The organism is Pseudomonas sp. JS3066 (assembly GCF_036328175.1).
GTDB lineage: Bacteria > Pseudomonadota > Gammaproteobacteria > Pseudomonadales > Pseudomonadaceae > Metapseudomonas.
The window spans coordinates 2,785,906-2,841,140 of record NZ_CP143312.1 but is presented as its reverse complement, the minus strand read 5'-3'; the positions used below and the strand labels follow the sequence as shown (position 1 = coordinate 2,841,140).

General features: G+C 63.4%; 60 protein-coding genes and 1 pseudogene (2 of these 61 only partly in view). 34 read left to right on the top strand and 27 right to left on the bottom strand.

Annotated elements, in window-relative coordinates; all coding sequences use genetic code 11:
* The 4 genes in view from SA496_RS13200 to SA496_RS13185 are tightly spaced (at most 29 nt apart) and all read right to left on the bottom strand, a layout consistent with a single transcriptional unit that may run on beyond the window.
* Positions 1-129 carry the start of a 5-oxoprolinase subunit B family protein gene (locus SA496_RS13200; protein WP_330115542.1) on the bottom strand. 585 nt of this gene lie to the left of the window's left edge, so only the first 129 of its 714 coding nucleotides appear in the window; it begins with the start codon at positions 127-129; its stop codon lies beyond the left edge, outside the window.
* Positions 126-869, bottom strand: coding sequence for a 5-oxoprolinase subunit PxpA (locus SA496_RS13195; RefSeq protein ID WP_330115541.1), 744 nt, complete (start codon positions 867-869; stop codon positions 126-128). Before SA496_RS13195 ends, SA496_RS13200 begins: the two co-directional genes overlap by 4 nt.
* A gap of 26 nt (positions 870-895) precedes the next feature.
* Positions 896-2,122 (bottom strand): OprD family porin, encoded by a 1,227-nt coding sequence (locus tag SA496_RS13190; RefSeq protein WP_120650819.1) that lies wholly within the window; start codon positions 2,120-2,122, stop codon positions 896-898.
* Between the two features lie 29 nt (positions 2,123-2,151).
* Positions 2,152-3,435, bottom strand: coding sequence for an MFS transporter (locus SA496_RS13185; protein WP_120650820.1), 1,284 nt, complete (start codon positions 3,433-3,435; stop codon positions 2,152-2,154).
* Between the two features lie 295 nt (positions 3,436-3,730).
* Here SA496_RS13185 and SA496_RS13180 point away from each other — a divergent pair, with 295 nt between their 5' ends.
* From SA496_RS13180 to SA496_RS13170, 3 genes are all read left to right on the top strand, one after another.
* Complete coding sequence (locus SA496_RS13180) at positions 3,731-4,684, top strand: LysR family transcriptional regulator (RefSeq protein ID WP_120650821.1); 954 nt, start codon at positions 3,731-3,733, stop codon at positions 4,682-4,684.
* Positions 4,685-4,869: 185 nt separating this feature from the next.
* Positions 4,870-5,658: a putative hydro-lyase gene (locus SA496_RS13175; RefSeq protein ID WP_120650822.1), complete on the top strand. Its 789-nt coding sequence runs from the start codon at positions 4,870-4,872 to the stop codon at positions 5,656-5,658.
* A 163-nt stretch (positions 5,659-5,821) separates the two neighbouring features.
* Complete coding sequence (locus tag SA496_RS13170) at positions 5,822-6,403, top strand: MliC family protein (RefSeq protein ID WP_120650823.1); 582 nt, start codon at positions 5,822-5,824, stop codon at positions 6,401-6,403.
* A gap of 13 nt (positions 6,404-6,416) precedes the next feature.
* Here the strand turns inward: SA496_RS13170 and SA496_RS13165 are convergent, their stop codons facing one another.
* Complete coding sequence (locus SA496_RS13165; protein WP_330115540.1) at positions 6,417-6,728, bottom strand: YgaP family membrane protein; 312 nt, start codon at positions 6,726-6,728, stop codon at positions 6,417-6,419.
* Positions 6,729-6,803: 75 nt separating this feature from the next.
* The gene (locus tag SA496_RS13160) at positions 6,804-7,082 is read right to left on the bottom strand and encodes a hypothetical protein (protein ID WP_162945804.1); all 279 of its coding nucleotides are present in this window, start codon (positions 7,080-7,082) and stop codon (positions 6,804-6,806) included.
* 289 nt (positions 7,083-7,371) lie between these two features.
* Between SA496_RS13160 and SA496_RS13155 the strand changes: the two genes are divergently transcribed.
* Entirely contained in the window at positions 7,372-7,875 is a 504-nt protein-coding gene (locus SA496_RS13155) for an anthrone oxygenase family protein (RefSeq protein ID WP_153921801.1), read from the top strand.
* 92 nt (positions 7,876-7,967) lie between these two features.
* On the opposite strand, the gene SA496_RS13150 is transcribed toward SA496_RS13155, so the two are convergent.
* From SA496_RS13150 to SA496_RS13130, 5 genes and pseudogenes are all read right to left on the bottom strand, one after another.
* On the bottom strand, positions 7,968-8,531 hold the full coding sequence (locus tag SA496_RS13150) for a DUF4256 domain-containing protein (protein ID WP_153921804.1): 564 nt from the start codon (positions 8,529-8,531) through the stop codon (positions 7,968-7,970).
* Between the two features lie 42 nt (positions 8,532-8,573).
* A complete protein-coding gene (locus SA496_RS13145; protein WP_280359502.1) occupies positions 8,574-9,029 on the bottom strand; it encodes a hypothetical protein in 456 nt (151 codons plus the stop codon).
* A 304-nt stretch (positions 9,030-9,333) separates the two neighbouring features.
* Positions 9,334-9,987, bottom strand: a complete 654-nt coding sequence (locus SA496_RS13140) for a DUF2931 family protein (protein ID WP_330115539.1) — start codon at positions 9,985-9,987, stop codon at positions 9,334-9,336.
* Positions 9,980-11,401: a type IV secretion protein Rhs gene (locus tag SA496_RS13135; protein ID WP_330115680.1), complete on the bottom strand. Its 1,422-nt coding sequence runs from the start codon at positions 11,399-11,401 to the stop codon at positions 9,980-9,982. Before SA496_RS13135 ends, SA496_RS13140 begins: the two co-directional genes overlap by 8 nt.
* Positions 11,402-11,679: 278 nt before the next feature.
* Positions 11,680-11,772, bottom strand: a pseudogene (locus tag SA496_RS13130) (PAAR domain-containing protein); the annotation flags it as partial.
* A gap of 561 nt (positions 11,773-12,333) precedes the next feature.
* On the opposite strand from SA496_RS13130, the gene SA496_RS13125 reads away from it, so the two are divergent.
* From SA496_RS13125 to SA496_RS13115, 3 genes are all read left to right on the top strand, one after another.
* Positions 12,334-12,720 (top strand): GNAT family N-acetyltransferase, encoded by a 387-nt coding sequence (locus SA496_RS13125; RefSeq protein ID WP_330115538.1) that lies wholly within the window; start codon positions 12,334-12,336, stop codon positions 12,718-12,720.
* Positions 12,721-12,791: 71 nt separating this feature from the next.
* A complete protein-coding gene (locus tag SA496_RS13120; protein WP_120650831.1) occupies positions 12,792-13,016 on the top strand; it encodes a VF530 family DNA-binding protein in 225 nt (74 codons plus the stop codon).
* A gap of 56 nt (positions 13,017-13,072) precedes the next feature.
* Positions 13,073-13,591, top strand: coding sequence for a thioredoxin family protein (locus tag SA496_RS13115; RefSeq protein WP_153921813.1), 519 nt, complete (start codon positions 13,073-13,075; stop codon positions 13,589-13,591).
* 91 nt (positions 13,592-13,682) lie between these two features.
* Here the strand turns inward: SA496_RS13115 and SA496_RS13110 are convergent, their stop codons facing one another.
* A complete protein-coding gene (locus tag SA496_RS13110) occupies positions 13,683-14,141 on the bottom strand; it encodes an Ohr family peroxiredoxin (protein WP_120650833.1) in 459 nt (152 codons plus the stop codon).
* 324 nt (positions 14,142-14,465) lie between these two features.
* Between SA496_RS13110 and SA496_RS13105 the strand changes: the two genes are divergently transcribed.
* Both SA496_RS13105 and SA496_RS13100 read left to right on the top strand, forming a co-directional pair.
* Positions 14,466-15,206, top strand: a complete 741-nt coding sequence (locus SA496_RS13105) for a sulfite exporter TauE/SafE family protein (protein WP_120650834.1) — start codon at positions 14,466-14,468, stop codon at positions 15,204-15,206.
* A 61-nt stretch (positions 15,207-15,267) separates the two neighbouring features.
* The gene (locus SA496_RS13100) at positions 15,268-16,092 is read left to right on the top strand and encodes a class I SAM-dependent methyltransferase (RefSeq protein WP_153921819.1); all 825 of its coding nucleotides are present in this window, start codon (positions 15,268-15,270) and stop codon (positions 16,090-16,092) included.
* A 332-nt stretch (positions 16,093-16,424) separates the two neighbouring features.
* Here SA496_RS13100 and SA496_RS13095 read toward each other — a convergent pair whose 3' ends face one another.
* Complete coding sequence (locus SA496_RS13095) at positions 16,425-17,210, bottom strand: hypothetical protein (RefSeq protein ID WP_153921822.1); 786 nt, start codon at positions 17,208-17,210, stop codon at positions 16,425-16,427.
* Between the two features lie 124 nt (positions 17,211-17,334).
* Here SA496_RS13095 and SA496_RS13090 point away from each other — a divergent pair, with 124 nt between their 5' ends.
* Positions 17,335-18,792 (top strand): sensor histidine kinase, encoded by a 1,458-nt coding sequence (locus SA496_RS13090; protein WP_442965083.1) that lies wholly within the window; start codon positions 17,335-17,337, stop codon positions 18,790-18,792.
* A 4-nt stretch (positions 18,793-18,796) separates the two neighbouring features.
* Here SA496_RS13090 and SA496_RS13085 read toward each other — a convergent pair whose 3' ends face one another.
* From SA496_RS13085 to SA496_RS13075, 3 genes are all read right to left on the bottom strand, one after another.
* A complete protein-coding gene (locus tag SA496_RS13085; RefSeq protein WP_153921828.1) occupies positions 18,797-19,132 on the bottom strand; it encodes a DUF3703 domain-containing protein in 336 nt (111 codons plus the stop codon).
* Between the two features lie 150 nt (positions 19,133-19,282).
* Positions 19,283-19,669, bottom strand: coding sequence for a VOC family protein (locus tag SA496_RS13080; RefSeq protein WP_153921831.1), 387 nt, complete (start codon positions 19,667-19,669; stop codon positions 19,283-19,285).
* A gap of 247 nt (positions 19,670-19,916) precedes the next feature.
* Positions 19,917-20,873, bottom strand: a complete 957-nt coding sequence (locus SA496_RS13075; RefSeq protein ID WP_218569236.1) for a GlxA family transcriptional regulator — start codon at positions 20,871-20,873, stop codon at positions 19,917-19,919.
* A 152-nt stretch (positions 20,874-21,025) separates the two neighbouring features.
* On the opposite strand from SA496_RS13075, the gene SA496_RS13070 reads away from it, so the two are divergent.
* Positions 21,026-21,631 (top strand): cysteine hydrolase family protein, encoded by a 606-nt coding sequence (locus tag SA496_RS13070; RefSeq protein WP_120650841.1) that lies wholly within the window; start codon positions 21,026-21,028, stop codon positions 21,629-21,631.
* Between the two features lie 49 nt (positions 21,632-21,680).
* On the opposite strand, the gene SA496_RS13065 is transcribed toward SA496_RS13070, so the two are convergent.
* Positions 21,681-22,115, bottom strand: a complete 435-nt coding sequence (locus SA496_RS13065) for a helix-turn-helix domain-containing protein (RefSeq protein WP_153921834.1) — start codon at positions 22,113-22,115, stop codon at positions 21,681-21,683.
* Between the two features lie 81 nt (positions 22,116-22,196).
* Here SA496_RS13065 and SA496_RS13060 point away from each other — a divergent pair, with 81 nt between their 5' ends.
* From SA496_RS13060 to SA496_RS13050, 3 genes are read left to right on the top strand one after another with little or no spacing between them, the layout of a single operon-like run.
* A complete protein-coding gene (locus SA496_RS13060) occupies positions 22,197-22,682 on the top strand; it encodes a DUF2938 domain-containing protein (RefSeq protein ID WP_120650843.1) in 486 nt (161 codons plus the stop codon).
* A 39-nt stretch (positions 22,683-22,721) separates the two neighbouring features.
* Positions 22,722-23,297 (top strand): flavodoxin family protein, encoded by a 576-nt coding sequence (locus SA496_RS13055; RefSeq protein ID WP_120650844.1) that lies wholly within the window; start codon positions 22,722-22,724, stop codon positions 23,295-23,297.
* Entirely contained in the window at positions 23,294-23,521 is a 228-nt protein-coding gene (locus SA496_RS13050) for a DUF2798 domain-containing protein (RefSeq protein WP_120650845.1), read from the top strand. The genes SA496_RS13055 and SA496_RS13050 overlap by 4 nt, the downstream gene beginning before the upstream one ends.
* 81 nt (positions 23,522-23,602) lie before the next feature.
* Here SA496_RS13050 and SA496_RS13045 read toward each other — a convergent pair whose 3' ends face one another.
* Entirely contained in the window at positions 23,603-24,169 is a 567-nt protein-coding gene (locus SA496_RS13045; protein ID WP_120650846.1) for a hypothetical protein, read from the bottom strand.
* A 193-nt stretch (positions 24,170-24,362) separates the two neighbouring features.
* On the opposite strand from SA496_RS13045, the gene SA496_RS13040 reads away from it, so the two are divergent.
* From SA496_RS13040 to SA496_RS13030, 3 genes are all read left to right on the top strand, one after another.
* Positions 24,363-24,854, top strand: a complete 492-nt coding sequence (locus SA496_RS13040; protein ID WP_153921843.1) for an RNA polymerase sigma factor — start codon at positions 24,363-24,365, stop codon at positions 24,852-24,854.
* An 83-nt stretch (positions 24,855-24,937) separates the two neighbouring features.
* Entirely contained in the window at positions 24,938-25,909 is a 972-nt protein-coding gene (locus SA496_RS13035; protein ID WP_330115536.1) for a FecR family protein, read from the top strand.
* Positions 25,910-26,025: 116 nt separating this feature from the next.
* Positions 26,026-28,461, top strand: coding sequence for a TonB-dependent siderophore receptor (locus SA496_RS13030; protein ID WP_120655187.1), 2,436 nt, complete (start codon positions 26,026-26,028; stop codon positions 28,459-28,461).
* 178 nt (positions 28,462-28,639) lie between these two features.
* On the opposite strand, the gene SA496_RS13025 is transcribed toward SA496_RS13030, so the two are convergent.
* Complete coding sequence (locus tag SA496_RS13025) at positions 28,640-28,783, bottom strand: hypothetical protein (protein ID WP_162945806.1); 144 nt, start codon at positions 28,781-28,783, stop codon at positions 28,640-28,642.
* Positions 28,784-28,935: 152 nt separating this feature from the next.
* Between SA496_RS13025 and prpD the strand changes: the two genes are divergently transcribed.
* Positions 28,936-30,420: a 2-methylcitrate dehydratase gene (prpD, locus tag SA496_RS13020; RefSeq protein ID WP_120650849.1), complete on the top strand. Its 1,485-nt coding sequence runs from the start codon at positions 28,936-28,938 to the stop codon at positions 30,418-30,420.
* Between the two features lie 85 nt (positions 30,421-30,505).
* Here prpD and SA496_RS13015 read toward each other — a convergent pair whose 3' ends face one another.
* Positions 30,506-30,832, bottom strand: a complete 327-nt coding sequence (locus tag SA496_RS13015) for a hypothetical protein (RefSeq protein ID WP_120650850.1) — start codon at positions 30,830-30,832, stop codon at positions 30,506-30,508.
* 272 nt (positions 30,833-31,104) lie between these two features.
* On the opposite strand from SA496_RS13015, the gene SA496_RS13010 reads away from it, so the two are divergent.
* The 8 genes from SA496_RS13010 (at position 31,105) to SA496_RS12975 (ending at position 38,745) form a co-directional block, all read left to right on the top strand.
* Positions 31,105-32,127, top strand: coding sequence for a hypothetical protein (locus SA496_RS13010; protein ID WP_330115535.1), 1,023 nt, complete (start codon positions 31,105-31,107; stop codon positions 32,125-32,127).
* A 232-nt stretch (positions 32,128-32,359) separates the two neighbouring features.
* Positions 32,360-33,340, top strand: coding sequence for a quinone oxidoreductase family protein (locus SA496_RS13005; RefSeq protein ID WP_120650851.1), 981 nt, complete (start codon positions 32,360-32,362; stop codon positions 33,338-33,340).
* Between the two features lie 11 nt (positions 33,341-33,351).
* Complete coding sequence (locus SA496_RS13000) at positions 33,352-34,200, top strand: TauD/TfdA dioxygenase family protein (protein ID WP_120650852.1); 849 nt, start codon at positions 33,352-33,354, stop codon at positions 34,198-34,200.
* 70 nt (positions 34,201-34,270) lie between these two features.
* Complete coding sequence (locus SA496_RS12995) at positions 34,271-35,323, top strand: 3-keto-5-aminohexanoate cleavage protein (RefSeq protein ID WP_120650853.1); 1,053 nt, start codon at positions 34,271-34,273, stop codon at positions 35,321-35,323.
* 113 nt (positions 35,324-35,436) lie between these two features.
* Complete coding sequence (locus SA496_RS12990) at positions 35,437-36,738, top strand: MFS transporter (protein WP_330115534.1); 1,302 nt, start codon at positions 35,437-35,439, stop codon at positions 36,736-36,738.
* Entirely contained in the window at positions 36,738-37,406 is a 669-nt protein-coding gene (locus SA496_RS12985) for a DsbA family oxidoreductase (RefSeq protein WP_120650855.1), read from the top strand. The genes SA496_RS12990 and SA496_RS12985 overlap by 1 nt, the downstream gene beginning before the upstream one ends.
* Positions 37,403-37,753 (top strand): Rieske (2Fe-2S) protein, encoded by a 351-nt coding sequence (locus tag SA496_RS12980; RefSeq protein WP_120650856.1) that lies wholly within the window; start codon positions 37,403-37,405, stop codon positions 37,751-37,753. Before SA496_RS12985 ends, SA496_RS12980 begins: the two co-directional genes overlap by 4 nt.
* On the top strand, positions 37,735-38,745 hold the full coding sequence (locus SA496_RS12975) for a YeiH family protein (protein ID WP_120650857.1): 1,011 nt from the start codon (positions 37,735-37,737) through the stop codon (positions 38,743-38,745). Before SA496_RS12980 ends, SA496_RS12975 begins: the two co-directional genes overlap by 19 nt.
* 260 nt (positions 38,746-39,005) lie before the next feature.
* On the opposite strand, the gene SA496_RS12970 is transcribed toward SA496_RS12975, so the two are convergent.
* Complete coding sequence (locus tag SA496_RS12970; RefSeq protein ID WP_120650858.1) at positions 39,006-40,010, bottom strand: AraC family transcriptional regulator; 1,005 nt, start codon at positions 40,008-40,010, stop codon at positions 39,006-39,008.
* A 364-nt stretch (positions 40,011-40,374) separates the two neighbouring features.
* Between SA496_RS12970 and SA496_RS12965 the strand changes: the two genes are divergently transcribed.
* The 7 genes from SA496_RS12965 (at position 40,375) to SA496_RS12935 (ending at position 49,516) form a co-directional block, all read left to right on the top strand.
* Complete coding sequence (locus tag SA496_RS12965; protein WP_280359491.1) at positions 40,375-40,938, top strand: RBBP9/YdeN family alpha/beta hydrolase; 564 nt, start codon at positions 40,375-40,377, stop codon at positions 40,936-40,938.
* A 134-nt stretch (positions 40,939-41,072) separates the two neighbouring features.
* Entirely contained in the window at positions 41,073-42,995 is a 1,923-nt protein-coding gene (locus SA496_RS12960; RefSeq protein ID WP_120650860.1) for a DUF1302 domain-containing protein, read from the top strand.
* Between the two features lie 40 nt (positions 42,996-43,035).
* Complete coding sequence (locus SA496_RS12955) at positions 43,036-44,394, top strand: DUF1329 domain-containing protein (RefSeq protein ID WP_120650861.1); 1,359 nt, start codon at positions 43,036-43,038, stop codon at positions 44,392-44,394.
* A 68-nt stretch (positions 44,395-44,462) separates the two neighbouring features.
* The gene (locus SA496_RS12950) at positions 44,463-45,515 is read left to right on the top strand and encodes a WD40/YVTN/BNR-like repeat-containing protein (protein ID WP_120650862.1); all 1,053 of its coding nucleotides are present in this window, start codon (positions 44,463-44,465) and stop codon (positions 45,513-45,515) included.
* Between the two features lie 17 nt (positions 45,516-45,532).
* Positions 45,533-48,061, top strand: a complete 2,529-nt coding sequence (locus SA496_RS12945; RefSeq protein ID WP_330115533.1) for an efflux RND transporter permease subunit — start codon at positions 45,533-45,535, stop codon at positions 48,059-48,061.
* Positions 48,062-48,199: 138 nt separating this feature from the next.
* Positions 48,200-48,553 (top strand): DUF3302 domain-containing protein, encoded by a 354-nt coding sequence (locus tag SA496_RS12940; protein WP_120650864.1) that lies wholly within the window; start codon positions 48,200-48,202, stop codon positions 48,551-48,553.
* 3 nt (positions 48,554-48,556) lie between these two features.
* Entirely contained in the window at positions 48,557-49,516 is a 960-nt protein-coding gene (locus tag SA496_RS12935; RefSeq protein WP_120650865.1) for an HlyD family secretion protein, read from the top strand.
* A gap of 4 nt (positions 49,517-49,520) precedes the next feature.
* On the opposite strand, the gene SA496_RS12930 is transcribed toward SA496_RS12935, so the two are convergent.
* From SA496_RS12930 to SA496_RS12915, 4 genes are all read right to left on the bottom strand, one after another.
* Positions 49,521-50,441 (bottom strand): polysaccharide deacetylase family protein, encoded by a 921-nt coding sequence (locus SA496_RS12930; RefSeq protein WP_120650866.1) that lies wholly within the window; start codon positions 50,439-50,441, stop codon positions 49,521-49,523.
* Between the two features lie 2 nt (positions 50,442-50,443).
* Positions 50,444-51,310 (bottom strand): GNAT family N-acetyltransferase, encoded by an 867-nt coding sequence (locus tag SA496_RS12925; RefSeq protein WP_330115532.1) that lies wholly within the window; start codon positions 51,308-51,310, stop codon positions 50,444-50,446.
* A 77-nt stretch (positions 51,311-51,387) separates the two neighbouring features.
* On the bottom strand, positions 51,388-51,789 hold the full coding sequence (locus SA496_RS12920; protein ID WP_120650868.1) for a hypothetical protein: 402 nt from the start codon (positions 51,787-51,789) through the stop codon (positions 51,388-51,390).
* A 55-nt stretch (positions 51,790-51,844) separates the two neighbouring features.
* Positions 51,845-52,642 (bottom strand): alpha/beta fold hydrolase, encoded by a 798-nt coding sequence (locus SA496_RS12915; protein WP_330115531.1) that lies wholly within the window; start codon positions 52,640-52,642, stop codon positions 51,845-51,847.
* Between the two features lie 188 nt (positions 52,643-52,830).
* On the opposite strand from SA496_RS12915, the gene SA496_RS12910 reads away from it, so the two are divergent.
* A complete protein-coding gene (locus tag SA496_RS12910) occupies positions 52,831-53,370 on the top strand; it encodes a cysteine hydrolase family protein (RefSeq protein ID WP_280359487.1) in 540 nt (179 codons plus the stop codon).
* Positions 53,371-53,393: 23 nt separating this feature from the next.
* Here the strand turns inward: SA496_RS12910 and SA496_RS12905 are convergent, their stop codons facing one another.
* A complete protein-coding gene (locus SA496_RS12905) occupies positions 53,394-54,959 on the bottom strand; it encodes an aldehyde dehydrogenase (NADP(+)) (RefSeq protein ID WP_153921866.1) in 1,566 nt (521 codons plus the stop codon).
* A gap of 85 nt (positions 54,960-55,044) precedes the next feature.
* Positions 55,045-55,235, bottom strand: the 3' end of a protein-coding gene (locus SA496_RS12900) for an isochorismatase family cysteine hydrolase (RefSeq protein ID WP_330115530.1). Its footprint extends 433 nt past the window's final position; 191 of the gene's 624 nt are visible here — the last part of the coding sequence; the start codon falls outside the window, past its right edge; it ends in the stop codon at positions 55,045-55,047.

Here is a 55,235-nt window from a genome sequence, read left to right as displayed (position 1 = left end):
GAAGGTTTCACGCAGGCGAATGCCGGCTGCCAGCATCCACGGCATGTTGGCTTCGTCGATGCGGTCGAACAGGCGCAGGATGAAGGCGTCGATCGAGGCGACTTCGATGCGCAGGAGCGGCGTGGTCATTGGGCCTCCAGTGCTTCACGTATGCGTTTGACCGCGGCGATCGAGCCGGGGTTGTCGCCGTGAACGCAGAGGGTGTGGGCCTTCAGCGGCAGTTCGCTGCCATCGCTGGCGCGCAGGGAGTCGCCACGGGCGAGGGTGATGGCCTGGGCCACCACCTGCTCCGGGTCGTGGTGTACCGCACCGGGCAGGTTGCGCGACACGAGGTAGCCGTTGCCGTCGTAGGCCCGGTCGGCGAAAGCTTCGAACCAGAGTTCCACTCCATGCTCATCGCCGATGGCCTGGGCAGCGCCGTTGTCGCGGGTGCTCATGAGCATCAGTGGCAATTGCGCGTCGTAGGCCGCCACGGCGCGCATCACGGCGGCGAGGATGGCCGGGTCGCGCATCATGTCCTGGTACAGCGCACCATGGGGCTTCACGTAGCTGACGCGGGCACCCTGGGCGCGGCACAGGCCGTCGAGGGCGCCGATCTGGTAGAGCATCAGGTCTTCCACTTCGGCTGGCGAGCAGGCCAGGGAGCGGCGCCCGAAGCCCACCAGGTCCGGATAGCCGGGATGGGCACCGATGCTTACCCGGTGCTTCACCGCCAGTGCGATGGTGCGGCGCATGGTGCCGGGGTCGCCGGCGTGGAAGCCGCAGGCGATGTTGGCGCAGTCGATCAGCGGCATGACTTCGGCATCCAGGCCCATGGTCCAGGCTCCGAAGCTTTCACCGATATCGCAATTCAGCAGCAGTCTGCTCATGGTCTGTTCTCCAGGCAGGTCCCGTCCTACCACAGCGCCAGGCTGTAGCTGAGGATCAGGCGGTTCTCATCGAGGTCATTGGCGAAGTTGGAGCGCACCGTAGCGTTGCGCCATTTCAGTCCGAGGTTCTTCAGCGGGCCGCTCTGGATCACGTAGGCGATGTCGGTGTTGCGTTCCCACTCCTCACCGTCGTTGCCAGTGGCGCGCTGGACGTGATCGCCAGCGATATAGCGGCTCATGAAGGTCAGGCCGGGCACGCCAAGGGCGGCGAAGTCGTAGTCGTAGCGCAGTTGCCAGGAGCGTTCGCCGGCATTGGCGAAGTCTCCGATCTGCACGAAGTTCACCAGGTACGGGTCGCTGCCGGCGATGTAGGGGAAGGGGTCATCTCCCGACATGCGCTGGTAGCCAGCCCCCAGGGCATGGCTGCCAGCCTTGAGAGTGAAGAGGGCGCCGCTGGCCTTGTTGTCCAGGTCGCGGAAGTTGCCGTCCTCGCGGGACAGGGCGTAGCGCAGGTCGCTCTTGAGCGACAGCTGTTCGCCCAGGGCGAGGGTGTGCACCAGCCCGGCAAAGGTCTGGCGGTAGATGTCTTCCAGCTGTCCGTAGTGCAGGCTCGCGGTCAGCGCCGGGCTGACGCGATAGTCGCCGCCGCCGAAGTTGAAGGCGTCGCTCTGGCCACCGATGCGGTTGGCGCTGAACTCCTGGTAGTCGCTGGAGCTGTTCAGCTTGATGCGGTCGAGACGGCCGCCCTGCAGGGTCAGGTTGTCGATCTCCTGCACGTTGAGCAGCGCGCCACGGAACAGTTGCGGTAGCAGGCGCGAGTCGTTGGCTGAAACGATGGGACTCTTGAAGTGCAACGCGCCAGCCTTGAGTACGCTGTTGGATACCTTCAGCTTGCCGGTCAGGCCGAGCTTGGAATAGTCGTCCTGGGAGCCGCCGGATTGGTCGGCCGGCAGCAGGCCGGTGCCGGCGGTGCCGTCGCCGGAGTCCAACTTGACCCCGAGCAGGCCGATGGCATCGGCGCCAACGCCGATGGTGCCTTCGGTGTAGCCCGATTCCAGGCGCAGCAGGAAGCCCTGGGCCCATTCTTCGGCCTTGTCGCGGGCGCCGCTCTGGCGGAAGTCGCGGCTGAAGTAGAAATTGCGCAGCTCCAGGCTGGCGTGGCTGTCTTCAAGCAGTTCCGACTGGGCGAGCAGGGGCCAGCCCAGTCCGCTGCCGGCTATCAGCACGGCAGCCAGACGGGTGTTCGGGTGCATGGGGGAATCCTGGGTGGGATGGGGCTCGGTCAGATTTCCAGTTGCTTGCCGCGTGTTTCCGGCAGGCTGAGTGCCGCGAGGATGACCACCCCGTAGGACACGGCGGCGAACCCGCCGATGCCCACGCCCAGCGAGACGTGCTGGCTGAGGATACCGATCAGCATCGGGAAGAGCGCGGCGACGGCGCGGCCGATGTTGTAGCAGAAGCCCTGGCCCGAACCCCGGATGCGGGTGGGGAACAGCTCGGTGAGGAAGGAACCCATGCCGCTGAAGATGCCCGAGGCGAAGAAGCCCAGGGGGAAGCCCAGCCAGAGCATGGCGGCATTGCTGACCGGTAGCTGGGTGTAGAGCAGCACCACGATGAAGGAGCCGACGGCGAAGAGGATGAAGTTCTTCTTGCGGCCGATGAGGTCAGTGAGGAAGGCACTGATGACATAGCCCACGTATGAGCCGAAGATCACCATCGCCAGGTAGCCGCCGGTGCCCAGTACGGTCAGGCCGCGCTCGGCCTTGAGGAAGGTCGGCAGCCAGGACGTGATGGCGTAGTAGCCGCCTAGGGCTCCGGTGGTCAGCAGCGAGGCGCGCAGGGTGATGCTGAGCATGCCGGGGGCGAAGATCTCGTAGAAATTGACCTTCTCGGCGCCCTGGTTGTGCTTGCGGGCTTCCTTGTAGATTTCCGGCTCTTTCACCAGGCGACGGACGACGATGACGAAGATCGCCGGCAGCAGGCCCAGCATGAACAGGGCGCGCCAGGCGTCTTCCGGCGCGAGGATGCTGAACATCAGGGCATACAGCAGGGCGGTCATGCCCCAGCCGAGGGCCCAGCCGGATTGCACCAGGCCCACGGCCTTGCCACGATCCTTGGCCTTGATGACTTCGCCGATCAGCACTGCACCGGCAGTCCACTCGCCGCCGAAACCGAAGCCCATCAGGGTGCGGGCGATCAGCAGTTGTTCATAGCTCTGCGCGAGGCCGCAGAGGAAGGTGAAGAAGGCGAACCAGAGCACCGTCAGTTGCAGGGTCAGCACGCGGCCGATGCGGTCGGAGAGGATGCCGGCAACCCAGCCACCGGCGGCGGAGGCGAGGAGGGTGAGGGTGTGGATGAGGCCGGCTTCACCGGTGGTGATACCCCAGATGGCGATCAGCGTAGGAATGACAAAGCTGAGCATCTGGGTGTCCATGCCGTCCAGGCCGTAGCCTATCTTGCAGCTCCAGAAGGTCCGTCGTTCCTGCTTGCTGAGGGCCCGGTACCAGCCGAAATGGCCGCCCTGGTCGATGTCCAGGCCGCCCGCGTGGGTCGCGTGTTTTTCCATGGGGTTCTCCGATCGCTGTTCTTGGCGTTGTATGAGCATTCGGCGGATGCGGAGTCGACGCCCGCAGCCTGTGGGCGGATTCTTGTGCCGGGGTTGGTGGACCGTCCAACTAATTAAAGCGGCCGCCGGGGATAAGAAATTCCGATACCCGATCAGTGGTGCCAGGATCGAAGATGCACGCGCTGTGCGCAGACGGCGTTCGTCGTTCCGAAGACGGCCTGGCACAGGAAGTGCTTGAATCTACTGTATCTTTTCGCCGTTGCTGCGTTTGACTCATTGCTTGCCGGTAATCGCCATGAACCTGAAGTTCCTTGAAACCTTCGTCTGGGTCGCCCGCCTGAAAAGCTTTCGCCTGACCGCCGAAAAGCTGTTCAGCACCCAGGCGTCCATCTCCAGCCGTATCGCCGTGCTGGAGGATGAATTGGGCGTGAAACTGTTCGTGCGCGATTCCCGCGGCGTGACGCTTACGCCGGAAGGGCACAAGGTGCTGGAGTACGCCGAACAGATGATGGACACCATGCATGCCTTGCGCCAGGCCATCGATACCAGTGCGGCCACCCAGGGACGCATCCGCATCGGTGCCATGGATACGGTGATCCACACCTGGCTTAGCCCGCTGGTATCGAAGGTGAACGAGCTGTACCCAGCGGTGGAGATCGAGCTGATGGCTGACACCGCGCGCAACCTCTCCGATCAGCTGCAGAAGGGCTACCTGGACCTGATTTTCCAGACCGACCCGCTGCGCCACGAGTCGGTGCTCAACCTCGAACTGGGCGCCTACCCGCTGTGCTGGATCGTCTCCACCGGCTCCATTTACCACCGTGACTACGCCTCCCTGGCCGAACTGGCCCGCGAGCGTATCGTGACCTTCTCCAAGCACTCGCGTCCGCACCAGGATGTGCTCGGCCTTCTGCATGCCAACGGCGTGACGACGCCACACCTGAGCTGCGTGAATTCGGTGGCGGCCATGACCCGCCTGCTGCGCGATGGCTTCGGCATCGGTGCCTTGCCGCCGGCCCTGGTAGCCCAGGAACTGGAGCGCGGCGAGCTGACCATCCTGCGCATCGGGCCGATGCCGCCCGTCCTGCCGCTGGTGGTGTCCTGGCGCGGCGGCACCGGCCTGGAACTGGTGGACCAGGTGGTCGATGTGAGCAAGTCAGTGGTGGCGAACTATGCCGAGAACGTGGGCAGGGAGTGCTTTGTCCCGGCCGAACTGAAAAAGGGAGAAGGGCGCCCGCGCAGCCTCTGACGTGAGTGTCTCGCGGCAGGGGGCGCCGCGCTTACCCTGCGATGCGACAGGGTGCGGAGCCAAATTCAGGCTCTTCCAGCCTGGATGTTCAACTTTCCCGATGCCCGGTCCCGGAAAATTCTTGTTGGACGAGCCGGTTCCCGCGCTTCTAAAACAGCGTCCAGAACAATAACCGGAGCAGGCCCATGACCATGCAGCAACTCGCCCAACTTCCCCCTCGTGAACTGCGCCGGCTGATCCGCCGTGGCGACTACAGCGGCCACACCAGCGGCTTGGGCCAGCGCCACCTGCAGGCCAATATCGTGATCCTGCAGAAGTCCTGGGCGGACGAATTCCTCCGCTTCTGCGTGCTCAATCCGCGCTCCTGCCCGCTGCTGGACGTGACAGAACCAGGCTCGCCGTACTTCGAGAAGCTTGGTGTGGACGTCGACGTGCGCAGCGACGTGCCGCGCTACCGCGTGCATCGCCGTGGACGTGCGCTCGAGGAAGTGACTGATATCGGCGAACTCTGGGAGGCGGATTTCGTCGCCTTCGCCATCGGTTGCTCCTTCTCCTTCGAGCAGGCCCTGCTGGATGGCGGCATCCATCTGCGGCATATCGAGATGGGGCGCAACGTCGCCATGTATCGCACTGCCATCGACACTCACCCGGCGGGACGACTGGCGGGCAAGACGGTGGTTTCCATGCGTCCGATGAAGGCCGCCGATGCCGTGCGCGCGATCGAAATCACGGCGCGTTTCCCCATGACCCACGGAGCGCCGGTGCATATCGGCGACCCTGCCCTGATCGGCATTCGTGACATCGCCGCCCCGGATTACGGCGATCCGGTGCCGGTGCATGCCGACGAAATCCCGCTGTTCTGGGCCTGCGGCGTTACCCCCCAGGCCGTGCTCGCCGAGGCCGAGCCCGAGCTCTACATCACCCACGCGCCGGGGCACATGCTGGTGAGCGACAAGCTCTACGGCGAGGTGTGAGGGGCGCCTCTCCTTGCGGGAGCGATTTCAGTCGCGAATGAACTCGCTCCCGCATCGGTGGAGTAGTTGAGCTGGGAAGCCCCTGGCTTGATGACTTGCGACATTTCCGACGCTTTGGTCTTAACTTTGTCTCCAGACTCCCACGGAAGGACTGGAGACCGACATGATCCCCGCAAAAGGACTGATCCTGGCGCTCAGCGCCACCAGCCCGCTCGCCATGGCCGACGCCGGTCCATCGTTCGACTGTGCAAAGGCCCAGGGCATCGAGCAACAGGTCTGCACGAGTGCCGAGTTGAGCGCACTCGATCGGCAGATGGCCGACGCGTACAAGAAAACGCTGGCTGCCACGGATGCGGCCACCCAGAAACGCCTTCGCGCCGAACAGCGCGGTTGGCTGAAGGGGCGTGATGATTGCTGGAAGGCCAGCGACCAGAACCAGTGCCTGGCCCTCAGCTACCAGACCCGTCTGGTGGAACTGCAGATCCAGTCCGGCGCGGTGACGGCGCCGAAGGCGGTGGAGTTCGCCTGCGGTGACAACAGCAAGCCCTTTGCCGCGAGCTTCTACAACAACGTCGAGCCCAACGCCGCTGTCCTCACCTACGGCGGCGACCAGGTCATCGCCATCAGTCAACGAACTGCCAGCGGCGCCCGCTACGGCAATGACGGCGTGGACTTCTGGGAGCACCAGGGTGAAGCCAGGGTGGACTGGTACGGCACCCAACTGACCTGCAAGGCCATGCGCTGAGCCCAGCCACTGCTCAGGCCTGGGGCGCCTTGCCGGGACCTTCCTTCATCAATTTGTCTGCCGCTCTCTGTAAACGCTGCAGATCGATGCGGAGTTGGTGCAGTGCCTCACGACGGTCGTGCAGCACTTCCTTGACATAGCAGTGGCCGGTCAGCCCGCGCAGCAACAGTGCGGCGCCGACCCCGATATCCCAGACGCCCAGCACGCCACCGCGGTGAAAACCGTGCCTGGCCATCAACAGGCCACCGACTATGGACCCGGCCCGCTCCAGTCCATGCACGTTCTGTTCGTACGCCGGGCCGTTGATCTGCCATTGGTTATCCATGGTGCGAATCCTCCCGTGTTGGTTTGAACCTTGACCGGTCAGTGGCTCGTCGCGTTCAGGTGCCGGGACGAGCGGTCAGCTGCGCGCCTGGTTCTTTTCGGCCTTCTTCGCCGGGCTCATCAAGTACACGGTGAGGATGAAGCGCGCGGGTACCAGAGACAGCAGGCCGAGCATGCCAAACACCGCAACCAGGATGACGCCACCCGGGGTGGATGTGACCTCGCTGAACATCGCCAGGCCAACGGCCAGCAGGAACATCACGACCCCGAACCATTGCAGCCCCTGGGCCCAGCGGAAGATCGGCGACTGGCGAACTTCGCGCAAATGCCGGTTCGATTCGTTCTCTTCAACCATGCTCGTGTCCTCGTAGGTTGCAGTTGCGACCGGACGGCGGCGGTTCCCGGCATTCATCAGCATGCATGGGGTGGAGCGGTTCAGCCAGATGGGCGACGAGTGGGCGGAAACTGGTCATCCCGTCGTTGCTGGACTATGCCTTTATCGATTCCAGATACATCTGGAAGTGGCCTGCAGGGCGTCATGCCGCCCAAGGCACCCGAGTCGGGTCGAAGCTTCAAGGCCCGATGACGCCCGGGAAGGGCTCCGGGAAACCGCCGTGAATGAAAGGAGTCCGGAGAGACAGACCATGCCCTTCATCGATGACCTGGCCTTCTTGCTCGCGTTCTTCACCAGCATCGCCTGCGGCCTCATGGGCGGGTTGTTCTTCGCCTTCTCAAACTTCGTCATGCGGGCGCTGGAGCGCATAGCGCCGGAAGCCGGCATTGCCGCCATGCAGGCCATCAATATCACGGTGATGAACCGCATCTTCCTCGGCGCCTTCCTGGGCACCACGGCGGCCTGTGCGCTGCTTGTGCTCTACGCCTTCGTGCATTGGGAGGTGTCTGGCACCTTCTTCCTGCTCACCGGTAGCCTGCTGTATCTGCTGGGCAACTTCGGTGTGACGCTGTTCTGCAATGTGCCGCGCAACAACGCCTTGGCGAAGCTGGATGCGGAAAACCCGGAATCGGTCGCGCCTTGGCGTACCTTCGTCGTGCAATGGACGCACTGGAACCATGTGCGCACCGGCACCGCGTTGAGCGCCTCGATGCTGCTGATGATCGGGCTGTTCCTGATGCTGGCGATGGATTGACCAGACTGGCTCGGGCCTGTGCGTGCACCTTGCGGAGCAATGCGAGCAGTTCCCGTGGCGACCCTGTTCCCCCTTGAGTCGGGCGCTTCCGATCAGCGCGAGGCCGAACGCGGAATACTTAACGCACCACGGAACCCCCTGGCCGCGTAATAGGACTGCGCACCGTTGTGATAGACAAACACGCAGTCGTAGCGACGGTCGCAGAAGAGGGCGCCGCCGAGCTTGCGGATGGCGGCAGGTGTCTGTATCCAGCTGGAGGTCTTGCTATCGAAACATCCCAGCTCCTGCAAAGCCCGATACTGTTGCTCCGTCAGGATCTCGATGCCCATGGCGGCGGCCATGTCCATGGCGCAGCCGGTAGGCTTGTTCTCCTTTCTGGAATCCAGACTCTCCCGGTCATAACACAGGCTTCTGCGTCCGATAGGGCTTTCCGCGGAGCAGTCGACGAAGACGTAGGCATCGCTTTCCCGAAGGTGAAACACCACATCCGGCTCGCCACCCGTTCGTTCCATCTCGGCCAAGGCGTGCAGTTTTTCCGGCTGGCATTCCAATCTGGCCCGCACCGCGGGCCAATTGATTTCCTGGTGTCGCCCCATGTTCGCTTCGAAGCGCGCTTGCAAGGTTCCGAGTAAAGCTTCGCGTTGCCCGATGTCCATGACGTTTCCTCCCTGTGATTCGTGACTTTTCCGTGGTCGTGGCTACTGGGTCAGCTCGTATAACCGGTTGTGGATGGCACTCTGCTTGAGTCCGTGCATCAGCTGACCTTGGGAGAACGCCTTGTCCACCTCCATCAGGCAGGTTGCAACGGTCTTGCTGTTCGCCCCGTTGGTTTGTATCGCCCAGTTTGCCCAGCCATTGTCGATACTCTGCAGATCGAGACGGTAATCGGCGGTGGTGGCATGTCCCTCCCATTTCTGCGAGCCCGCCGTCTGATACATGCAGAATCCGGCCTTGAAGCGAATGCCGGTACGGGTGTGGATTGGCAGCATCCGGCCGTTGACGTTGGTCATCGTGAATCCTTGGGGAGCTGCCCCCAACTGATTCCAGCCAACCCCCACTGCAGCCTGCGCCACCAGGTTAGCTACGTCGCGAATCACGCCTGCCGCATGGCCGCTGGTGAGCCCGTCGTGCGCTCGAAAATTGAACGTCGCCATCCGTGGAGCCCTCTCGTCCTCAGGTTGTACGGGAGAGCAAGCATAGACGCTACCGACAGCTCGGCGAGTGCAGGGAATGTTCGAGGAGCTCAGGGCGGATGGCCTCAGTCTGCTATTTCCAGGCTGCTCCGCAAATCCAGTCGCTCGATCCTTGGGCTTCTATCGCGATCTTGGCTGGGCTCCCAAGAGGGCGCTGGATGACCGTGGCGATGAAATCGTTAAGCCCGCCCCCCCAGGGGAGAATCTTTCCCACGAGACGCGCTGTAGCCTTGTGCAGGGAGCGGTTGATACTTTCCGCTCGGGCTTACCAGGAACCATAGGGAATCCCGTGCTTCTCGATATAGGATTTGGATGTGTCAGACAAAGGCCTATGTTGTCCCCCTGACGTACCATCATAGGGGCCCACTTTCACGACAGTGCCCTGCACTCGTGTCACATCGATAGCGGAGAGACAGGGCCCCAAGAGCCAGACCTTGGCAATTCCGCCGGGGGCGAGGCCGACAGTCAGCATCTTGCGATAGTCCTCGCGCCACTGGCCCCTAGCCGCGCAATAGCCCAACTCCGACTTCACCATTGCTTCCCGGGTGGCTTCGGGAATGACTATATAGGCCTCATAGGTCTGCGGCTCGGCCAGCGACTGCCAGCGCACATAGAGCAGGCGTGGAAGGTCGGCGCCCAGTACCTGTTTGCCCGCGCCGGCCCCCGGCTGCTCTGGCCAACCTCGTGGATCGCTTCTGAGGTTTTTCGGACTCTGGGTCGAGGCAATACCACTCATGGCGCTGCGAAAGACACGATCACGCACGTCCACCGCATCGGCGGTCTCGATCCAGACCTCCATGTAATTTGGGGTGCCGAAGCCCAGCCTCCAGGAATCGTAGGGTAGCCGGTGGGTGCCATTGGCGCAGCCGACCAGCCAGAGCAACAATCGCAGCGACACAAGGGTCCTGAGCTTATTCATTGGGGTGCTCCCTGCGCTGCATGCCCTCGGCGGGGCGGTTGATGAATACGACATCCAGGGCGCTGTTGTTCCAGCCCTTGGCGGCATTCCAGTGGGCCGAGAGGTGGATGTAGCGGCGGTGCAGCAGGGCGTCTTCCTCAGCGGTCAGCGGCGTGTACGCTTCCCGCAAGGCAAAGGCCTGTAGCTTGGCGGCGATAGGTTGCAGCTCGGTGGGCAATGCCGTGCGCCTGTCGTTCGGGTCAATCGGGTCGAATGCCACCCCGGCGCGTACCGCCAAGTCACGCATGATGCGCAGGTACACCAGCGATAGCTCGCCGCGTACCTGGCGCTCGCTGGAGATTGCGGCGTACACCCGTTTTTCGGCCTGGGTGTCCCGCGCCCGGCGCTTGGTCTGTACCGACCAGGTGACGATGTCGAGTCCTTCGGGCGGTACATAGGCGCGCCAGTGGCGTGATTCATGGCTGAAGTGCAGTTTGGTGCGCGTGTACGCGGCACTGCGTTCGTTGGCCAGTCGATCGATTTCGAAACTGCTGTCAGGCTTGCTCAGCAGCAGCTTCTCCCTCGCCAGGGGCAGATAACCGTCGCCGATATCCGAATGGCTGCCGGGGAGTTCGATGTCCTGCTCGGCCTGGGTCAGGGAGCAGTTGTGGCGGTACTCATCGCGGGCCACCAGGTGAACCACCTTGCGGGCCATGCCCGGTGCAAGCCGCAGGTGGAGCCCAGGGTTGTCGGCATTGTGTGGACTGAAGTCGCCGTCACGCAGCGAGACGATGCCAGCCACGGTGTCGAACAGCCCGATGAAGTTGAGGACAAAGTCACTCCGATGACGCCAGGCGAACCCGGTCGCCAGCAAGGGCGAGCCGGCGGGCAGTGACCGGGCCAGTAGGCTGCTTAGCCCTTGGAGCAAGTCATTGGCACAGTGCCGTGCCGCTGCCGCCCCCCGGCTGAAGCCAAACAGGTCAATTTCGATCCGGCGAACCTTGACCCTAGGGTTTGCCTTTCGAAGCACATCCAGCTGCTCCAGGACCAAGGCCGGCATCTGTTCGACCCTCGCCACCACACCGTTCTCCCCCTTGCCGCTGCCCTGGCTGTAATCAGAGTCCCCCAGGCCGCTGCGAGTGCCGATGCCTTCGAGATACACCTTGATATGGGCCTCTTCGGCCCCAGGCGGTAATTGTACGAGCGTGTCGTCCGGATAGAGGCCATAGAGCCGCGCCACATTGCTGACTTCATTGCCGTAGCTGTTGTCCGGCGTGTTGCCCTGGCCGTCATAGCCGTAGTTGGCGCAGTACTGGCGGATGTCTTCGCCCACTTCCGCCGACATGCCCAGGTTGACTGCATGGCAGCCAGCCGTCGCTGCGCTGTTGGCCTGGTTGTTGCCGGTGCCGTCGAAGCACAGCCCGAGACGCAGCACAATGCCGGTGTCCTCCAGTTCCTCTTCTTCCTCCTCCTCTCCAGCAGGCTGTTCGTGACCGGCTTGGGGGTGGCCCCTGGCTGGACAGAGGAGAGCGGCATGGCCGCTACGGCCGGCGAGGGGATATCCGCTGGTCCGGAGGGGGCACCATCGGAGCGGTAGGTAGCGCTTGGCAACGAGTGGATCAGCTGGGCCCGGCATGGGCAGGTGCTGAAACTGTCCAGGGTGCCAGCCGCACGGGCGCCCGTCATGAAGTGATGGATGCCGCCGGCGATCACGTATGGCTTGCCGTCCTTGCCGCAGGTCACTTGGTCCCCCTCGCGCGCGAGTGGGACGCCATGCAGGCAGAAGCTCGGGTGTCCTTCCAGCACCACTCCGCCACAGGTGGTCTTGTCGCCACGACGAATGAAAAATCCGATAGCCACTGAGTTCCCTCTCTACGAGGCGCCCAACGCAAGCGGGGCGCACATCTACGTTGATGGTGGATGGCGCCGGCTTGCCGGTAGACCGGTTCTAGAAAAGCGCCCGGTCATAGGTTCGAAGGCGGGGCTGAATCGGGTAAATAGGAAATGTCAGAAGCCGCTGGAGTGAAGGACGGCGCGACCACTCAGAGGTGGCCGCGCAGCGCCGTAGGCGAAAAGGCGAGGGGACGGAATATTGAAAGGAGTGAGTGATTGGCACCGGCTTGAGTCACGGCAGCCGAGCCCGAAGGCAATTGCCCGGATGCACGCGTTCGCGCGTGAGTCGGGGAACGACCACACGGCCCCGTTGCGGAGAGTTGACGCAGCCCTCCATCAGTTCAAAGGCTTGGGAAGCAATCGCGGCGGGCGCGGCTCGATTGCCAATTCAACGAATGAACAGGCGGCAGAACCTACCGCAAGGTAGTTCCCGGCGATGCGCCGGCGTGCATCGACATTCGCGGGCGCACACGCGTGAACGCTTTTTCCGAGCGAGAATTGCGGGCACTTGGAATTACTGTCGAGACCGGGAGCGCGGGCATCGAGGTCGGCAGCTCTCCGGGCCATGTCTGTTGCGAAAACGGTGCCGTGGTCGGCTACTGCTTTGGTGATCGGGACAGTGGCGAAATCATCGTGCTGGCGCTCTTGCCCGAGTACGAAGGGGAGGGAATAGGGATGGCGCTCTTGCCACGGGTGGTCGAGGATTTCAAGGCCGTGGGCTTCAACCGACTGTTCCTTGGCTGCTCAGCCGATCCGGGCGTTCGGTCTCATGGTTTCTATCGTTATCTGGGCTGGGTTCCTACGGGGGAGCTGGATGACCTCGGGGATGAAATCCTGGAGCTCCGGCTCGACGCCAGCTAAGCGCTGTGGCCTTGTTCCGGCAGCTGCTCTAAGCTGCCGGCTTTCTTCACGATCACCGCCCAGGGCAGGCCATGACCAAGACTTCGAACGACCCGCTACATGGCATCACGCTGGAAAAGCTCCTCAACGAACTGGTGGCCCATTATGGCTGGGACGGCCTGGCCAGCCGGGTCGATATCCGTTGTTTCAAGAACGATCCCAGCATCAAGTCCAGCCTTGCCTTCCTGCGCAAGACGCCCTGGGCTCGTGAAAAGGTCGAGGCCCTTTTTACTCAGTTGCGCCAGAGCCAGGGCTGAGCCGGCCTGTCATCGCCGGTTCCGGTCGCGTCCATTCCCTTCATCGAGGAACCCCCATGGCCTCCTACGAAGAACTCTTCTCCATCGGTGAACGCTTCGAGGCCTTCGTCGGCCACGGACTGCCGGCGGAAGTCGCTGCGGTGCAGACCGTGCAAGACAAGCTGGCTGAGCCAGACGCCATTGGCGTAGCCACCCGGCAACGCCTGCAAGCCGTCCAGGGCCGCTATCACCTGCTGGTGGCCGGAGAAATGTGGTGCCCGGACTGCCAGATCAACGTCACGGTCATGGATTACCTGCAGCGCGCCCAGTCGAGTATCGACCTGGCGATCATCACCAAGGGGCGTGCCGAAGACGATCTGCTCGAGCGCCTGGAACTGGATCGAGTCCCGATTCCTCTGGTGGCGGTGCTGGATGCGGATTTCCAGCTGGTCGGCCGATTCGTCGAACGGCCGCAGGAGGTAATCGCTGGTGGTGAGGCGATGAAGCCGGACTATCGGGCGGGGCAGTACCTGGAAAGTACGCTGCGGGATCTTCTCTCTATCTTCGAGGCAGCGGAGGGTCGCAAGGCTGGTTGAGCCACGGAGCAATGATTGGCAAATGAAAACGCCCCGGATTTCGACCGGGGCGTTCTTTTTTGCGCGGGCTACAAGCCCGGCGGCTGGGGCGTCAATCCACGACCACATTCAGTGCAACGTCGATGTTGCCGTGGGTAGCCTTGGAGTACGGGCAGATCTCGTGTGCTTCCTTGGCGATGGCCTCGGCGACTTCGTACGGCAAGCCCGGAGCGTTGACGTTGAAGCGCGCCTGGATGAAATAGGCGTTGCCGGTCATGCCCAGATCCACTTCGATCTCCACTGCCAGGTCTTTTGGCAGCTCCACTTTCCGCTGCTGGGCCACGAGGCCGATGGCGGCGATGTAACAGGCCGACCAGGCACCGGCAAACAGTTGTTCCGCGGTGGGATGAGGCTGGGTGGCATCGAACTGAATTGCCGAATCCGCGCTGCCACCACGGGGGGCCGAGAGCTTGATATCCAGGCGACCGTGGTCATTGCGCGGAGCGCCTTCACGGTGGGCTACGGTGGTGTGGGTCTTGCCGGTGAACAGTACTTTTTCGATCTTGCTCATGGGGGAGTTCCTCAGTGTCTGGTGTGCTTGAAGCCAGGGTGCAAACTTGTGAATCGCATAAGATCAAATCGGATGCGATGTATGAATACTCACGCACTAACCGGATGACGTCAATAGGAGTGAGGTGTGTTTCTGGATGAACGGTCGCGTGCGATTGAATCAAGGGGCGCAGGACGCGCTGAGGTTCTGGCAGGAGCGAGCGTTGCTCGCGAAAAGTGAGGGCGTTCGTTCATCGCCCGCTTCACACAAGTCGGCGTCGGCGTCGGCTGAATTGCCCGCCATAATGCTGCGCTTCATGTTTCTCATTCATGCAGGCCGTCCCCGATGTCATTCGCCGAGCTGTTTCTCCTGGGTATTCCCGCTGTCCTGCTGACGGGCATCTCGAAAGGCGGCTTCGGCGGCGCACTGGGTGGTATCGCGGTGCCGTTGCTGGCGCTGATGATGCCGCCGACCCAAGCGGCGGCGATCATGTTGCCGATCCTCTGCATGGCGGATATCACTGGCCTGCGCCGTTTCTACGGAAAGTGGGACCTGCACAACCTGAAGATCATGCTGCCTGGTGCGCTGCTGGGCGTGCTGGCCGGCACCCTGAGCTTCGGCCTGCTCAGCGAGCGGCTGCTCGGCCTGATGATCGGCGGCATTGCCATCGTCTTCTTCCTGCTCAACGTATTGAACGCAGCCGCGACCCAGTCGCCCAGCACGCCGAAGGTGGTCAAGGGCACCTTGCTGTCGGGGATTGCTGGCTTCACCAGCTTCGTTGCCCACGCCGGTGGCCCGCCGATCATGATGTACCTGCTGCCGCAGCAGATGGACAAAGTGCGCTACGTCGCCACGGTGAACTGCTTCTTCCTGCTGACCAACGCCATCAAGCTGGTGCCCTATGCGTTGCTCGGGCAGTTCACCACCACCAGCCTGACTGCCAGCCTGGCCCTGGCGCCAATCGTGGTGGCTGGCGTGTGGCTGGGCATTTGGCTGCAGGGCCGCGTCAACCACACCTGGTTCTACCGCATCGCCTGGGCCGGACTATTGGTGACGGGCATCCAATTGCTCGTGCAGAACTGGTAGACGGCGTTTTGGCACAGGGTTAGCGTTTCGACCTTTACCGGGAAGAAAGGAGTTCTGCCCCATGAGCGATTACCTCCGTCTGAACAAGGCCAACTGGGACCAGCGCGCGCCCTTGCACGCAGCCTCCAGTGGCTACGGTACCGAGTCGTTCGTCAACGATCCCGCGCACCTCTCGAACGTGGTGCGTTTCGACCTGCCGCGCCTGGGCGATATCGCCGGGCTGCGTGGCGTGCATCTGCAATGCCATATCGGCACAGACACGCTTTCCCTTGCGCGGCTTGGCGCACGGATGACCGGCCTCGATTTTTCGCCCGCGTCCCTGGAACAGGGCCGCTTGTTGGCCGGGCGCTGCGGCGCGGAGATCGGCTTCGTCGAGTCGGATGTTTATGCCGCCGATCAGGTGCTGCCGGTCGGTGCATTCGACTTCGTCTACACCGGCATCGGCGCGCTGTGCTGGTTACCGCGCATCGACGATTGGGCCCGCGTCGTGGCCGCGCTGTTGAAACCGGGCGGACGTCTGTTCATCCGCGAAGGGCATCCGGTGCTCTGGGCGGTCAATGAGGCGCGCGAGGATGGCTTGGTGATCGAGTATCCCTACTTCGAACGTCTTGAGCCGATGGTCTGGGACGACGACAGCACTTACGTGGAAATCGATGCGGCGCTGACCGCCACCCGCACCCATGAGTGGAACCACGGGCTGGGCGAGATCATTTCCGCCCTGCTCAGGCATGGCCTGCAGATCACCGCCCTTGAAGAACATGACAGCGTGCCCTGGGAGGCGCTACCGGGACGGATGCGGGTGGACGAGGCAGGCGAGTGGCGGTTGGATAAGGATCGCTGGCGCTTGCCACTTAGCTACACCTTGCAGGCACTGAAACGAGGGTAGGGCACGCCCGTGATCGCGACTGGAGTCGCCTTCTCCTGAACAAAAAAAGGCCGCCACGGTGCGGTCAACTTACGGGGGGAGGTGGCGACCGTGGCGACTCCAGTTGTCCTCTGCAAGGGGACAGTTTCACGTTAGTTCATGCCAGAAAAAGTGCGTCGGCTTTCCGTCGGGGAAATGGGCTAGATGTAACGCCATTTGTCCGGGATGCCTGGCGTCCGCGGATCGCGGTAGCTGTGAATCAGTCAGTTCTGCACCTGGTTCTCGAATTCCGACCCTTGGTCGGATCAGTCGGGGCGGCGCGCCAGGACTGTCGCACTCAGCCATGGGAGCAGTCAGTCGTAGTCGTCGGGATTCAGCAGGCCGCCCACATTCAGGATCATGTTCAGCTCCGCATTCGACTGCGGAACCGTGACGGGGACGTTGTAGGTCTTCTGATTGAACGGACCGGTCGGGGCTCGCAGCACCTGCCCGTACCTGTTGATCTCCGCCGCTTGATTGGCGTGACCGGCGTACCTGACCTGCGGATCGTGGGTGAACGGATCGACGGTACTGTGCATGTACTGGTTCAGGGTCACTGGATTGCGCCACAACCCGGAGAGATTGTCGCGCCGCACGGTGTGGGGAATGCGGTACATGTTCAACCAGCCGGCGCAGTTGGGGCAGCAGCCCTTGGACGTCGACGTGGCGATGGTCAGGTTCCGGTCGCTCAGGGCGTGCTTGGAAATGTGCTGCTCCACCACCAGGAAGCGGACGATCATCATTTCGGCATGCAGACCGGTGAGGTTGCCCAGCCCGAGCGAGGTATTGGTGATGAAATGCACCACATCCCTGGACGGATCGAAGTCGTAGTACTGCATGACTTCGTCCTGAATATCCGCCAGGTGCCGGGTGAAGGTGAAGCCCTGGGTGGCGATCATGAGGTGCCCGGGCAGATAGCCGACAGCGATGGTCGCGTTCGAGTTGCCGTTGGTGTACCAGCGCTCGAGGTCGTCACAGACGCCTGTCAGCTTGTTTACTTCGTCGGTGATGTTGTTATGGATTTCCTGGGACCAGAGCATTCGCTTGATCAGTGCGCGCTGGACATCCTGCAGGCTCTGCTTTCTGGATGAGTAGTCCATGGTCGGCATCGTCTTTTCCCTCCCTGGCTTTGGCTGTGCAGCGATTGAAACTAGTAGCGCCTGGACTCAACGGCAATGCTCGGGGCTGCTATAAGTCTGGAATGTTCGAGTTGGGGGACTCCAGATGGACGTGGCGGCAATGCTGGGAAGGCGGATTTGGGGAGCCGGGAGCGGGGCGGCTGCACCAGACGGACAGTTCAATCTCCTGCGCTGGTTCTCGCTGGTCAGCCTGGTGATCATCGGCACGGTGGCCATCGGTATCGGCACCGTTTCAACGCGGTTCCTGGTGAGCGAGAGTCTGGAGCGCGACGCCATGCTCTCGGCGCAATTCATCCAGACCCTGGCACTCGGGGAGATGCGCCACCACGGTTTGGAAGGCATGGAAATGGGCGATGTGCTGGTGCCCCATCACTACGGCATGCTCACCCACAGCACTGCGCAGAGCCGCGAACGCGCCCGTTCTGAATTCCTCGATCACCTGTCCCATGTGCCGGATTCTCTGCTGGCCACCATCTTCTCCCCCGATCGTACGGTGATCTGGTCCACCAATCCTGACCTGGTGGGGCAGCGCATCGAGGATGACGATGCGCTCGACGAGGCATTCCAGTCTGGCGGCCGCATTTCCGCCGAGTACCAGGATGTGGAAGAAGGCAGGGTGGAGCAGAAGTTCCTGCGCCCGCCGAAGATGTTCTTCATTGAGAACTACATCCCGCTCACCGACGCCGATGGCGAGGTAAAGGCCATGGTGGAAATCTACAAGGAGCCGGTGGACCTGATCGACCGCGTCAATCGTGGTTACCGGATGATCTGGCTGGCCACCGCCATCGGCGGCCTGCTGATGTATTTCGGGCTGTACTGGATCGTGCGGCGTGCCTCGCTGCTTCTCGCGGCGCAACAGGCGCAACTGGTGGCCAATAGTACCTACGTGGGGCTGGGGGAGATGTCATCGGCTGTCGCGCACAGCCTACGCAATCCGTTGGCGTCCATTCGCTCAAGTGCCGAGCTGGCCCAGGAGATGGAAGGGCCACAGGCGCGCAAATGCGTCGACGACATCATCACCCAGGTCGACCGCATGTCTGCCTGGGTGCGCGACCTGCTGCTTTGCCTGCGCCCGCTGCAGGGCGATTCGGAGCAGGTGGATCCGATGGAAGTTGTGCACACGACACTCGGTAACTTCGACCACCAGCTGTCGAAGTCGGCCATCGAAGTCGAATTCAGCGATATCGCCACCCCTCGGGTGGTCAGTCATCAGCTGCTGCTCGCCCAGGTGCTCAACAGCGTGGTCGCCAACGCCATCGAGGCAATGCCCAATGGCGGCCGCCTCAGCGTCACCGCGACACCTGACACCAGCGGGGAGTGGCTGCATCTGACGATCAAGGACACCGGCAAGGGCATGTCGCGGCAGCAGGAAATGATGGCCTTCAAGTCCTTCTACACCACCAAGCAGGGCGGCCTGGGCATCGGCCTGATCATGGTCAAGCAGATCATGGAGCGCTTTGGCGGCAAGGCCAGCCTGACCAGTCGCGAGAACGAAGGCACCAGCGTGTGCCTGAGCTTCAAGGTGGCGGAGCACGCCGCCTGAAGCTTCAGCCGAGGAGTTGGCGAAGCTCCTCGGCCATGGACATTGGCTTGAACGCACTGACCCTGGCCCTGCCGGTGTTCCCCAGCGGCACCCAGATTCGCGAGAAGAGCAGGGCGGCCGGCATGCGCAGGGCCTGGCCGAGCACTTCCCGGTAATCCCGTTGTTGCCAGCCGGCACGCAGCATCCACCAATGACTGCGAGTGTGTGCCAGTGGCAGGCGCTGCGTGAGGATGTGCGCGCGTTCGAGCCAGGGCCAGGCGCGCTGAGGATCGCCGGCATCGAGGGCCTGACTGGCTAGTTGGAAGGCCTGATCGATGGCGATGCGTAGCTCGGTTTTCATGGTGGGCGTTCCTGCGGAGGGATAGTGGACGCAGTGAACACCCTGTAGTTACTTCAAGGTCAAGCGGCTCTTTTGCAGCGACGCATCCATGAATTGAGGGGCAGACCTGCAGTCTGCTTGGCGAATGAATTCGCCCCTGCAACAAACGCCTCAAGGCTGCCGCGCATAACTCTCTGTCAGCATTTCCCACTGATGCCCGTCCGGCTCGTTCCAGTAGACGATGGAGCCGCCATGTTCCTCGTCCACCCTGTGGTCGATCGGTCCGTGAACAGCGCTGCGATAGGCGATGCCCGCCGCCTTGATACGCCCCAGGATCGCCTCGAATTCTTTCGGGCTCACTCGGAAGCAGAAGTGGATCAGCGGAAACGGCTCACCCCATTCATCGAAGTCCAGCGTCAGCCCGTCGTTGACATAGACCGGCACGAACGGACCGATGCCGGTTTCCGACCAGGGCACATCGAGCAGTTCAGCAAGGAGTCTTGCTGAGCGCAGTTTGTCGCGCGCCGGCACCATCAGGTGGTCGAGTTGGATGGCCATGACAATCTCCGTGCAGGTTTGCGCCTTCCGCCCGATCTAACTGCAGCGCAGAAGCGCTACCTCCGCCAATCCGTCTGACGAGGGGTCTGTGCTGCTCGCCGGCGCGCAGGGCACGGGGGCCGGGGTGAGGGGAGCAGGTTAGTGCGACAGCCTGTACGGCCTGTGTCAGAGGGTTACCTTCAACGCGGAACCAGCTAACGCAGGCATAGGCGGTTCATTCGCCTGGGGCAACGTAACTGTCCCTGGCTCATGCCCGGCGGAACTGCTTGCGGTAGGCAGACGGGGAGATCGAGAAGGCTGCTGTGAAATGCCGACGCAGCGACACGGTAGAGCCGAAACCAACGATATCGGCGATGTGCTCCATCGGCTTGTCACTGGTTTCCAGCAGGCGCTGCGCCGCGGACAGGCGATGGCCGAGGAGCCATTGGGTCAGCGTGGCGCCGGTCCTGGCCTTGAAGCGCCGGGTAAAGTTGCGTCGGCTCAATCCTGCGCGACTGGCCAGTTGGTCCAGTCCCAGGGGCTGATCGAGGTGTTCGATCGCCCAGTCCAGGGCCTTGCTCAGCAGGTCGTTGCCAGTGGGCTTGGGCAGCGGCTGCTCGATGTACTGCGCCTGGTCGCCGTTGCGGCAGGGGGCGACCACCAGGCGTCGTGCCACGTTGTTGGCCACTTCGGCGCCGTGGTCCTGGCGCAGCAGGTGCAGGCAACAGTCAATGGCCGCAGCGGTTCCTGCCGAGGTGAGGATGTCGCCGTCGTTGTGGAACAGCGCCTTCTGGTCCAGTTGCACATTGGGGTACTTGCGGGCGAAGTCGCTGCCCCATACCCAGTGGGTGGAAGCCGTGCGTCCATCGAGCAAGCCTGCCTCGGCCAGCACGAAGGCGCCCAGGCACAGGCCCACGATGCGCGCGCCGCGCTGGTGCGCCATGCGCAGGGCCTCGAGGAGGGCTTCCGGCGGCCGCTCATCGGGGTCGCGCCAGGCAGGAATGATCACGGTATCGGCTTGAGCCAGCGCCGACAGGTCGTGTTGCACGGCCACATCGAACCCGGACAGAGTCGGCACAAGGCCGGTTCGCTCACCGCAGATCAGCAGGCGATAGCGGGCCACGCCCAGTCGGGCGAGGTTGTCGCCGAAGACGATGCAGGGCACCGAGAGATGAAACGAACTGATCCCGTCGAACGCGATCACCGCGATGGTGTGCTCTTCCATTGAGTTCCCGGCAGTCATTGATTTGGCCCAAAACGATCACTTGTTGGCTTCCGGCGTGCTTTCGGCCAATGCGTTGCTGCCGGAAGCTTTCACCACTTTCCGGCAATGGCCGGGAAAGAGCGTTGAAGCATACAGACGAGTGAGGCAAAACCATGAGTCACCCAACCATTCGCAACCTGACCGGCGCCGCCGCGCCCGAGTCCATCGACCCGACGCGCAGCGCGTTGCTGCTGATCGACTTCCAGAACGAGTACTTCACCGGCCGCATGCCGCTGCCGGACGGCGAGCGCGCCCTGCGCAATGCCCGGCGCCTCGCTGAGCACGCCGACCAGTCGGGCATTCCGGTATTCCACGTCCAGCATGTGACCCCGGCGGGCAGCCCGATCTTTGCCGAAGACAGTGCCAGTGGCGCCTTCCATCGTGATCTGCAGCCCGCAGCGCAGCACCGGGTGGTGCGCAAGACTTCGGTCAGCGTGTTCCCGACCACCGATCTCGATCAACAGTTGCGTGATGCGGGCGTCGATACGCTAATCATCGCCGGCTTGATGACCCATGCCTGCGTGGCGGGCGCAGCACGCGATGCGGTGCCCCTGGGGTACTCGGTGCTGGTGGCTGGCGACGCCTGCGCCACCCGCGACCTGGACAGCGGCGATGGCGTCGATCACGCCGCCCTGCACCGCGCTGCGCTGGCGAGCATCGACGACACCTTCGGCGACATCCTCAGCACCGAACAGATCCTGGCGCTACAGCTGCGCTAGTCTCTCGCGCCGCACAGTGAGGGCCGGGCACGGCCTTCACTGCTCGCCACTACGCCTTGCTCTTCGGCTTGGGAGCCGTCTTGCTCCAGCGCCGCTCGATGGCGCCGCTCGATGCTGCCTTCAGCAGCCGCTTGAAGGTCGGGCACTCCGAATGGCTCGGGGCGGGGCAGGCGGCCGCATGGCGCAGGCCATCGCTCATGGCTTTCAGACGCTTGACCAGGGCATCGATCTCATCGGCCTTGGCCGCCAGCAGCTCACGGTCGATGTTCGGTTCGCCGTTGGGCGAGAACATTGAGCGGATCTCATCCAGGGATAAGCCGGCCGCCTGCCCGAGGGAGATCAGTGCCAGCTGGTCAAGGATGCCGGGCGCGAACCAGCGCCTGGTCCCTTGTTGGCTGAGGGATGTGATCAGCCCCTTCTTTTCGTAGTAGCGCAGCGTGGAGGAGGGGAGTCCCGTGCGTCGGGCGACCTCGGCAATGTCCATCTGTAGCCCCTTGACTTGAAGTTGACTTCAACTTGCAGAGTGAGCTCGACACTTCCCGTCGTCAACGAACAAGGGGCTCACATGAACGACATCATCAAGGTGGTCTGCATAGGAATCGGCGCCACCGCCGTCATGGACATCTGGCTGCTCTTTCTCAAGCGCCTGGGCGTTCCATCGCTCAACTTCGCCTTCATCGGGCGCTGGGTTGGCCACCTGCTACAGGGCCGCATCGCTCACGATGCCATTGCCAAGGCAGAACCCATTCCTGGTGAGCTGGCATTGGGCTGGGGTACCCATTACGCCATCGGCATCGGATTCGCGAGCTTGCTGGTGATGCTGGCCGGAACCGACTGGGCGGCCAACCCGACCCTGCTGCCTGCCGTACTGGTGGGCATGGGTACGGTCGTCGCGCCGTTGCTGGTGATGCAGCCGGCCATGGGTGCGGGCTTCTTCGCAAGCAAAACCCCAACGCCACTGAAGAACTGCCTGCGCAGCCTCGCCAACCACAGCGTCTTCGGCCTGGGGATGTTCCTCGCCGCCATCCTGGTGGACGGGATCGTCCGCTGATTTCCACCCTCGTCACCCCATCACGTGGAGCCGCACTTCATGAAAAAACTTGCCGTCATCTACCACAGCGCCCATGGGCACACTGAACACATTGCCCGGCAGATCTGCGAAGGCGCCCAGGACATGACCAATACCGAAGTCCACCTGCTCAGGGCGGACGACCTCGCCACGGCGCCTGATCAACTGTTGCAATTCGATGGATTCGTCCTGGGCTCGCCCACCTATTTCGGCGGCGTTTCCGGGGTCTTCAAGACGTTCATGGATGCCACAGGGCCGCTTTGGCGTGCCCAGAAACTGAAAGGGCGCCTGGCAGCCGGCTTCACCGTGTCGTCACTGGCGGCAGGCGATAAACAGTCGACCTTGATGGCGCTGTTCGTCTTCTCCATGCAGCACGGCATGCTTTGGGTGGGCAATCCCATCCTGCCAGAGCAGCACGCGGGTGTTCCTTACCAAGAAGCTGCCAACCGACTGGGTTCCTGGTCGGGTCTCATGGCCCAGTCCAGTCACTCGGCACCAGCCGACCAGTTCGCGCCGGGAGATGTGAAGACCGCAAGAATGTTCGGCCGGAACGTCGCCGAGGCCCTTCACCGGCTGAACGTGGAGGCAGTGTCATGATTCCCCGCCGTTTCGCCCCGCTGCTGTTCGGCCTGATCCTTTCCGGGCTCATGTCCCTGCTGGTGTCCGGCATCTCCACCTGGCGCGCCGCCGGGCCGGTGCCGGACTTTCCCGCGCTCTGGCTCGGTGCCTGGCTCATGGCCTGGCTGGTCGCCTTTCCCGTGGTGCTGCTGGTGTCGCCAATGGCGCGCCGGCTGGTGGAGGTGTTGGTAGGGAGGGGCTGAAGCACGTCACGAGGGCGTAGATTGAGTCGGGCGGCGTTCCGCGAGCGAAGCGAAACCCAACGCCTGGCGGATTGGCCCGCCTCAATTCAACCGATACTTCGCCAGCTCATCCTTGGTCAGCACGCGCATGCGCGTCGGCTCGATGCTGTTCATCTCGTCCAGCAGGCTCAGGGGGACGTTCATGTCCCTGAGGTAGGCGGTCGGGCTGTAGCCGACGCCGGTGGGGGCTGCGAGGGCGGAGTCGCCGTGGGGGAAGTAGGGGCGGTGCAGGCCCACGTAGCCGCGTACGGTCCTGGTGCGACCGGCGGCCAGCAGGTAGACGCAAGTCCCCTGGCACACACCGTCGGTGGGCACCATCACGTCGAATCCGGTTTCCCGCAGCAACCGGCCCATGCGGATGGCTTCGGTGACGCTGCCGCCGATGCTGTCCAGCAGCGCAAGCTTGCGGTCGAACTTGCCGGGGTTGGCACGCAGGCCCTTCATCAGCGCTTCGTAGTCACCGGGGGCGATGTCTTCCGAAACCTGCACGGCGAGTATCCGGCCCGCCTTGGTGTTCTGGACGGGCTGGACTTCCACCTTGGCGAAGGTGGCGGCCGAGCAAAGGGTGGCAAGGCAGAAGACGACGGCCCGGATTGCGGTACGGCTCATGGAGCAGGCTCTTTCTGGGGAACGGTTGGCGACGGTCGGAGAAGATACCGAAAAAAGGTGCCAAGTCTCCATATGACTTGAAAAGGGGCGTTCGTCGGGCGGGCAATCAGGGGGGATGAGGGGAAATTGCGGCAACATATGAGAGGCATTATCATTCGCGACTTTCTGTTTCCGGCTTCTCCCAATCCCCTAGATGCGCAAGCGCGAACACGGATTCTTCGAACATTATGAAGAGCTCATCGGCACCTGGACCCGCCGACTGAGAAGCCGCCATCGCGCCGAGGATTTCGCCCACGATGCATTCGTCCGGGTGCTGGAGGCCGAGCAGGAAAACGTCAAGCAGCCCCGTGCCTACCTCCACCAGACGACCCGCAACATTGCGGTCGACCATTTCCGCCGCGAGGAACGTCGCGCCCAACTGGAGGTGGACATCGCAGGTGACGGCGATGAGTCGAAGGATGATCCCGAATCCTATATGCACGCAGTCCAGTTGGCGGATTCCATCGAAAAGGCCCTGGCCGAATTGCCGGTGAACTGCCGCCAGGTGTTCGTCTGGCAGAAGCTCGAAGGGCTGAGCCAGGCCGAGATCGCCGAGCGCCTGGGGTTATCCAGGAACATGGTCGAGCGGTATATGATCCGCACCATTCGTCACCTGCGTGAGCGCCTGGATTTGAGCGCCACATGAACCGGAACCACCCCACAGGGCATCAAGCCCCGAGCCATGGACACCAACCGCAGCCTGATTCCCGCCATCTGGATGGCAGCCTGATGAAGCAAGCCGATTCCGCCGACTGCAAGGTGCGCGATGAAGCCGCCCGGTGGTTCAGTCGCAACCGCGACCCCGAGCAGGGCATCGACGAACGCCGCCTCTTTGAATCCTGGCTGGCGGCGGATGCGTCGCACCGATCCGAGTACCGCCTGCTGGAACGGATGTGGATCGCCGCCGATCTGATTCCCGAGCAACGCTTGCGTGAGCTCTGCACCGCAGAAGTCCGACCTTTACCGGTGCGGTCGCGCCGGCGCTTCCTGCAAGGCGCGCTTGCCGCAGCGGCCAGTGTGGTGCTGGCGGGCGGCGCGACCTACGTTTTCGATCCGTTCTCGTTACGGGGCGAAAGCTACGCAACCCAATTAGGCGAACGCCGCCAGGTCACCCTGGCCGACGGCTCGACCCTCGACCTCAATGGACGCACCCGTATCACCGTTATCTACAGCGCAGACCGCAGGCTGGTGCGCCTGGAGGCCGGCGAAGCGATGTTCGGCGTGACGCCGGACAAGGCACGCCCCTTCGTGGTCGAGGCCGGAGCAGGTCGCGTCACCGTCACCGGCACTCGTTTCAATGTTCGCCGGGATGCGTCAGGCGTGCGCGTGGCCGTGGAGTCGGGGCGAGTGCTGGTCGCGGGCGAACAGGGCGAGGCCAGCCGTCCCCTGCTGGCCGGTGACGGGGTCCGGGTGGCGGCAGATGGCGTGGTCGGGCCTGTGCAGCGCATCGATATCGCGAGCATTACCGCCTGGCGCGAGGGCAAGCTGATCTTCAATGACGTGCCGCTCGCAGAAGTGGCGCAAGAGGTGTCCCGTTACCGGGAACTACCCCTGAGGGTTATGCCGGAAGTGGCCGATTTGCGCTTCTCCAGCGTGTTCCGCGCCGATGATACAAACGCCTTGCTGGCGGCCCTTCCGCGCATCCTTCCGGTCAAGGTCAGGACCCTGCCTGACGGTTCAAGCGAAATAATTCCGTTTTAGATTCAGGTTTTTCTTCTGTCGTTCGTCTTCTCGTCCGACTCTTTGCGCCCAGTGAAGTGCAGGGCGCTTTCTTTCAGGACCGGACGAACGTGAACAACGAAGTAACGCAACAAGCTGTGTCGCCAGATTCCTCCCGCAAGACTCCCCGCACACAACGCTGGCTGCCCCTGAGCCTGGCCATCGCCCTGGCTGTCGGCAGCCTCGGCGCTGAAGCTGCCGAGCGCACTGAAGTCCATATTCCCGCGCAATCCCTGGCCGGGGCCCTGGGGCAACTGGGCAAGCAGACGTCGCTACAGCTGTTCTTCAGCCCTGACCTGGTGGCCGGCAAGCAGGCTCCCGCAGTGGATGGCAACCTGCTGCCGGAAGAAGTCCTCGCGACCTTGCTGCAAGGCAGTGGCCTGACCTTCGACCTCACCGACGGTACCGCCATCCTGCGTCGCGTCTCCAGCGAAGAGCAGGGCGCTTCGGCCATGGAACTGCCAGCTTCGAGCATCACCGTCGTAGGTGACTGGTTGGGTACTGCCGAAGATGCCGTGGTGCAGAACCATCCCGGAGCCCGCACCGTGGTGCGCCGCGAGGCGATGGTCGAGAAGGGCGCAATGAACGTGCGTGACGCCTTGCGCGCGGTACCCGGCGTGCAGGTCCAGGAGTCCAACGGTACCGGCGGCAGCGATATTGCCCTCAACCTCGGGGTGCGCGGCCTGACTTCGCGTCTTTCCCCGCGCTCCACTGTACTGATCGACGGTGTGCCGGCCGCCTTCGCTCCCTATGGCCAGCCGCAGCTGTCGATGGCACCGATCTCCATCGGTAACCTCGACAGCATCGACGTGGTCCGGGGCGCTGGCTCCGTGCGCTATGGCCCGCAGAACGTTGGCGGCGTAATCAACTTCGTGACCCGCGCCATCCCGGAGAAGTTCTCCGGCGAAGTCGGCACCACCATGGAAGACACCGCCCACGGTGGCTGGAAGTACCTCAACAACGCTTTTCTCGGCGGTACCGCCGACAACGGCATCGGCGCCGCGCTGCTCTACTCGGGCGTGAACGGTGACGGTTACCGCGACGGCAACAACAACAACGACATCGACGACGTCATGCTCAAGACCCACTGGGCGCCTACCGAGCAGGACGACATCTCGCTGAACTTCCATTACTACGATGCCACCGCCGACATGCCGGGCGGCCTCACCCAGGCGCAGTACGATGACAACCCATTCCAGTCCGACCGCGACTGGGATGACTTCAGTGGCCGTCGCAAGGACGTCTCGCTGAAGTACCTGCGCCAGATCGACGACGTCACCCAGTTCGAAGTCCTGACCTACTACAGCGACAGCTTCCGTGGCAGCCATATCGCCAGCCGCGACAAGGCTTTCCTGAGCTCCTTCCCGCGCAGCTACTACACCTACGGCTTCGAGCCGCGTGTTTCGCGCATCTTTTTCGCCGGTGACAGCACTCACGAAGTGGGTGTTGGCTATCGCTACCTGAAGGAAGCCATGCACGAAGAGACCAGCCGCGTGCGTCTGGTGAACAACGTGCCGACGCCCACTACCGGCCCATCGGCAGACGGTCACGTCTACCAGGACCGCACCGGCGGAACCGAGGCCAATGCCTTCTACATCGACGACAAGATCGATGTCGGCAACTGGACCATCACCCCCGGAGTGCGCTTCGAGAGCATCAACACCGACTGGCATGACCGCCCGGTGCGCGGCACCAACGGTGTGCCGGTGCAGGAGAAGAACCGCAGCAAGGACTACAACGAGCCGCTGCCGGCTATCAGCGTGATGTATCACCTCTCCGATGCCTGGAAGCTTTTCGCCAACTACGAGACCTCGTTCGGCAGCCTGCAGTATTTCCAGATCGGCCAGGGCGGCATCGGCGACAGTACTGCCAATGGCCTGGAGCCTGAGAAGGCCAAGACCTACGAGGTCGGTACCCGTTACAACGGCGACACCTGGGGCGGCGAAGCGACGCTGTTCTACATCGACTTCGACCATGAGCTGCAGTACATCAGCAACGACGTGGGCTGGACCAACCTGGGCGCCACCAAGCACCAGGGCCTGGAATTGTCCGGCCACTACAACCTGGATGAACTGCTTTCCGGCCTGAGCCTGACCGGCACCTACACCTTCACCCGTGCCACCTACGAAGGCGACATCCCGGGCTTCAAGACCCGTGACCTGCCGTTCTACTCGCGTCATGTGGCCAACGTCGGCCTGCGTTACCAGGTCGATCGCTGGACCTACAACTTCGACGGCTACGCCCAGTCCGGCCAACGCGCACCGGGCACCGGTATCGATGCCAACGGCAACTTCACCGGCGACTACATCACTGAACCGACCGCCGATGGCCAGTTCGGCGACATCCCCGGCTACGTGACCTGGAGCGCCCGCGGTGCCTATGACTTTGGCGAACAGCTGTCCAACCTGAAGCTGGGTGTGGGGGTGAAGAACATCTTCGACAAGCAGTACTTCACCCGTTCCAGCGACAACAACGCGGGCATCTACGTCGGCCAGCCGCGCACCTGGTACATCCAGGCCAGCGTAGGGTTCTGACGCGAGGGCATGATTCTCCTGTGGGGCGATTTCAATCGCGAGTGAACTCGCTCCCACAGTAGAACCCGTGCTCTAGCCAGTCTGCGTCGAGCAACTCCCTCCTCAAACCGATGGGCAGACCTTTGGTCTGCCTGGCGAATGAATTCGCCCCCACCGGAAATCCATCCCCCAGCCGGTCTCAGTCCCAATCATCCGGCTTCTTGTCCTTGCTCGGCGCCTTGTCGCTGATGCGTTTCACGTCTGCCGCCGGAACCTGCTCCGGCGGCTGGCTCGGGCCCTGGGGTTTGGGCGCGGGCGTGCGTACGTTGGGGTCGCTGTTCATCACGGGCACCTCCGGTTTCTCTGTCTCGTAAGCCCAGCACATGGTGGCGTATCGCGCTGGCCACTGGTCGCCCGGCGGGTTTCATCGGCTGGACGCTGCCTTTGCCAAGGCAGGGCCTAGACTGGAAGCCATCGCCACAAGGAGGCAGGGCCATGAGCAGCAACGTTGACCTGAACCAGCGACCACCCTACGACCCGGTGATCGAGACCATTGCGGACTACGTGCTGAATTACCGGGTGGAGTCTGCGGAGGCGCTGGACACGGCCCGCAACTGCCTGATGGACAGCCTCGGTTGCGCACTGATGGCATTGCGCTTTCCCGAGTGCTCCAAGTTGCTCGGACCACTGGTCGAAGGTACCCAGGTTCCCCAGGGTGCAAGGGTGCCGGGCACCGCCTACCGGATGGACCCGGTCAAAGCGGCCTGGGACCTTGGCGCGATGATCCGTTGGCTGGACTTCAACGACACCTGGCTGGCAGCGGAGTGGGCGCACCCGTCCGACAACCTGGGTGGCATCCTTGCGGTGGCCGACCACCTGTCGCAAAGGCGCGTGGCCAGGGGCGAGTCGCCGCTGAGCATGCGCCTGGTGCTGGAGGCCATGGTCAAGGCCCATGAGATACAGGGCGTCATGGCCCTGGAGAATTCCTTCAACCGCGTCGGGCTGGATCACGTGGTGCTGGTCAAGCTGGCGTCCACCGCCGTCTGCGCCTGGTTGATGGGTGCCAGTCGCGAGCAGATGCTCTCGGCCATCTCCCATGCCCTGGTGGATGGCCAGGCCCTGCGCACCTACCGCCATGCGCCAAATGCCGGTTCGCGCAAGTCGTGGGCGGCGGGTGATGCCACCAGTCGGGGAGTACGCCTGGCCGATATCGCCATGCGGGGCGAGATGGGTGTCCCCGGCGTGCTCAGTGCACCCCAATGGGGCTTCTACGACGTGTCCTATAGCCACACCAACAAGGACCTGGCCACCAAGCCACTGGAAAAACACCACTTCAGCCTGCCGCAGGCGTTTGGCAGCTACGTGATGGAAAACATCTTGTTCAAGGTCAGCTATCCCGCCGAATTCCACGGCCAGACAGCCTGCGAAGCGGCGGTGCGGTTGCACCCCCTGGTGCGCAATCGCATCACGGAGATCGACCGCATCGTCATCACCACCCAGGAATCGGCCATTCGCATCATTTCCAAGGAAGGCGCCCTGGCCAACGCAGCCGACCGCGACCATTGCCTGCAGTACATGACTGCGGTTGCCCTGGCCTACGGCGACCTGACGGCCGAGCACTACGAAGATGACTTCCACCAGTCCCATCCGATCATCGACCGCCTGCGCGAATGCATGGAGGTGGTCGAAGACCCACGTTACAGCCGTGAGTACCTGGAGGCGGACAAGCGGTCCATCGCCAATGCCGTGCAGGTTTTCTACAAGGACGGCCGTCACACCGAGAAGGTGGAGGTTGAGTACCCCATGGGCCATCGTCGCCGGCGCAATGAGGGCATGCCGTTGCTGGAAAACAAGTACAAGGCCAGCCTGGCGACCCGCTTTGCCCCCCATCGCTGCGCGCAAATCCTGACCTTGTGCAAGGACCAGGCGGCCCTGGAGGCGATGCCGGTCGACCGTTTCGTGGAACTCTTCGTTGGCTAGATGACCCAGTGTGAAGGGAGCCCGGACCGGAACTCCCTGGCGGGGCTCGCCGGTTATTCACCTGCGAGGCTCCAATGCAGTCGCATCAATCGTCGTAATGGTCGCGCCCGCGGCACACCTTTTCCTTGTCGAAGACTTCTCTGGACGCGTCGATGCGTACCCGACAGGGACCGTCACGGTAGTCGCGGTGCCAGTCGCCACGGCGCCAGGTCTTGCCGCGTCCGTCCGGGCAGCGGATGACCTTCCGGTAGTAGCCGCGGTCGGTAATCTCCTTCACCCGGCAGGGGCCGTCGCGGTAGTGCTCGACCCGGCCATCATCCCTGTCCCGTCTGTGGTCGGCCTGGGCACTCTGCACGGTGCCGGCAAGGGTTGCGACCAGAATGAACACACCCACTAGCGGGCCTGTTTTCATTGCTTTACCTCGATTCCGATACGACTGGAGTTGGCCAGTGACCACGCGCTCATCGCGATACTCGACCTGGCGACGATTAAGACCGCGCGGCGGCAGTTTTGCTCCGTGGTGCAGCGCGTCCGAACGAGGTACGGGGGAGGGTGGTCATACCTATACTTATGGAACCTGGGCCGACTGGCCCACGGGGCGGGCAAACCTTCATGAGCGCTGCGCAAGTTCCCCTTGGAATCCGAGTGGAACAGGTGCCCGGCAGGCTCCTCGGAACCCCGGGTATGCTGCTTTCGATGTTGATCGTCATCCTTGCGCTGACGCTCGGCGGGTGCGCGTCGAAACCGGTACCACCTCCGGTGGTGGTCTCCCAGGCCACCTGGCGACAAGTTGACCGGGACATCGCAGCCGCCTCGCTTGCCGCCACCAGCCAGGCCCGTCGCTACGCCCAGGACTCCATGGATCACTGGATGGACCTGATCTACCAGCGAACCGATAGCGAGTTCCTCCCCTGGTTCTCCAGTTTCTGGACCCGCAAGTGGCTGAGCATGAAAGTGGGCTGGTATCGCCTGAGCTCCGACGGCGAACGGGAACAAACGGTGAACCGGCTGGCCGCCTACCTGCAGGAGGAATACGACGAGCAGGTGCTGCAGCCGGTTGCCCGCGAACTGGATCCGGACGACATCATGGAGCAGACCACGCGTACCTACATCCAGCAGCTCGACGAACGCCTGCAACTGATACCCCAGCGTTTCGGCGTGCCCGGCGACCAGTTCAACCAGCATTTACAGCAGATCCCGGCCATCGAAATGGCGCCTCCGGGCAAGAGTGCCTCCCTCTACCAGGTCCTTAGGGCTGACCCGCTGGAGGAACTGCCGGCCTATGCCTCGCTCATGGACCGGATTCGCAATGCGCCGAGCGGCGCCGGCGCCTGGACTACCGATGACGGGCTGTCGCGCATCACTCGCGACACCAGCGCGCAGCTGGAGTCGGAATTGGCTACCAGCGGTGCCGCCAGTGTCGTCACCAGCTTCATGGGGCGAGTCGCGGGTCCTGTGTTGTCCCTTGGCTTCACTGGTATGAGCGCCATGCTCCACGAGGAAGGGCGGGCTGATCGTGAAGCCACCTTGCGCAAGAGCCTCAACGAAGCCTTCGACGAAGAATGGCTGGAGATGATGCGCAATCCGGAAGTGGGTGTGATGGCCGGGGTGATCCACTTGTCCGGGCAGGTGGAAGGCAGCCTGACGCAAATCAGGACCCAGCCCATCCAGTTCCAGCCGCTGCCGCGAGTGATGCCTGCCGAGTAACCTGCCAATTCGTCGGCCGGGGGCTGGCGCTACTCCCTGGATTCCACCTGTCGAACACCGATTGCACCACTGAGTTTCGCGGCGCGACCGGTGCTTTTCCGCTGCGCGGTTGTGCCTGTCACGAAATGCGAAGCAGCTGACGCCCTATGAGAAGCAGCCGCAGGGGGGGATGCCTAGAGTCCAATCCATGGGTCCGTGACCCGACTACAAGAATCCAGATTGGAGATAAGGCATGGCCAAAGCGGTTCGGTTTTATGAAGCTGGGGGGCCGGAAGTACTTCGTTATGAAGAGGTCGAGGTTGCTGATCCTGGTCCGGGCGAAGTTCGTATTCGCCACGTCGCCGTGGGCCTGAACTACGCCGACACCTATTTCCGCAACGGTACCTATCCCATTCCGCTGCCCAACGGCATTGGCGTCGAAGCCGCCGGTGTGGTCGTGGCGGTCGGCGCGGGCGTGACCAATGTCGCCCTGGGCGACCGGGTCACCTACACCGGCTTCCTCAACACGCTCGGCGCCTACAGCACCGAGCGCCTGGTGTCTGCCGCGCCGCTGATCAAGCTGCCCGAGACCATCGCCTTCGAAACCGCCGCGGCCATGACCATGCGCGGTCTGACCTCCGCCTACCTGATGCGTCGCATCTACGACTTCAAGGAAGGCGACAGCATCCTCCTGCATGCCGCTGCCGGCGGTGTCGGCCTGATCGTCTCGCAGTGGGCGAAGCTGCTCGGCTTGACCGTGATCGGCACCGTGTCCACCGAGGCCAAGGCGGAAGTCGCCCGCTTCCATGGCTGCGATCACGTCATCAACTACAGCGAAGAAGACATCGCCCAGCGTGTGCGTGAACTGACGGGTGGCCGCGGCGTCGACGTCGTGTTCGACAGCGTGGGCAAGAACACCTTCAACGCGTCCCTGGATTCGCTCCGCCGCCGCGGCCTGCTGGTGTGCGTCGGTACTGCGTCGGGTCCCGTACCGGCCTTCGATCCGGTCCTGCTGGCCATGAAGGGTTCGCTGTTCGTCACCCGTCCGGCCCTGGCCGACTACATTGCCGACCCGGCGGAGAAGGCTGAGCTGGTGGGCGAGCTGTTCGATCACGTCGGCAGCGGTCGCATCAAGATCGATATCAACCAGCACTACGCGCTGGAAGATGCGGTCCAGGCCCATCGGGATCTTGAATCGCGCAAGACCACCGGTTCGTCCATCTTCGTCATCTGAGGTCGCTGGCCATGAAAGTCGAGCAACTTACTTGCGCCATCGGCGCCGAAATCAGCGGTGTGAACCTGGGCGATGCTTCCCGTGACGACGGCCTGTTCGCCGAAATCAAGGCGCTGCTGCTCAAGCACAAGGTGCTGTTCCTGCGCGACCAGAAGATCAGTCGTGCCGAGCACGTGGCCTTCGCCCGCCGCTTCGGCGAGCTGGAAGACCATCCGGTGGCCGGCAGCGATCCGGAACACCCGGGCCTGGTCCGTATCTACAAGGACCCGGATCAGCCCAACGACCGCTACGAGAACGCCTGGCACACCGATGCCACCTGGCGCGACGCACCGCCCATGGGCTGCGTGCTGCGCTGCGTGGAGTGCCCGCCGGTCGGTGGCGACACCATGTGGGCGAACATGGCGTTGGCCTACGAAAAGCTGCCTGAAGACGTGAAGCAGCGTATCGAGGGCCTGCGCGCCCGCCACAGCATCGAAGCGAGCTTCGGTGCGGCCATGCCCGCCGAGAAGCGCCTGGCGCTCAAGGCCATGTACCCGGACGCCGAGCATCCGGTGGTGCGCATCCACCCGGAAACCGGCGAGAAGGTGCTGTTCGTCAATGCCTTCGCCACCCACTTCACCAACTTCCACACGCCTGAGCGCGTGCGCTACGGCCAGGACTACAGCATGGGCGGCAGCGACCTGCTGCGCTACCTGGTCAGCCAGGCCTACATCCCGGAATACCAGGTGCGCTGGCGCTGGCAGAAGAACAGCGTGGCGATCTGGGACAACCGCTCTACCCAGCATTACGCCGTGATGGATTACCCGCCCTGCGTTCGCAAGATGGAACGCGCCGGAATCATCGGCGACAAGACTTTCTGACCACTGATCCGTCCGGCCGGAACTATCCGGCCGGGGTCCCCTGAACAAGAACTTACCGAGGACACCCACCATGCAATTCTTCGACGATTCCCTGCACCCTGAAAATATGGAAAAGGTGGTCATCACCGTGGCGCCCTATGGCCCCGAGTGGATGCCGGCAGACTTCCCGGAAGACATCCCGGTGACCATGGACGAGCAGGTCCAGAAAGCCGTCGATTGCTATGAAGCGGGCGCCACTGTGCTGCACCTGCACGTGCGTGAGCTCGATGGCACCGGGTCCAAGCGCCTGTCCAAGTTCAATGAACTGATCGCCGGTGTGCGTGAAGCCGTGCCGGACATGATCATCCAGGTGGGCGGCTCCATCTCCTTCGCCCCCGAGGGCGAAGGTGAAGCAGCCAAGTGGCTGTCCGACGACACCCGCCACATGCTGGCCGAACTGACTCCGAAGCCGGACCAGGTCACCGTGGCCATCAACACCACCCAGATGAACATCATGGAGCTGCTCTATCCGGAGTACCTGAAAGGCACCTCCCTGGAGAACCCGGTCTACCAGGCCGCCTACAGCGAAATGACCGTGCCTGCCGGCCCGGCCTGGGTCGAGGAACACCTCAAGCGCCTGATGGCCAACGGCATCCAGCCGCACTTCCAGCTTACCGGCATGCATGCCCTGGAAACCCTCGAGCGCCTGGTGCGCAAGGGTGTCTACAAGGGTCCGCTGAACCTGACCTGGATCGGCATTGGTGGCGGCTTCGATGGCCCCAACCCGTTCAACTTCTTCAACTTCATTCACCGCGCCCCGAACGGTGGCACCCTCACCGCCGAGTCGCTGCTGAAGAACGTCCTGCCGTTCAACACCATGGCGCTCGCGATGGGCCTGCACCCGCGTGTCGGCATCGAGGACACCATCATCGACCAGCACGGCAAGCGCTTCTCGTCCGTGCAGCAGATCCAGCAGACCGTGCGCATCGCCCACGAACTGGGTCGCGAAATCGCGTCCGGCAAGGAAGCGCGCGAGATCTACAAGATCGGCGTCGAGTACAAGGACGTGGAAGAGACCCTGCGCATGAACGGTATGGCACCGAACCGCCAGCCGGGTCAGAAACACGTGCCCATGCGTACCTGACCGGCGTAGCCAGAAGGGCCGGCCCACAAAGTCGGCCCCGGCGGGGCGCTAACCGCGCTTCCGCCAGCTAGCGTGACAAAAACAACTACACGCACAGATTCAAGGTAACCGCGATGGCCTTTCATTCCGCTGCCACCGCCGATTTCGATCAATCGGCCGTGCACGTCCCCCGCACCTACGCCTGGGTAGTCTTCGCCCTGACGTTCGGCCTGCTGATTTCCGACTACATGTCGCGGCAGGTGCTCAACGCAGTATTCCCGCTGCTCAAATCCGAATGGACGCTCACCGATTCCCAGCTTGGCCTGCTCAGCGGCATCGTCGCGCTGATGGTGGGGCTGCTGACTTTCCCGCTATCGCTTCTGGCGGACCGCTGGGGGCGAGTGAAGAGCCTGGTGTTGATGGCCATGCTCTGGAGCCTGGCAACCCTGGGTTGCGGCCTGGCGAAGAACTACGAGCATATGTTCATCGCCCGCTTCCTGGTGGGCGTGGGCGAGGCGGCCTATGGCAGTGTCGGCATCGCAGTGGTGCTGTCGGTGTTCCCCCGCGAGATGCGCGCCACCATCACTGGCGCCTTCATGGCCGGAGGCATGTTCGGCTCGGTACTGGGCATGGCCCTGGGCGGCGTCCTGGCACAACACCTGGGTTGGCGCTGGTCCTTCGCCGGCATGGCGGTCTTCGGCCTGGCGCTGGCGCTGGTCTATCCGCTGGTGGTCAAGCAGTCGCGCATCGGTAGTCCGCTGCCGGCGCCGAGCGCAACGGACGAGTTCCCTTGCCGCCGCCCACTGAAAACCCTGTTCGCCAGCCGCTCGGTGATCGCCGCCTACGTCGGCAGCGGCTTGCAGCTGTTCGTCGGTGCAGCGGTGATGGTGTGGTTCCCCAGCTACCTCAATCGCTACTACCAGATGGGCACCGACAAGGCCGGTGCTGTCGCGGCCATCATCGTGCTCACCGGCGGTGCCGGCATGATCGTCTGCGGCATTCTCAGTGATCGCCTGTGCCGCAATGCCCCGGACCGCAAGATCGCCCTGGCCATCGCCTACTGCCTGATCAGTTGCGTGCTGCTGTCGGTGGCCTTCCAGATGGCACCCGGCGTAGCACAGCTGGTAACCATCGCCCTGGCCATGCTGGTGGCGACCGGCACGTCCGGCCCAGCCGGCGCCATGGTCGCCAACCTGACCCACTACTCGATCCATGGCACCGCGTTCGCCACCCTGACTTTGGCCAACAACCTGCTTGGCCTGGCGCCCGGACCCTATGTCACTGGCGTACTGGCCGACCACTTCGGCCTGGATCGCGCCTTCCAGTTGATTCCGTTGATCAGCATCGCAGCGGCCCTGGTGTTCTGGTACGGCAAGCGCCACTACCAGAAGGACATTCAGAAGCTCTCGCCGCTGATGGCAAGTGAGGAACGTTAATGAAACCGCTGTTGGTCGAAATGACTTTCGACTTTATCTGTCCCTGGTGCCTGATCGGCAAGCGCAACCTGGAGAAGGCTCTGGGCCAACTCTCCGCGACGCGGCTGGATGTCGCCGTCGAGCTTCGCTGGAAAGGCGTACAACTGCTGCCTGACCTGCCGGCCCAGGGTGTGCCCTTCATGGAGTTCTACCTGCAGCGGCTCGGCAGTGAGGAGATGGTGCGCGCGCGCCAGGAACAGGTACGGGAAGCCGCCTACCACGCTGACGTGGATGTGGATCTGCAACGCATCGCGACCATGCCCAACACCGCCAACGCGCACCGCCTGCTGGCGCTGGCCACGGAGCAGGGCAGTGCGCGTCAGGTCGACGCATTGCTGGAGCGCCTGTTCGCCAGCTACTTCCAGAACGGCGAGGACATTGGCAGCAGCGAGCTGTTGCTGCGCCTGGCCAGGCAATGCGGCTTCGATCCGCGTCGCCTCGAAGCGGTGCTGTTCGACGATGGTCGTCCCTTTGTCGGGCGTGAGGTGGTTCCGGCGAACCAGGCCGTGCCGTCCTTCACGATCGACGAGCGCCCGTCCCTGGCCGGTGCCCAGCCGCCATGGTTGATGCTGGCCCAGTTGCAACGGGCACTGGAGCTGCGTCCGCTGGCGGAGGCCCGTCGGGCATGAGCCAGTGTGTGGAAGTACCCGCGGAAAAGTTGCCGCCCGTGGGTGGGCGCAGTCTGTTTCGCCATGACGGCAAGTCGCTGGTGCTGTTCAACCAGAACGGCGAGATCTACGCCATCGACGAAGGCTGCCCACACAACGGCGCCTCGTTGTTCAGCGGTCGGCTGGAGGGACGTCTGCTGCGCTGCCCGGCCCACGGCCTGCGCTTTGACCTGGCCACCGGGTGCGTCCCTGGCGTGAGCGGTTTTGGTGTTGCCACCTATGCGGTGGAGCTGCAGCAGGGCCGTTGTTTCATCGATCTATCGCGGCCGCGTCCGCAGGAATCAATCGTATGTCTGCAACAGCAATAACCGCGCTGGGATCGCGCACACGGGTTCTGATGCCCGGTGTGATCGTCAGCGCCGTGGTCGCCGCGGCGGCCACCTTCCTTTCCGAGCACTACGGTGCTCCGGTGATGCTCTTCGCCCTCTTGCTGGGTCTCGCGGTGAACTTCCTGGCGACCGACGGCGCATGCAAGCCCGGCATCGAGTTCACCGCCCGCGAAGTACTGCGGGTTGGCGTGGCACTGTTGGGCATCCGCATCACCCTGGAACAGATCGCGTCGCTCGGCTGGCAACCAGTCGCCATGGTGGTGGCACTGGTGGTGGTTACCATCCTCGTGTCAGTCGCAGTGGCGCGTCTGCTTGGCTTCAATAGCCTGTTCGGCCTGCTCACCGGCGGCGCCACTGCCATCTGTGGCGCTTCGGCAGCCCTGGCCCTGGCGGCGGCACTGCCCAGCCACCCGCAGAAGGAACGCGCGACGCTGTTCACCGTGATTGGCGTATCGGCACTGTCCACCCTGGCGATGATCCTCTACCCGATGATTGCCGAGGTCCTTGGGCTCTCGCCATTGCATGCCGGTTTCTTCATCGGCGGCACCATTCACGACGTGGCCCAGGTAGTGGGCGCTGGCTACAGCATGTCCCACGAAACCGGCGACAGCGCCACCGTGGTCAAGCTGATGCGCGTAGCGATGCTGCTGCCGGTGATTGTCTGCGCCGCCATGATCACTCGCATGCGCGGCGCCGAGCCGGGCAGCAAGCGGCCGCCGCTGCTGCCCTGGTTCGCGGTGGGTTTCGTGATCCTGGCCGCGATCAACAGCACGGGTGTGATTCCGCCGATGGTGCAAGAGGCCGGCAACGAACTGTCGCGCTGGTGCCTGGTGATCGCCATCAGTGCCCTGGGCATGAAAACCCAACTCAAGGACCTGGCCTCGGTAGGCATCAAGCCAATCCTGCTGATGGTCGGGGAAACCGCGTTCCTCGCCGCCCTGGTGCTGGCAATGCTGCACTGGGGGTTCTGAAGCTTTACTCCTGCTCCCGTGAGGGGGTCATCGATGCCTGCCACAGCGGGCTTTCACCGCGCCGAAGTCTTTTGCGACGGACTTCGTAGCGCGGTTTTTTTTTGGCGTGAAGGGGTGAATGCAGGGAGGCATTCGCCCCTTTTTTTCATTGGGCGGCTGGGGCAGTTGGCGTGGGAGCGAGCGCCGCTCGCGAAGTCCAATACGGGGCTCTCGGGAAACGTTGGGCTTCGCTGCGTTCAACACGAACCTACAGAAGCGGACTACTCCTCCGCCTTCACCTGATGCTCACGCCGCCACGCCGCCGGTGCCATGCCGAACTGGGTGGTGAACCAGCGGGTAAAGGAGCTGGCCACCGAGTAGCCGAGCAAGTCGGCGATGCGTGAGAGGGAATAGCGCGGATTCTCCATGTAGCGCAGCACCAGGTCGCGGCGCACTTCGTTGATCAGGTCGGAGAAGGTTACTTCGCTGTCTTCCAGGCGACGCTGGAGCGTACGCACGTTCATCCCCAGCGATTGGGCGATCTGTTCGATGGTGGCGCGGCCCATCGGCAGCAGCAGATAGATGGCCTTGCGCACGTCGTTCAGGGTCGATTGCTGGGCCGCGCCGGGCAGGGTTTCCACCAGGCGCCGGGCGTGGCGGGCCATGGCCGGGTCTGCCAGGGGGTTGGCTTTGTCGAGGTCGGCGGCCTGGCAGACGATGCCATTGAACTCGCTGCCGAACTCCAGCTTGCAGCCGAACACCCGTCGATGCAGCTGCAGGTCCGGCGGGGCGTCGTGGCTGAAGTTCACCGCCAGCGGGCGCCAGCCCGAGCCGAGCAGGGCGCTGCACATGCGGAACAGCACGCCGATGGCCAGCTCCATGCCCTGGCGGATGGGCACCGGCGGGTCGGTGATGATCTCTTCGCGCAGCACCACCGTCTTGCCGACCTCGTCTACGAACAGGGCCAGTGATTCGTTGAGCAGGTGACGGTACTGCACGATGGTTTCCAGGGCGTCGCGCAGGGTCGGCTGGTGGGATAGCAGCAGGCTGATGACGCCAAAGTCCGAGAGCTGGCGGGACTCGGCCATGCGCAGGCCGAAGGTAGGGCAATTGCAGGCGCGAGCGGATGCTTCCAGCAGGTTGGCAACGGCCGCAGTAGGCAAGCGTTGTTCGGGGTTGTCCACCAGCGCCTGGCTCAGGCCGACCTGGCGCAACATCTGTTGCGGGTTGAGGCCCAGGTGCTGGGCAACTTCGATGTAGTTGGTCAGGGCCGCTGCGCGAACCATTGGGGTCATGTCGATCGCCACGCTGTCGTTGTGCCAGGGCTGCGCTGGTAGGCGCGCGCCAGCTGTTCTTGTCGTTTAAAGCGAAGTGAGTCTGTCGTCGACGATGGTCTTCGAATTTCTCTTTGATGACAACGCCGGTCCCGTTCCTCGTTTGCGGCAGATGAAAGTAAAGCCAATTCCTGGAAAACAGCGCGCGCCACGGATGACGGGCGTGGCCGCCGGGCGGGACAGCAAAGGGGGTAGGGCGGCCCTGTCATGAAATGCGAAGAGGCTGACGTTCTATGAGAAGCGACCACCCCCCCGCATCTCTACTGTTTGCATCACCAAGTTCCTCCAGTCGCGATTGCGGCAACAGGGTGATGACGTGAATAACAACGACAGCGCAACCATCCTTATCGTCCCCGGCCTGCGGGATCACGTGCCAGAACACTGGCAGACCCTGCTGGCCGCACAACTGCCCAAAGTTCGCAGCGTACCTCCACTGGAGCAGGACAAGCTGAGCCTGCCGGCCCGCGTCGAAGCCATCCAGCGTGAGCTGGAGCAGATCGACGGCCCTGTGATCCTTGTGGCCCACAGTGCCGGCGTGCTCATGGTGGCGCACTGGGCGGTTCGCTACAGCCGACCGATCAAGGGTGCCCTGCTGGCCACGCCGCCGGACCTCGACGCCACCTGGCCGGCGAACTACCCGAGCCCCGAGTCCCTGCACGCCAATGGCTGGACCCCGCTGCCGCGTCAGCCGCTGCCGTTCCCCACCCTTGTGTGTGCCAGTGACGACGACCACCTGGCCAGCCTGGACGCCGTCCGCGAGCTGGCCAGCGACTGGGAAGCCAGCCTGGTCGAACTGGGCAAGGTCGGCCATCTCAATCCTGCCTCCGGTTACGGCGAATGGCCTGATGCCCATGAGCTGATCGAGATACTGGATCGCTGATACGCAAACCAGATGAGTTCGGCCGGGGAGTCCGGCGAAAGCGGCGCGCGGCCATGCAACCGGCTGCGCACTGACCAGGCAAGGAGCACAGCAGCGGTTGCGGTAGCCATTACAACAAAAAGCGGAGCCAACGCATGAAAGACAAGAACAATCACAACCTGAACCTGCGCAGGTGCCTGCTCGCGTCGGCGATCGCCGCCGGAATCGGCGCGCCAGCCGCGGTACAGGCCATGGAAGTCGACACCGGCAATCCGGACTGGTCGGTGCGTTTCGACAACACCGTTAAGTACAACTACGGCGTTCGCACCGAGAGCGCAGACAAGCGCATGCTGGCTACGCCGAACAACAACGACGGCGACTACAACTTCCGTCGTTCCGGCACCAACATCACCAACCGCGTCGACCTGTTGACCGAACTGGACGTGATCCACCAAGGCAACAAGGGCTTCCGCGTCAGTGCCGCCAGCTGGTACGACAAGGCCTACGACAACACCGGTTCCAACTCCAACCCGTTCGTCAACGGCAACGAGGCATTCTCTCGCATCGCCGGCCAGCCTGGCACTAACAATGCCGTGCTCGGTAGCCCGCACCTGTCCAACTACGCCCAGCGTTACTACAGCGGCCCGTCCGGCGAAATCCTCGACGCGTTCGTGTTCTACAGCACCGAAATCGGCGACGAGTCGATGTTCAGCGTCAAGGCCGGTCAGCACAACGTGTACTGGGGCGAAACCATCCTCAACCCGGTGCATGCCATCAGCTACGGCCAGTCCGGCCTGGACCTGGCGAAGCTCGCCGCCGCGCCGGGCACCGAGGCGAAGGAGCTGTTCGTTCCGCGCAACCAGATTTCCGCGTCCTTCACCATCAACCCCGAACTGACCGTCGCTGCCCAGTATTTCCTCGATTGGGACGCCGCACGCCTGCCTGAGGCCGGCACCTACTACGGCAGTTCCGACGTGGTGGGTTTCGGCGCCCAGTCCTTCATCCTCGGCCACACGGGCGGCCCCGGCCTGGCCGGAGCGAATGGCACCCTGACCAACATTCGCCGTGGCCACGACATCACCCCGGATAAACGCGGTGACTGGGGCCTGATGCTCAAGTGGTCCCCTGAATGGCTGGACGGTACGGTCGGCGCCTATTACCGCCAGACCGCGGAAATCCTGCCGCAGGCTGTACTCGACGGCACCGGTCTGACCGCCAGGGGCACGGCTGGCCCCATCGCCAACGTGCAGCGGTCCATCAGCACCACCAACTACAAGCTCGCATACGGCGACGACATCGACATCTTTGGCCTGAGCCTGTCCAAGGAGTTCGGCGGCATCAGCGTCGCCAGCGACCTGAACATCCGCCACAACATGCCGTTGGCGAGCATCCCGGCCATTGTCAGTGCCTCCGGCCCCGGCGGCCTCGCAGCTGGCCTCGGCCTGCTGCCGGCGCGTATTCCGGGCTCCGGCGTGGTCACTGATCTGCCGAGCAGCGGCGACAGCATGAGCGCCACCGGCGACACGCTGCACTGGACCCTGAACGGCTTGATGACCATCGGTGACACGCCGTTGTTCGACGCGGCCAGCCTGCTGGGCGAGCTCTACTACAGCAACCTGCTGAAACTCGATAGCCACAACGAGGCGCTCTACAAGGGCAAGGACACCTACCGTGGCATCGACAAACCAACCCGCGACAACTGGGGCGTCGCAGTGAACTTCACGCCCACCTGGTACCAGGTGTTCCCGGGCGTGGACATGACCGCGCCGATGTCGGTGAACGTCGGCCTGGACGGCGTCTCTCCGGTCCAGGGTGGTGGTGCCGAAGACACCGGCAACTACTCCGTGGGGATCGGCGCGGCTATCTACAACCAGTACTTCGTCGACCTGAAGTACGTGGACTCATTCGGCGATGCCAAGAAGTGCACCAACGGTGCCACCGACGGCTCGACTCCTAACGCATTGGATGCCACGCAGCGCTACACCTGCTATGCCGGGGGTTACTCCTCCTTCTCCGGCGGCGGAGCTACCACGGAAGACCGTGGCGCGGTTTACCTGACTTTGAAGACCACCTTCTGACATTCCGCACCGCTCGTGACCCGAGCAGGAGAACAACGAGATGAAATTCGTGAAAACTCTGATGGCGGCTTCCCTCGCGGTGGCCTTCTCCAGCACTTCCCTTGCCGCCGTATCGCCTGATGAAGCGGCCAAGCTGGGCAACAACCTGACCCTGGTCGGCGCCGAAAAGGCCGCCAGCGCAGATGGCTCGATCCCGGCCTATGAGGGTGGCCTGACCACCGCGCCGGCCGGCTTCAAGGCTGGCGACAGCATGCGTCCGGATCCCTTCGCCAGCGAGAAACCGCTGCTGGTGATCGATGGCAAGAACGTCGACCAGTACAAGAACCAGCTCAGTGCCACCACCGTGGAACTGGCCAAGCGCTACCCGGATTTCCGCGTGGATGTCTACCCGACCCACCGGACCGTGGCCATGCCCCAGGCGGTGCTGGACAACGCGGTCAAGAATGCCACCGGCGCCAAGACCGGCAATGGCGGCCTGGCCCTCGACAACGTACTCCCGGGCGTACCCTTCCCGATTCCGCAGTCGGGCGCTGAAGCCATGTGGAACCACCTGCTGCGCTACCAGGGTGTGACCATCAACTCCAAGTACGATTCCTGGAACGTCGACTCTGCCGGCGTGGCGACCCTCGCCACCACCGGCCAGGCCTTCATCAACTACCCGATCTACGAAAACCTGAACAAGCCCATCGCCAACACCGACGTCTATTACCAGATGAAGCTGTATTACTCGGGCCCGGCACGCCGCGCTGGCGAGGCGATCATGCTCAAGGACGCCGCCAACGCTGTCGAGCAACCGCGCCGCGCCTGGCAGTACCTGCCCGGTCAGCGCCGCGTGAAGCTGGCACCGAGCCTGGCCTACGACACCCCGAACCCGGGAACCGCCGGTGCTGGCACCTACGACGACGTGTTCGTCTTCAACGGTGCGCTGGACCGCTATGACTGGAAACTGGTGGGCAAGCAGGAACTGATCGTTCCCTACAACACCTACAAGCTGACCTACGCCCAGGACCCGAAGACCCTGACCACCCCCAACCACCTGGCACCTGACTACGTGCGCTGGGAGAAGCACCGCGTCTGGGTCGTCGAAGGCACGCTGAAGGACGGCGCCCGCCATATCTATGCCAAGCGTCGCTTCTACCTCGACGAAGACAGCTGGGTGGCCCTGGCCTCCGACCAGTACGACGCCCGTGGGCAGATCTACCGTGGCTCCTTCGCCTTCCTCAGCCAGAGCTACGACAAGCAAGTACCGGATACCACGCCGTTCGTGATCTACGACCTGGTGGGTAACTCCTACAACATCAACGGCATCGTTGGCCCGTACGGCGGCATCCGTTATATCGACCCGCTGACCAAGGCTCAGTGGGCAGCCGAGTCCCTGGCTGGCGCTGGCATTCGCTAAGCCAGGCTGGTTGTCGCTCCCTTTGAGTGTGGGGGAGCGACAACCCCTTTTTTTCAGAGGACGTCCCGATGATTTCTTTCAAGTTCATCGCCCTGGGCATAGCCCTGATGGCGGGTAATGCCCACGCCGCATCTTTGGTGGATGTGCTCGAACTGCCGGCGCAGCACAGCGAACTGGCGCTACGCAGCCCCTTGCTCGACCTGGTGCAGGCCGGCCAGCGCCTGGTCGCGGTAGGCCAGCGTGGTCACATTCTCTACTCCGATGACCAGGGCCAAAGCTGGACCCAGGCCAGCGTGCCGGTCAGCTCCGACCTTAATGCCGTGCAGTTCCCCACGGAGAAGCAGGGCTGGGCCGTAGGCCATGACGGCGTCGTACTGCACAGCAGCGATGGTGGTGCCAGTTGGGTAAAGCAGCTCGATGGTCGCCAGCTCGGTCGCCTCATGCAGGACTACTACAGCGCCCGGCCTGATGCCGGGCAATGGCTGGAAGAGGGCAAGCGCATCGAGACCGAAGGCGCCGACAAGCCCTTCCTCGATCTCTGGTTCAGCGATGAACGCAATGGTTTCGTCGTGGGTGCCTTCAACCTGATCTTCCGCACCCGCGATGGCGGGCAGAGCTGGGAGCCCTGGACCGACCGTACCGACAACCCGTCCGGCTACCACCTCAACGCCATCACCAGCGACGGCGAGCATCTCTACATTGTCGGGGAGCAAGGCCTGCTGTTGCGCCTCGACGACGGTGGTGAGCGCTTCCAGGCCCTGCAGTCGCCCTATCAGGGCAGCTTCTTCGGTATCAGCGCCCAGCCTGGCGCGGTACTGGCGTACGGCCTGCGCGGACACGCCTACCGAAGCACTGATGCCGGCGCCAGCTGGACAGCGGTGAAGACCGGGCTGAACAGCAGCATCACCGCGTCCACGCGCGACGCCCAAGGCACGCTCTACCTGTTCGGCCAGACTGGTCAGGCCTTGGCCAGCAGTGATCAGGGCGCCAGCTTCCAGCCCCTGGACATCGGCCAGCCAGTGCCTGTCTACGGCGCCCTGGCGTCAAGCGACAACGGCCTGCTGCTGGTTGGCGCGCGCGGCATCAGCCAGCGCCCCGTGGTTTCTGGAAAACAAGAATAAATGCGAGGCATACCCACATGGGTGGCATGAAACAAGAGGCGATGCCGGTTATCCGGGATCTGAAAGACTTCGATGCGCGCGGCGGCAATCTGCTGGAGCGCATGGTGTTCAACCACCGTTTGCCGTTCGTGATCGGCATTCTGCTGGTGACAGTGCTGCTGGGCTACATGGCTTTCACGCGGCTGGAACTCAAGCCCAGCTTCGAGAAGATGATTCCCCAGGGCCATCCCTACATCCAGAACTTCCTGGAAAACCGAAAGGCCCTGCGCGGGCTGGGCAACAGTGTGCGTATCGTGGTGGAGAACACCGAGGGCGACATCTATGACCCGGCTTACCTCGACGCGCTGAAAAAGGTGCATGACGAGCTGTTCCTCACTGCCGGTGTCGATCGCGCCTGGATGAAATCCCTTTGGGCACCCGGCGTACGCTGGACCGAAGTGACCGAGGAAGGCTTCCAGGGTGGTCCGGTCATGCCTGATGGCTATGACGGCTCGCCTGCGAGCATCGAGCAACTGCGGCAGAACATCGCCCGCGCCGGCATCGTCGGCAGCCTGGTGGCCAATGATTTCAAGTCCACCATGCTGGTGGTGCCGTTGCTGGACCAGGCTACCGCTGGCAGCCAGGGTGTGGACTATCACCAGTTCTCGCGCAACCTGGAAGAAAAGCTGCGGCTGCACTTCGAATACGGAGGCGACCGCAAGGCGCAAGCTTCGGGTGAAGAAGGGCAGGGCCCGATCAAGGTCCGCGTGATCGGCTTCGCCAAGCTGGTGGGCGACCTGATCGATGGCCTGATGCGAGTCATGGCCTTCTTCGGCCTGGCCGTGGTTACCACCTTCTTCATCATCCTGGCTTACACCCGCTGCCTGCGCAGCAGCCTGCTGGTGATCGTCTGCTCACTGCTGGCCGTGGTCTGGCAGCTTGGGATCGTGGCCTGGCTGGGTTACGCGCTGGACCCGTACTCGATTCTGGTGCCGTTCCTGATCTTCGCCATCGGCGTGTCCCACGCGGCGCAGAAGATGAACGGGATCATGCAGGACATCGCCCTCGGTACTCACCGCCTGGTGGCGGCGCGCTACACCTTCCGCCGGCTGTTCCTTGCCGGGGTCACCGCGCTGCTGGCCGACGCCGTCGGCTTTGCCGTGCTGATGCTGATCGATATCCCGGTGATCCAGGACTTGGCGATCACCGCGAGCATCGGCGTTGCGGTGCTGATCCTCACCACCTTGCTGATGATGCCGGTGGCGCTGTCCTACGTTGGTGTGGGCAAGAAGGCCGCCGAACGTGCACTGCGTATCGACACCAATGCCGCAGCGCACAAAGGCTTCGGCCATATCTGGGACTTCCTGGACCGTTTCACCGAGAAGCGCTGGGCCCTGACCACCATTTGCCTGGCCTTCGCCCTGGGCATAGGAGGATTTATGGTCAGCCAGCACCTGCAGATCGGCGACCTTGACGCCGGCGCACCGGAATTGCGCCCGGAGTCGCGATACAACCGCGACAACGCCTACATCACCAGCCATTACGCGCTGTCCAGCGACCTGTTCGCGGTGATGGTGAAGACGGCGCCGGAAGGTTGCCTGAACTACCAGACCCTGATCCAGGCGGACCGCCTGGCCTGGGCCCTGCAGCAACATCCGAACGTGCAGGCGACCTCTTCGCTGGCCAACGCGGTACGGCAGATCACCGCCGGCACCTATGAGGGCAACCCGAAGTTCCTCAGCCTGCAACGCAATCAGGATGTGCTGAACTACGCCGCCCAGCAGGCTTCGGTGAACACGCCTGAGCTGTTCAATACCGACTGCTCGCTGATGCCGGTAATCGCCTTCCTCAAGGACCACAAGGCGCAGACCCTGGATGAAGTGGTGGCGATCGCCGAACGCTTTGCCGCCGAGAACAGCACCGAGGATCGCCAGTTCCTGCTGGCGGCGGGCAGTGCGGGCATCGAAGCGGCGACCAACATCGTCGTGCGCGAAGCCAACCGCACCATGCTGTTCTATGTCTACCTGGCTGTGACGCTGTTCTGCCTGATCACCTTCCGCAGCTGGCGCGCGACCCTGGTGGCGCTGCTGCCGCTGGTACTCACCTCGGTGCTCTGCGAGGCACTGATGGTGTGGATGGGCATAGGCGTGAAGGTTGCCACGCTGCCGGTCATCGCCCTGGGGGTTGGCATCGGCGTCGACTACGCGCTGTATCTACTCAGCGTGCAGCTGCAATTCCAACGCCAGGGACTGTCGCTGTCGGCCTCGTACAAGAAGGCAGTGTCCTTTACCGGACGAGTGGTGGCGCTGGTGGGAATCACCCTGGCCGCTGGTGTGGTGTGCTGGGCCTGGTCGCCCATCAAGTTCCAGGCCGATATGGGCATCCTGCTGACCTTCATGTTCCTCTGGAACATGATCGGTGCCCTGATCCTGATCCCGGCGTTGTCCTACTTCCTGCTGCGCGAGCACGGCGAAGCGGCACGGCCGGTGAGCCCGGTCGACGAGCCGGTCGCGCGCCCCGTCAGCGAGACGGTGCAGAGCGGCCAGATGGAGTCCGTGCAGCCCTGACCATCAAGCGAAGGAAGTTGGACTAATCTGGAAACGGGGGATCGCCGCCCGCCGCTTTGCGGCCGGCGGCGATGCCGTTTCGGATTTACCGACGCCCTGTCTCCATGTTGTAAGGGGCGTCTTTCAGGACACAACAACATGCTTGATTACTTCGCGCTGGGCATTCTCTTCTTCGTGGGGATCGTGCTGTTCTACGGCATCATCGTTCTCCACGACATTCCCTATGAAATTGCCGTACACCGTAACCATCCGCACCAGGACGCCATCCACGCCGCCGGCTGGGTGAGTCTGTTCACCCTCCACGCGCTGTGGCCGTTCCTGTGGATCTGGGCCATGTTGTACCGCGAGGACCGTGGCTGGGGCTTCGACCACGGCAAGTCGGGCTCCTCCCAGGATGTCGACCTGGCGAAGGAACTGGCGGATTTGCGTCAGCGCATCGAGCATCTCGAAGGACGCGCCCCGGCCCCGCAAGCCGAGCGGAAGGAGGGCTGAGCCATGGATCTGTTGCTGATTCTCACCTACACGGCGTTCTGCGTTGCCATCTTCAAGATATTCAAGATTCCTCTGAACAAGTGGAGCGTGCCCACCGCCGTGCTGGGTGGCATCGTGCTGATCGGTGCGCTGATCTTCCTGATGAACTACAACCACCCCTATTCGGAGGTGGCGCGGACCTACTTCGTTTCGGTGCCCATCGTGCCCGAGGTGTCCGGCCTGGTAACCGAAGTGCCGGTGAGGGCCAACCAGCCACTGGAGAAGGGTGATGTGCTGTTTCGCATCGACCCGACGCCATTCGAGAACAAGGTCAAATCCATCCAGGCGCAGCTGGTGTCGGCCCGTGCCGACCAGTCCCGCGCCCGTGAGCTGGCCGCGCGCAATGTCGGCAACCGCCGCGACGTGGATCTCACCACGGCACGCGTGGATGACCTGCAGGCCCAACTCAATATCGCCAAATTCAACCTTGAAAGCACCGTGGTCCGGGCGCCGAGCAAGGGCTTCGTCACCCACGTGTCATTGCGGGCGGGTGTGCGTGCGGTGAAGTTACCGCTGCGTCCGTCAATGGTCTTCATCCCGGACGAAGGCTTCTACTTCATCGCCTGGATGCGCCAGAACAGCCAGTTGCGCCTGAGTGTGGGTGACGAGGCGGAAGTCGCCTTCGACGGCATCCCCGGAAAGGTGTTCTCGGGCACGGTGAAGCAGGTGATCGGGGTGATCGGCGAAGGTCAGGTGCAACCATCCGGGACCCTGATCAGCTACACCGGTTCGCCACCTCCGGGCAGGGTGCCGGTATTCATCGAGATCACCGATCCGGCCTACGCCGAGTACGCTGCGCAGATGCCCGGTGGCGCCTATGGCCAGGCAGCGCTCTACAGCAAGCACTTCCACCATGTGGCGATCATGCGCAAGATCCTCCTGCGCATGGCGGCCTGGATGAACTACATCTTCCCGTTCCACTGATGCGCTATGGCGGGCTGCCCCCGGGGCTTCCCGCCTGATAGCCATGCTCGGCGATCCAGTGCCGGGCGATGTCTTCCCGCCGACATACCCAGACCCCGTCATGTCCCTGCACATGCTCAAGAAAGCGCGCCAGGGCCATGGCACGGGCCGGGTGGCCGCTGATCCGGCCATGCAGGCCGATGCTCATCAGCTTTGGCTGCCGCGCACCTTCCCGCCACAGGCAGTCGAAGGCGTCCTTGAGCAATTGGAAGAAGTCCTGCCCCGAAGCGAAGCCGTGGGGCATCAGGTAACGGGCGTCGTTGTTGACCAGCGTGTAGGGGATCACCAGGTGCGGCGGCGAGCCGGGCAGCCAGTAGGGCAGGTCGTCGTTGTAGGCGTCGGAGCTGTAAAGGAAGCCGCCTTCCTCGCGCAGCAGCCGGCGGGTGTTGGCGCTCACGCGGCCGGTGTACCAGCCCAGCGGGCGTCGGCCGCAAATGCGCTCGATCAGTTCGATGGTGCGCTGGATGTGACGGCGTTCCTCGTCTTCAGCGACCTCGCGATAGTCCAGCCAGCGATAGCCGTGTCCGGCCACCTCGTGGCCGCCGTTGTGCAAGGCATGGCCGATCTGTGGCACCAGTTCCAGGGCGCGACCGACGGCAAAGGCAGTCAGCGGCAACCCGCGCTCGTTGAACAGGTCGAGGATGCGCCAAACACCCGCGCGGGAGCCGTACTCGTAAAGGCCTTCGACGCTGAGGTCGCGCTCGCCGACGCGCACGGGGCGGCCCGGCAGTTCGTGCAGGTAGGCCTCCGACTGGACATCGCCGTTGAGCATGCAGGATTCGGCACCTTCTTCGACGTTCAGGACGAACTGTACCGCCACCCGCGCATTACCCGGCCAATGCGGATGAGGCGGCTTGCCGCCGTAGCCGAGCAGATCGCGCTCCACCGTCAGCCCAGCTCGAAGGTGGTGACGCCGAAAACCCGTTCCTGGGCAACCGAAGGAAGCGGGCCGAGGTACATCCGGGCGCAACCGAAGACTTCCTCCATGCCATGCCGTTGCACCAGGGCCATGGCGTCTGGATTGTTTTCCGGCGCATCCAGGAACAGCGGACCGTCTATGGCGAATCCAGCCAGTTGCGCGTAGAGCGCTTCGGCTGCGTTAGTGTCATTGGCAAACAGCGGGCCGATCTTGCAGCCTTGCTGACAACGCCTGACGACCCCGAAACCGGCCAGGCGGCCATTGCGCCGGCAGCCCAGGGCCAGGGCGTCGGGTTGGGCGATCCAGTCCTGCAGGAAACGGGGGCGAGGTGCCGGAAAGCAGAGGCGGTCGTAAGCCAGAACTTCCTCCAGCTTGAAGTCGGCCAGTGGCAGGATTTCTTCGTCGGGCGCCCATTCCGGTGGTTCGGCGACCTCTGTCCGGAAACGCAGGTTTCGATGGGAAAAGACGAAGCCGCCCTTGGCGTAGTAATCCTGCATGGCGAACACGCCGTCCATGCCGATGGCCGCACCGGGATGCAGTCGGGCGAGCAGTCGGTCACGGCGTGCGTACCAAAGGATGTCGCCGAGACCGCGCCCACGGAACTCCGGGCGGATGATGAAAAAGCCCATGAAACCGAATTCGCCCGCGTAAGAGGTGATGGCGCCACCACCGATCAGCTCGCCGTCCAGGTCCGCGGCTATGTAGGCCTCGGGGTCATTCAGCCAGAACAGCTCGGCGTCGTGCAGGCCGGGGTTCCAGCCTTCGCGCGCGGCCCAGCTGACCAGCTCGTCCAGCTCTGGGCGGAGCATGTTGCGGATGACCAACGGGATGGGCATGACGGGAACTCCTCGCCGACGGGGACGCTTTCGGTATAGCGCCAAGCGGGGAGGGCGGCCAGGCCGCCGGGCGGACGTCAGGCGTCACGCAGCAGGTCGTGGGAGTCCAGCAGGCGGTAGGCAATTTCCGGGTGCAGCTCCAGGCCCCGGCGAATGGCCGCCGGAATCGACTGGCGGGTCTTGCGGCAGAGGCCGGGCAGCTCGTCGATGAGGATCTCGATGCCACGCATGCTGCGCACTTCGTTGAAGCCGGGGGCGATATGCAGTCGCACGCCGAGCTGCTCGTAAATGCGCCGTTGCATATGCTCGAGGTCTTCCAGGCTGCGGATGTTCTCCAGCCGCTCCAGCAGGCGCTTCTCCTCCTGGCGGGTCAGCAGCAGGATGCGTACATCGGCGCCGGGCAAATCCAGCAACTCCTCACGCCCGCAGTTGCAGGCGCCAGGAGGGCAGGGTTGGCGAGTCGGGAGAGTAGGCGTCATGGCTTCCGATCATAGTCAGCCGATTGCCGGGGTGCCAACAGCGCCCCGAGCCGGTTCAACGCAGCAGTCCGGCAACGGCCTGGAGCACTGTCTCCGGTTTTTCGCGATGGGGAACATGGCCGCAGTTTTCGATGAGCAGCACCCGCGACGGGCCGTCGGTCAGGTGCGCGATCTGCTGAGGATGCAGGTCGGAGCCGAACTCGTCCTGGTCGCCATGGATGGCCAGCACGGGGCAGTCCAGCCGTTCGACTTCGGCTTCCAGTGTCCAGTCGGCGAATTCAGGCGAGAGCCAGGTTTCGGTCCAGGCGTCGAGCACCCAGCGTGCTTTGGCGCCGTGGTACTTCGCCAGTCGCTCGATCTGCCCATCCTGCTGGAAACCGGCCTTGGCTTCGCGGATGCCTTGCAGGGTGCGGTCCTCGACGAAGGCCTGGGCCGATTCGGTGATCAGCGCCAGGCAGTCTTCGCGGTGGCGCGCGGCGCAGTGGGTTGCCATGCCGCCGCCGACGCTATGGCCGAAGGCAATGAACTGGCCGATGCCGAGGTGATCCTTCAGGGTGGGGAAGGCCTGGTCGGCTTCGTCGCCAACGAAACCGAGCGACAGTTCGCGTGGATTCGCATCCGAACGACCGAAACCCAGCCGGTCGTAAGCCACTACCGTCTTGCCGGTAATGGCGGCCAGCCTGGTGGGGAACTCGCGCCATAGCTCGACGCAGCCGAGGGAATCATGGAACAGGACAATAGGCGGCTCGTCGAAGGACGGGCTGAGGTGGGCGGGACTCCAGATGCGAACGAACAGACGGCCGTGCAGGCTGTCGATGTGCAGGTCCTGTGTGTGGTGGCTGGGGCTTGGCACGGGTGACTCCAACGCAAGGGACAGGCTACAGGCTGCCAGAAAATTCCGTGGTCGTAACGAGCTAGGGTGCGCTGTGCGCATGGCGCACCCTACGACGAGTGCGTGAGGCGGGTTGACGGGCCAGCCGCTGGTATCGATTGCCGCCCCGTCTTAAGCTTCGTCTTTCACCTCTGCAGGGACCGCTGCCCATGAAAACCGCTCTCCTGATCATTGACGTCCAGCGCGCCATCAGCGTCGGCCAGTACGCTGCTTTCGAAATCGACCGTGTGATCCCCACCATCAACGGCCTGAGCGCCAAGGTCCGAGCCGCGGGACTGCCCGTGGTGGTGATCCAGCATGAAGAGCCCGAAGCCTATTTCCTCTACGGCAGCGAGACCTGGCAACTGGCGGACGACCTGGTCGTGGCAGCCAGCGACATCCGCGTCCGCAAGACTACTCCCGACTCCTTCCACCGGACCGAACTGCAGGAAGTACTTCAGCAACGTGGTATCCAGCGCCTGATCATCTGTGGCCTGCAGACGGACTATTGCGTGGATACCACCGTGCGGCGCGCCCTTTCGCTGGGCTACGAGGTGGTTTTGCCGGCGGATGCCCACTCCACCCTGGACAACGCCGCCATCAGCGCCGCGCAGATCATCGCCCACCACAACGCAGTGCTCGGCAGCATGTCGAGCTTTGGCGTACGGGCAACTGTGGTTCCCGCAGAAACCGTGCAAATCGAGGGCTGAAACCTTCGCCGGGGCGCTATTGCCTACTGGCCGTCGACGATGCGCGGCAGATGCAACGGATTGGCCTCGCGCAGAGCTTCGGGCAGCAGTTCGTCCGGGAAGCCCTGGTAGCACACCGGCCTCAGGAAGCGTTCGATCGCCGTCATGCCCACCGACGTGAAACGACTGTCGGATGTGGCCGGGAACGGGCCGCCATGCACGGAAGCGAAGGACACTTCCTGAGGATGCGCAAAAGCGTTGACCACGATGCGCCCGGTGCGTCTTTCCAGGATGGGGAGCAAACGGCGGGCCAGCATCGTGTCGCTGTCTTCGAGGTGCATGGTGGCCGAGAGCTGACCGCGAAGCGAACGAGCCACGGCAAGCATTTCGTCGGAATCGCCAACCTTCACCAGCAGCGCCACTGGCCCGAATACCTCTCCCGCGAGCCGAGGCTCGGCGAGAAACTCCTGGCCATCGACCTCAAAGAGGGTGGCGCGGCCATCCAGGTCGGCTTTGGCTGCCGTCCCTTCGGCAAGGCGTTGGGCGCCGACGGCTATCAGCTCGGCGAGGCCGCTGACGTAAGCAGCATGGATGGCCGGAGTGAGCAGGGTGCGCGCAGGGGCCGTGCCGAGGCGATCCAGCATGGCCTGGCGCAGCGAGGTGAAGCCCGCGCCGTCGATGGCGATGAGAATCGCCGGTTTCAGGCAAGCCTGGCCCACATTGGCCAGCATGCGCTCGATGAAACCATCGCCGATCGCGCCGCCGCGTTCGGCCATAGCGCCCGGCAGGATGAAGGTCGGGTTGACGCTGGTCATCTCGGTGAAGACAGGGATGGGGTCAGGGCGCTGCTGCGCGCGACGATAAAGCGCCATGCCGCCTGCTTCCGATCCGGTGAAAGTCACGGCCTTGATCAGGGGGTGATCCACCAGGGCCTCACCAATGGTGTTGCCGCTGCCGCGCAGCATCGAGAAGACACCTTCGTGCAGGCCGCTCTCACGCACCGCCTTGCGAACGGCCCGAGCCATGATTTCGGAGGCTCCGGGGTGGGCGTTGTGGGCCTTCACGACGACCGTTGCACCGGCCGCCAGCGCCGAGGCGGTATCGCCACCGGCGACCGAGTACGAAATGGGGAAGTTGCTCGCGCCGAAAATGGCAACCGGACCTGTCGCGATTTTCTGCAGCCGGTGATCCATGCGCGGGCGGGGTTGGCGATCCGGCTGAGCTGGATCGATCGACAGCTGAAGGAAGCGCCCTTTGCGTACCACATCGGCGAACTGGCGGAACTGCGTTGAGGCCCTGCTAGCCTCGCCTTGCAGCTGGGCTTCGGGCAAACCGGTTTCCAGTGCGGCACGGGCAGCGAGGTCCTCGCGAACCTGATCCAGGTTGTCGGCGATGCGTTCGAGGAAGGCCGCCCGCACGGCAAGGGAACTGTGGCTGTAACTGTCGAATGCTTCGTCGGCCAAGGTCGCTGCCTTGTCCACCTCCAGCGCGCCGCCGAAGGCGAAGTCCGGCTCGATGAGCTGGTTGGAGGCGGGGTTGAGTGCCTTCATGGTCCCCTGGCGGGCGGGGACGTCACTGGCGCCGATGATGAGGTTTCCGGTCAATTCCATCTCTTTGTCACCTGAGTAAGCGGGGATTGGCGTCGTTTCGACGCACGGGGCCGCCACCTGGAACGGCGGCGACCAGGCTGGACGGTCAGTTGGCGAGATTCGCGATGAGCTCGCTCGTCGTCACGATGGAGTGAGCGAAGGTGGGGCCGTTCAGCTCGTGGGCGGCGTGCATCATGTCGTGTCGGAAGGCGGCGGTCGCATCACGCACCAGCGTGACGTGGTAGCCGAGTTCCGACGCGAAGCGGGCGGTTGCCTCGATGCAGGTGTTGGCCAACA

Coding starts and splice junctions, on each gene's coding strand:
- SA496_RS12950 (WP_120650862.1), top strand. CDS start 44,463: ATGATTTCTTTCAAGTTCATCGCCCTGGGCATAGCCCTGATGGCGGGT.
- SA496_RS13070 (WP_120650841.1), top strand. CDS start 21,026: ATGAGTCACCCAACCATTCGCAACCTGACCGGCGCCGCCGCGCCCGAG.
- SA496_RS13085 (WP_153921828.1), bottom strand. CDS start 19,132: ATGAAAACCGAGCTACGCATCGCCATCGATCAGGCCTTCCAACTAGCC.
- SA496_RS13065 (WP_153921834.1), bottom strand. CDS start 22,115: ATGGACATTGCCGAGGTCGCCCGACGCACGGGACTCCCCTCCTCCACG.
- SA496_RS13045 (WP_120650846.1), bottom strand. CDS start 24,169: ATGAGCCGTACCGCAATCCGGGCCGTCGTCTTCTGCCTTGCCACCCTT.
- SA496_RS12960 (WP_120650860.1), top strand. CDS start 41,073: ATGAAAGACAAGAACAATCACAACCTGAACCTGCGCAGGTGCCTGCTC.
- SA496_RS12910 (WP_280359487.1), top strand. CDS start 52,831: ATGAAAACCGCTCTCCTGATCATTGACGTCCAGCGCGCCATCAGCGTC.
- SA496_RS12955 (WP_120650861.1), top strand. CDS start 43,036: ATGAAATTCGTGAAAACTCTGATGGCGGCTTCCCTCGCGGTGGCCTTC.
- SA496_RS13095 (WP_153921822.1), bottom strand. CDS start 17,210: ATGGACTACTCATCCAGAAAGCAGAGCCTGCAGGATGTCCAGCGCGCA.
- SA496_RS13060 (WP_120650843.1), top strand. CDS start 22,197: ATGAACGACATCATCAAGGTGGTCTGCATAGGAATCGGCGCCACCGCC.
- SA496_RS12925 (WP_330115532.1), bottom strand. CDS start 51,310: ATGCCCATCCCGTTGGTCATCCGCAACATGCTCCGCCCAGAGCTGGAC.
- SA496_RS13090 (WP_442965083.1), top strand. CDS start 17,335: ATGGACGTGGCGGCAATGCTGGGAAGGCGGATTTGGGGAGCCGGGAGC.
- SA496_RS12935 (WP_120650865.1), top strand. CDS start 48,557: ATGGATCTGTTGCTGATTCTCACCTACACGGCGTTCTGCGTTGCCATC.
- SA496_RS13185 (WP_120650820.1), bottom strand. CDS start 3,435: ATGGAAAAACACGCGACCCACGCGGGCGGCCTGGACATCGACCAGGGC.
- SA496_RS12940 (WP_120650864.1), top strand. CDS start 48,200: ATGCTTGATTACTTCGCGCTGGGCATTCTCTTCTTCGTGGGGATCGTG.
- prpD (WP_120650849.1), top strand. CDS start 28,936: ATGAGCAGCAACGTTGACCTGAACCAGCGACCACCCTACGACCCGGTG.
- SA496_RS13105 (WP_120650834.1), top strand. CDS start 14,466: ATGTCATTCGCCGAGCTGTTTCTCCTGGGTATTCCCGCTGTCCTGCTG.
- SA496_RS13110 (WP_120650833.1), bottom strand. CDS start 14,141: ATGAGCAAGATCGAAAAAGTACTGTTCACCGGCAAGACCCACACCACC.
- SA496_RS13025 (WP_162945806.1), bottom strand. CDS start 28,783: ATGAACAGCGACCCCAACGTACGCACGCCCGCGCCCAAACCCCAGGGC.
- SA496_RS13075 (WP_218569236.1), bottom strand. CDS start 20,873: ATGGAAGAGCACACCATCGCGGTGATCGCGTTCGACGGGATCAGTTCG.
- SA496_RS13080 (WP_153921831.1), bottom strand. CDS start 19,669: ATGGCCATCCAACTCGACCACCTGATGGTGCCGGCGCGCGACAAACTG.
- SA496_RS12970 (WP_120650858.1), bottom strand. CDS start 40,010: ATGGTTCGCGCAGCGGCCCTGACCAACTACATCGAAGTTGCCCAGCAC.
- SA496_RS13035 (WP_330115536.1), top strand. CDS start 24,938: ATGAAGCAAGCCGATTCCGCCGACTGCAAGGTGCGCGATGAAGCCGCC.
- SA496_RS13120 (WP_120650831.1), top strand. CDS start 12,792: ATGACCAAGACTTCGAACGACCCGCTACATGGCATCACGCTGGAAAAG.
- SA496_RS12945 (WP_330115533.1), top strand. CDS start 45,533: ATGGGTGGCATGAAACAAGAGGCGATGCCGGTTATCCGGGATCTGAAA.
- SA496_RS13180 (WP_120650821.1), top strand. CDS start 3,731: ATGAACCTGAAGTTCCTTGAAACCTTCGTCTGGGTCGCCCGCCTGAAA.
- SA496_RS13155 (WP_153921801.1), top strand. CDS start 7,372: ATGCCCTTCATCGATGACCTGGCCTTCTTGCTCGCGTTCTTCACCAGC.
- SA496_RS13010 (WP_330115535.1), top strand. CDS start 31,105: ATGCTGCTTTCGATGTTGATCGTCATCCTTGCGCTGACGCTCGGCGGG.
- SA496_RS13145 (WP_280359502.1), bottom strand. CDS start 9,029: ATGGCGACGTTCAATTTTCGAGCGCACGACGGGCTCACCAGCGGCCAT.
- SA496_RS13195 (WP_330115541.1), bottom strand. CDS start 869: ATGAGCAGACTGCTGCTGAATTGCGATATCGGTGAAAGCTTCGGAGCC.
- SA496_RS13165 (WP_330115540.1), bottom strand. CDS start 6,728: ATGGATAACCAATGGCAGATCAACGGCCCGGCGTACGAACAGAACGTG.
- SA496_RS13190 (WP_120650819.1), bottom strand. CDS start 2,122: ATGCACCCGAACACCCGTCTGGCTGCCGTGCTGATAGCCGGCAGCGGA.
- SA496_RS13100 (WP_153921819.1), top strand. CDS start 15,268: ATGAGCGATTACCTCCGTCTGAACAAGGCCAACTGGGACCAGCGCGCG.
- SA496_RS13040 (WP_153921843.1), top strand. CDS start 24,363: ATGCGCAAGCGCGAACACGGATTCTTCGAACATTATGAAGAGCTCATC.
- SA496_RS13150 (WP_153921804.1), bottom strand. CDS start 8,531: ATGGACATCGGGCAACGCGAAGCTTTACTCGGAACCTTGCAAGCGCGC.
- SA496_RS13160 (WP_162945804.1), bottom strand. CDS start 7,082: ATGGTTGAAGAGAACGAATCGAACCGGCATTTGCGCGAAGTTCGCCAG.
- SA496_RS13140 (WP_330115539.1), bottom strand. CDS start 9,987: ATGAATAAGCTCAGGACCCTTGTGTCGCTGCGATTGTTGCTCTGGCTG.
- SA496_RS12920 (WP_120650868.1), bottom strand. CDS start 51,789: ATGACGCCTACTCTCCCGACTCGCCAACCCTGCCCTCCTGGCGCCTGC.
- SA496_RS12975 (WP_120650857.1), top strand. CDS start 37,735: ATGTCTGCAACAGCAATAACCGCGCTGGGATCGCGCACACGGGTTCTG.
- SA496_RS13175 (WP_120650822.1), top strand. CDS start 4,870: ATGACCATGCAGCAACTCGCCCAACTTCCCCCTCGTGAACTGCGCCGG.
- SA496_RS13005 (WP_120650851.1), top strand. CDS start 32,360: ATGGCCAAAGCGGTTCGGTTTTATGAAGCTGGGGGGCCGGAAGTACTT.
- SA496_RS13050 (WP_120650845.1), top strand. CDS start 23,294: ATGATTCCCCGCCGTTTCGCCCCGCTGCTGTTCGGCCTGATCCTTTCC.
- SA496_RS13055 (WP_120650844.1), top strand. CDS start 22,722: ATGAAAAAACTTGCCGTCATCTACCACAGCGCCCATGGGCACACTGAA.
- SA496_RS12905 (WP_153921866.1), bottom strand. CDS start 54,959: ATGGAATTGACCGGAAACCTCATCATCGGCGCCAGTGACGTCCCCGCC.
- SA496_RS13170 (WP_120650823.1), top strand. CDS start 5,822: ATGATCCCCGCAAAAGGACTGATCCTGGCGCTCAGCGCCACCAGCCCG.
- SA496_RS12990 (WP_330115534.1), top strand. CDS start 35,437: ATGGCCTTTCATTCCGCTGCCACCGCCGATTTCGATCAATCGGCCGTG.
- SA496_RS13115 (WP_153921813.1), top strand. CDS start 13,073: ATGGCCTCCTACGAAGAACTCTTCTCCATCGGTGAACGCTTCGAGGCC.
- SA496_RS13000 (WP_120650852.1), top strand. CDS start 33,352: ATGAAAGTCGAGCAACTTACTTGCGCCATCGGCGCCGAAATCAGCGGT.
- SA496_RS13015 (WP_120650850.1), bottom strand. CDS start 30,832: ATGAAAACAGGCCCGCTAGTGGGTGTGTTCATTCTGGTCGCAACCCTT.
- SA496_RS12980 (WP_120650856.1), top strand. CDS start 37,403: ATGAGCCAGTGTGTGGAAGTACCCGCGGAAAAGTTGCCGCCCGTGGGT.
- SA496_RS12995 (WP_120650853.1), top strand. CDS start 34,271: ATGCAATTCTTCGACGATTCCCTGCACCCTGAAAATATGGAAAAGGTG.
- SA496_RS12985 (WP_120650855.1), top strand. CDS start 36,738: ATGAAACCGCTGTTGGTCGAAATGACTTTCGACTTTATCTGTCCCTGG.